Genomic DNA, 57671 nt, shown 5'->3' with positions numbered 1-57671 from the left:
CCGAAGCTGATGGTGCCGGCGGTCGGTTGATCAAGGCCGGCTATCAGGCGCAGCAAGGTGCTCTTGCCGCAGCCGCTCTGGCCGACGATGGCGACGAACTGGCCGGCGGGAATGTGCAGGTCGACGCCGCGCAGCACCTCGTTCGCGCCGAACGACTTGCGCAGGCCACGGATGGTCAGCGACAGGCCGCGATTCGGATGTACCACATGCCGGCGCTCGGCCAGCGCCTGATCGAACTCCGAGGGAGCTTCGACCAGTTGCGCATCGATATGGGCGAGACGGAGAGACTGATTCATGTTCATTTCCAACTGCTGGTCCAGGTTGCGAGCCAGATTTTTGTTCAAGACGGCAGCGATCACTTCTGGAAGGCGGGGTGCCAGGACAGCGTCAGCCGCTCCAGCACGCGGGAGGCACTGTCGGCGACCTTACCCAGCAGCGCATAGATCAGGATGCTCAGCACGACGATGTCGATCTGCATGAACTCACGCGCCTGCATCGCCATGTAACCAAGGCCCGACGATGCCGCGATGGTTTCGGCCACGATCAGCGTGAGCCACATGATGCCGAGTGCAAAGCGCACGCCGACGAAGATCGACGGCAACGCGCCGGGGAAGATCACGCGTCGAAACAGCTCGCCATTGCTCATACCGTAGATACGCCCCATCTCGATCAGTTGCGGATCGACGGTGCGGATGCCATGCAGCGTGTTGAGATAGATCGGGAAGAACACGCCGAGCGCCACCAGGAACAGCTTGGCGGATTCGTCGATGCCGAACCACAGGATCACCAGCGGGATCAGCGCCAGATGCGGCACGTTGCGCACCATCTGCAGCGTGGTGTCGGTGAGCTTGTTGCTGAGTTCGGAGAGGCCGTTGGCGAGACCAAATGCAAAGCCGATGCTGCCCCCGATCAGAAAGCCGACCGAGGCGCGCCAGAACGACACCCAGATGTTCTGTGCCAGTTCGCCGGACACCAGCAACTTCCAGCCGGCGAGCGCGACATCGGTCGGAGCCGGCATCACCCGCGCCGGCACCAGACCGGCGACGCAGGCGGCCTGCCAGACCAGCAGGATCACCAGCGGCACGATCCACTGCGTCAGGCCGTTGATGCTGGGAAGGCGAAAGCTGCGAACGCGCGGAAGGACTTCAACGATACTCATGATAACTCTCAGGCCTGCTTGGCGAGCGGACGATGCTCATTGGCAATGGTTTCACCGATCGGACCCGTGCGGGTGCGCAACGGCGTGACGTTCTCGTGACTCTGCAGCGACAGCAGCGGGAACACGAGTTCGGCGAAGCGATAGGCTTCCTCGAGATGCGGGTAGCCGGACATGATGAAGGTATCGACACCGACGTCCTGATATTCCTTGATCCTTGCTGCGACTTCCTGCGCACTGCCGACCAGCGCCGTGCCGGCGCCACCACGCACCAGGCCGACGCCAGCCCACAGGTTCGGGCTGATCTCGAGCTTGTCGCGACGACCGCCGTGCAATTGCGCCATGCGCTTCTGGCCGACCGAATCCTGCCGTGCCAGCGTCTTCTGCGCGGCGGCGATGGTATCGTCGGTGACGTATTGAATGAGTTCGTCGGCGGCCTTCCACGCGGCGTCGCTGGTTTCGCGCACCACGACATGGAGGCGAATGCCGAATGACAGCTTGCGGCCGCGCTTGGCGGCGGCGGCTTTTACGCGCGCCACCTTGTCGGCTACGGCGGCCGGCGGCTCGCCCCAGGTCAGGTACTTCTCAACAAGATCGACGGCGACATCGATGCCGGCATCCGACGAGCCGCCGAAGTACAATGGCGGGCGCGGCGATTGCACCGGCGGGAAGATCAGCCGGCCGTCCTCGATCGTGATGTGCTTGCCCTTGACGTTGACCGTCTTGCCGGCGAGCAGATCGCTGTAGACGTTGAGGAACTCGCGGGTCACGGCGTAGCGTTCGTCGTGGTCGAGGAAGATGCCGTCGCCGGCATTCTCTACCGGATCGCCGCCGGTAACGACATTGATCAGCAGGCGGCCGTTGGTGACGCGATCGAGCGTCGCGGTCATCCGCGCAGCGACGCTCGGCGACTGCAGGCCCGGCCGCACGGCGACGAGATAGCGCAGCCGCTCGGTCCACGGTGCGACCGCCGAGGCCACCACCCAGGAATCCTCGCAGGACCGCCCGGTCGGCAGCAGCACGCCGAAATAGCCGAGCTGGTCGGCCGCCTGGGCGACCTGACGCAGATAATTGAAATTGACCTCGCGCGCGCCGTTTGACGTACCGAGATAGTGGCCATCGCCATGCGTCGGCAAGAACCAGAGGACATTGGCTTTGGAAGAATCGCTCATGGCCGGAATTCCTGCTCGGGACGGAAACTAGCGCCGCGACCTCAGAATGATGCGACTTGCAGGATGATGGTGACGGGTGGCTGGGGTGTCGAGGGCCGCAGAAAAATAGCGATGCCCGCACTGCACAGGCCGCGGCTGACGCCGCGTTCCTTTCAAACTTCGGCGATGCCGGAGCATTTTTCTCTGCCGGTCTTGCCGGCCGGTGGAGTGCCCGGCGTTGACACTCTGTTAATGACGATTGGCACGGGTTCCACGGAATCGGTTGCGTGCGTACGTCAATACCGAAATTTCTGCGGTCGGTTTAACCAATACTACAACGGTATTTGCGAGGGTCGGCCCATGCAGAACGCAGATTCCATGGACCCGAATGCCCCGAACCTGTCCGCGAAGCCGGGCATTGGGGGGCTCGACGCCGGCACCGAACTCGCCGTTTTGCGCGAGATCGTTCGCCTGTTGCCAGCCTCCGTGACGGTGCAGAACCAGCATGGCGATTTCCTGCTGGTGAATGACGCCGCTGCCACGCAGTTCAATGCGCCGGCGGAAGATTTCGACAGCGCCCTGCCGCAATGCGACTTCCTGTCCCAGGCACTCAACCACCGCCGCCACACCGCGCTCGACCTGCTGCAATCCGGGCGCTCCGCGACCTTCGAGGAGCGCGTCAGCGACGGCCACACCAAACGCGTGTTCCTGACCAGTCACCGCCCGGTCAATATCGGCCAGCAGGCGCTGCTGCTGTCGAGCGCCAGCGATATCAGCCGGCAGAAGGCGGTCGAAGACGAACTGTTTCGCCGCGCATATTACGACGAACTCACCGACCTGCCTACGCGGCGGGTGATTGAGCAGCACGCCAGCGACATCATTGCGCGCGACCTCAACGGCGAGCCGTTCGCGCTGGCTTTTCTCGACATCGATAATTTCAAGCACATCAACGATTATTACGGTCACCCGATCGGCGATTCGCTGTTGATCGAATTCTCCAAGCGGCTCAGCCTCGATTTGCGCCAGTCCGACATGCTGTCGCGCATCTCCGGCGATGAATTCCTGCTGCTGTTGCATCCGATCCAGAACCAGCAGGAAGTCGCCGAATATCTCGACCTGCTGTTGCAACGGCTGCGCGCGCCGTTCTTCATCGACGGCTCCGAAGTGTTTGCCTCGGCCTCGATCGGCGTCAGCTTGTATCCCGAGCACGGCCGCAGCTACGATGCGCTGCGCCAGAACGCCGATATCGCGATGTACCAGGTCAAGAACGAGACCAAGGGTGCCGCCGTATTCTTCGACGCCAGCATGGAACGCGAAGCGCTGGCGCGGATGGCGACCGAACAGGCGCTGCGGCTGGCGATCATCGACAAGCGGTTCTGCTGCGCGTTCCAGCCCAAGGTCGATATCCGCAGCCACGAGATCAAGGGCATCGAAGCCCTGGTGCGGCTGCGCGACGACAACGGCGTGATCCAGGCGCCCGGCACATTCATCAACTTGGCGGTCGAACTCGGCCTGATCGATGAGCTCACCCATCTGGTGCTGGCGGAGATCATGAAGTCGATCGATCTGATCAACGAGACGTTCGGCGCCGGCGCCACCATCAGCATCAACGTCGCCGCCAAGCAGGCCGGCAATTCTGAATTCATGACGACCTTCGCCAAGGCGCTCGAGGACACTGGCTGCCCGACCCGCTTCATCGTTGAAGTGACGGAAGATGCCTTCGTCGCCAAGACGCACTTCCAGGACGACATCCTGCCGATGTTCCGCCAACTCGGCGTCGGCGTCTCGATCGACGATTTCGGCATCGGCTACTCCTCGCTGTCAGCGCTGGCCGATATCACCGCCGACGAGATCAAGATCGACCGCTCCTTCATCACCGACATCCACAAGCGCCCGCGCAGCCAGGGCATCTTGCGCGCGATCGAATCGCTCAGCGAAGCGCTCGGCATGACCGTGATCGCGGAAGGCGTCGAGACCCACGAGGAACTGGCCTATCTGCAGGGCGCGACACGGATCCGCTACGCCCAGGGTTATTACTTCTCCAAGCCGATCTTCCTCGAGGAGTTGCAGCCGCTCGCGCGGCCGAGCAACGAGGTACGCAACGCGCTATCGACCCGCCCGATGGAAGAAACCCGCCCGGCCTATTCCCGTGCCGGTGCCGGCAGGGGATATTGACGTCGCCCGGCAGACAGCCATGGCGGGGTCAGGAAACCTCGCCATGACGCAGAGAAGCCGGTAGAAGAGCAAAGACGCCTTCAATCCGGAAATATCCCATGCCAGTCCTCCCGTTATTTCTCAACATTCTCTGGATCCTGTTCGGCGGCTTCTGGATGGCGGCGGCATGGCTGCTCGCCGCGGTGCTGATGGCGATCACCATCATCGGCCTGCCATGGGCGCGCGCCGCGTTCAACATTGCCGCCTACACGCTGCTGCCGTTCGGCCAGCGCGCGGTGTCCCGCGAACTCGTGACCGGCCAGCGCGACATCGGCACCGGCGTGCTGGGCCTGATCGGCAATGTCATCTGGTTCGTGCTGGCCGGCTGGTGGCTGGCGATCGGCCATCTCGTCACCGCGGTCGCGCTGGCGATCACTATCGTCGGCATCCCCTTTGCGTGGGCGCACCTCAAGCTCGCCGGCATCGCGCTGTGGCCGATCGGCAAGGTCATCGTGCCGGCGTAAGCCTCTCCGCCATTTGAAAAATCCCGCGAATCACCGAGAACGACGCGAAGCGTTGCGGCGCGTAAGGGGAATTCACGGGTGCGATTCAGGGTCATCGACATCGAAACCACCGGCCTGGCTCCGCCGGCCGAAATCATCGAAATCGGCAGCGTCGACGTCGTCGTGACGAATGACGCCATCACCATCGAGCCGCCGCGCACCCAGCTGTTCCGGCCGCTGCACGGCATCACGCCGGAGACGATGGCCGTCCACCACATCACCGAGCGCGACTTCCAGCCGGATACGCCGGTCTGTTCCGACGCGCTATTGTTTGGACTGATCAACCAGTCGCCCGTGCCAGACGTGCTGGTGGCGCATAATTGCGAGTTCGAGCAGCGCTTCATCTCCGATTTCGCCAGCAACGACTTGCCGTGGATCTGCACGCACAAGATCGCATTGCGGGTCTGGCCGGATGCGCCGCGCCACTCCAACCAGGTGCTGCGCTACTGGCGCGGCCTGGTACTGGACGCCGATCTGGCCATGCCGCCGCATCGCGCCGGCCCCGACGCCTGGGTGACCGCACATCTGCTGGCCGGGCTCCTGGAGGGCGCGTCCGTCGAAGACATGGTGGAATGGACAAGCCAGCCCGGCAAGCTGCCGACCCTCACCTTCGGCAAGCACAAGGGGACCAAATGGCCCGACGTCCCCGCCGACTATCTGCACTGGATGACCCGGCAAAAGGACATGAACGCCGACGCCCTGTTCTGCGCCAACGAGGAAATCACCCGCCGCAACGCCGGCTGAGGCACGGGGAGGTGGCTGGACTGGCTTGGCTCGGCGGAGCGTGGCGAAATCGAACGCCTCCAACGACGGCTTGAGTGCCGCCCCGGGGTCATTTGCAATCCCCCGCCGCCGGACCGTTGCAGCGGCCGCACCAATCGGCTAAATGGACCGCGTGCACCCGTAGCTCAGCTGGATAGAGCGTTGCCCTCCGAAGGCAAAGGTCATAGGTTCGACTCCTATCGGGTGCGCCAGCATAAGACGCTCATATCGTTAGCGTTTTGCTTGGCGCTTAGGCTTCAAGGTTTCCCGCCGAACCCAATCCGTCACAGCCCTGTCACAGCTGTACGGAAAACCAATGCCAACCATTCGAAGAAGAGGCGACAACTGGCAGGCCCAGGTACGCCGCGTGGGATACCCTCCCCTGTCAAAGTCCTTCCCGGCGAAAGCCGACGCCCTTGCTTGGGCGAGGGACAAGGAGCGTTCCATCGACCGGGCAGAGCTGCCCACAGACACCAAGGAGATGAAGCGGCTGACGGTCGCGGACCTGCTGAAGCGTTACGAACAGGAGATCACGCCCCAGAAACGCGGGGCTGTGTTCGAGCGATCCCGCATTCGCCAGATGCTGGCGCACCGAATGTCCCAGACCAGCCTGAGCAATCTGTCCGGGGCGACCGTCACTCAGTATCGCGATGACCGCCTCAAGGTCGTCAAGCCACCGTCAGTTCGGCGAGAACTGGTCATCCTGCGTCATGTGTTTGAGATCGCGATCCGGGAGTGGGGTTTGCCAATCAGACAGAACCCCTTCAAGAGGCTACGCCTGCCGCAGGATTCCCGGCCGCGAGAGCGTCGTTTAGTCGGCGAGGACGAGAGCCAGCTATATGCCGCCTTGAGCGACCGGTCGAGTTGGTACCTTCGCCCCTTCCTTGTGCTGCTGGTCGAGACCGCGATGCGACGCGGCGAACTGCTCGCGATCAGATGGCGAGACATCGATTTTGACGCCTGCACTGTTCAAATTTTGAAGACCAAGAACGGCCATCCTCGCCGAATTCCACTCACGCCCAAGGCTCTTAAAACTCTCCATTCAATGACACGGGATGGTGAAAAGGTCTTCCGCGTGACAGCAAATGCTGTGCGATTAGCATGGGAGCGACTCAGGACGAGAGCTTCTTTAGAAGACCTACGGCTTCACGACCTTCGGCATGAAGCTGTCTCACGATTCTTCGAGGCTGGGCTCTCCGTTCCTGAGGTCGCGCTGATCAGCGGTCATCGTGAGCCTCGAATGCTAGCTCGCTACACGCATCTTCAACCTGAGCTAATTGCCCGCAAGCTGGAAAGAGGCACAGCTCGCGACGAGAGTAATTCTTGAGAGCTTAAACCCCGACAGTTTAGGGAGTTTATGCCTCGGCTCAGCATTCTCCTATTGCAATGCATGCTGCATCTTGGCCGCGTAAGGCGTATTATGACAATGCTTGATTTGAATCAGATCATGCTAAATATGCGTCTTACGTGGTAGAGTTCGGTGAACCAGACTATCATCCGCTACACGCGTTCGTCAGGGCATTATAACGAAGGACTACTTCGTGATTGACTCATTGGATCTAGAAGACGCAGCAAAGACGCTGGCATCAAGCGAGGATTACCGGGTGCTTCGGCGGCTTGTGCTTACAAAAAAGACGAACGAGAAGCTCTCGCGCGAAAAACTCGTTGCCATCGTTCTTGATGTCGAGACTACAGGACTAGACCCGGAATTTGACGAAGTTATTGAGCTTGCGATGATCAAGTTCAATTTCGACCGCAGCGGTCAAATCGGCAAAACGATTGCCACATATCAATCTTTGAACCAACCTCAAATTTCAATCACGCAGTCGATCAGTAGCCTCACCGGCATCACAAATGAAATGGTCGCAGGGAAAAACATCTTAGAGACGGAAGTCGAAACCTTCATCTCAAATGCGGCTATAATTATTGCACACAACGCCGCTTTCGATCGTCCCTTTTGCGAAAAGATATGCCCCGCCTTCACTTCCTATGCTTGGGGCTGTTCCGCTACGGAGATTCCTTGGAGAGATGAGGGGATTTCTGGTTCGCGACTGGAGTACATCGCTCAGAGTTACAATCTGTTTTATGACGCCCATAGAGCTTCGAATGACTGCGAAGCAGTTCTACAGATATTATCCATGCAGATGCCCCGATCACAACAATCGGTCATGGGTGCGCTATTGGAGAGCGCTCGCCGTGTCGAAACTCGCATTTTCGCAACTGGAGCGCCTTTTGAGCTTCGCATTCCTCTCAAAAGACGGGGGTATCGCTGGAATGGTAGTCTAAACCAGTTTCCACGGGCTTGGTGGCGAGACATGGCACCAGCAGACGTAGAGGGTGAACTACTTTTCCTACAGGCACTAGACGCCGGCATTAAACCTCAGACTTGGCCACGAACGGCTCGCGACCGCTTTCGAATTCTTCCAGGCTAGCTGAATCGTGTCATCTTGGGATCAAGTAAAACAAATTCCGATAGACGACGTCGCACAATTGCTTGGCGTGAAGCTTTCTCGTCAAAAAACATCTCGATGCCCGTTCCCAAGCCATAACGACAGTAATCCGTCATTCTCCATCGATCGAAAGCGCAATCTTTGCTATTGCCATGCCTGCGGTGTAGGCGGCTCTGTCATCGACTTTGCGGCGATAGTTACGGGCCGATCGCCGTCAGACGTCGTCTCTTGGCTGAGACGTTCCTTCCACCCTACTGGTATCCCGACTCAGAGCCCCAATTCATTTCATGCGCTGAAAAATGCTGCAAAGCTGAAAGATGATGCCAAAGCTGACTTTCACCCAAACCCCGAAATTTATTCAAGAACGCTATCGTTATGCCCGCAGACACCTGCTGGTCGTGATTATCTTCGCAATCGCAGCATAACCGATAAAACTCAAACGAAGTTCTCTGTAGGGTTCGTACAGGATAGCCGGACTGTAGTCCAACAATTGCTATCAAGTTACAGCGAAGGAGAACTCGTTAAATGCGGGCTACTTTATCCCGGAAAGCGACCGCAATTCATTTTCTCGGACGAGAGTCTGCTATTTCCTTTCTACGTAGACAATGAAGTTGTCTATCTCCAAAGCCGCTCATTGAAAGGTAATGGAAAGCGTTGGATGGGTCTGAATGGGGTTCGCAAGCCAATCTACAATTTAAATGCAATTAGCGGCAGCCGAAAGCTTTACATATGTGAGGGAGTAATGGATGCATTGTCTTCACACGAACTTGGCTACGCCGCCATTGGCTTAATAGGCGCAAACGCAGAGATTCCGCTGAGTGTATTGCGCTCCATTCGGGGCAAGACGATCTATATGGCACCCGACAACGACGAAGCGGGACTCGCGATGGCACGACGGCTTGAAGATACCCTTCGTAAGATGGGAATTCAGCATGTCACTCAGCGGATCACAATCGGCAACGATCTGAACGATTATTTGGTTCATTCACGGAAAAAGAAGTGAGCAGACTCTTCGACTTCCTCATCAGCTCTGAAAATCTGAACTGGGCATGGCGCAAAGCCCGCAGCCTTTATCGGATGGCCGATGGCATATATGACCTCGCTGAGGTTTCGGCGTTCGAGCTGAATCTTGAACAAGAGCTGCGCTCCATACAGCGACGCCTCGCGTCCCAAAGTTATCAACTCGATCCTCTTATATTACTCCCACAACCAAAAAAGCCTGATGATAAGGGCAACCCGCAGATGCGGCAGTCCTTCCATGTAACTGTACGCGACCAAGTCGCGTGGATCGCTATCGTGAATGCAATTGGACCCAAGCTCGACTCCAAGATGCCACCTTGGAGTTACGGGCACCGTCTATATAAAGCTGCGTGGTATGAGACCGCCAACGGCCAGCATAGACTGGAGACAGGCCCTTATAGACATTCTAACGGACAATTATATCGGCGCTTTAAACACAGCTGGCCGCTTTTCCGCAGGCACGTTTCGCTTACAGCGAGAGCTATGACTAACGGGTTAACGAATATAGAACAACTCGATGCGTCGGAGAAAAGCGCACTAAATTTCGCGGAACGCCCAAACTATCTCGAAGCGGGATACTGGCCTAAACACAGCGATCACCGACTTTACTATGCTTCAATCGATCTCGCGAGATTCTACCCCAGCGTCACCCCAAGCGCTATTCTCCGTGGGATTGAAGCTGGCCTTGATAACTTCAATGACGAAGAAGAGCTGAAGACTCTTATAAAGAGAATGCTCTCATTTCATGTTGGACGAAATCACAGCACATCTTTAGGCGACTCTCTCTGCCAGCCGATTACTACGCCTGGCCCATTCGACGGCATTCCAACAGGACTCATGGTCGCCGGCTTCCTATCCAATATTGCGATGCTACCACTGGATCTTGCCACCCACGCGCGGATCCAAGAAAAGCGAGACATCGCGCACTTCCGGTTCGTCGATGATCATGTCATTCTTTCATATAAATTCGATGATCTAATTGAATGGATACGCTCCTATAAATCCGATCTCGCGAGATTTTCGGTAGGCCCCGAAATCTCGAAGGAGAAATACAGCCCTATAGAGCTTGCTTCGATAATAGATGACACAGCTACGGATGAGACATTCCAAGCTGCAAAAGCTGATTGTGAAATCAATGGACTACGCCCTGTGAAATTGATGACGAAGACGCTGGCGTTAGTCTCCGAGCTTGCAGGCGCAGGCTTCGAAGTGATGCCACAGCACGCAAGAGAACAGAAACTCAGCGAGCTTGAATGGTTATTGTTGGCAAATCTACCGGAGGACGAGATACGAGCAGACACTAGAGCGGCATTCGCGGCTGGTCGAATCGCATCGCTGGTGCCGATGTCTTTTGATCACTCTATTGAACTCGTCCAAAGCCACAGAACGCTGGCCGCTTTAGCCAAGTCCAAGAATGTTACTCCCGAAATCTTAGCGGACGCCAAGCGCAATGCGACCAAGAAGAGGATGGAACAGTTTTATTCCGACCGTCGCCGCCTCACGCACTATTTCAAATTAATCCTTCAGGCATTTCATGACCACCCTGATAAGCCGCGACTACTTATACGCGCTCTAGATTATTGCCGCGTTACCGGACATCGCGGCTCGCCAGAGCTTTTGAAGTGGATCGAGTCCGAACTTGAGAACCCCGCTAAGCGACCACTCGCTGTGTACTTAGGCCCGCTCGCTGTTCAAACTATTTCGCGCCACATAGCGACCGCTGCGTTTGATGTATCAGACGTGCAACTGCTAGAAAGGCAACGCCGCGCAGCTCGAAGCTACCTCATGAGTATCTCAGCTCCTGCTACACGACTGTTGCTGAGGCATGTGATAAGCTTGGAAGACAACAAGTTCGCGGGGGTTTCTTCACGCAATGCGTTGGTTGCGGCGGTTTCCTACGCTGGCCATGTCGTCGACAGAAAGCGTTTGAAGGGAAATTTACTACAGCTAGCTCACGCCCTTGAAGCACCTGCACTTACTGCAGCATCATCGGACTGGATCGGTCGGACGGGTTCGCCGATCGGCGTTTGGGCAAATTGGCTCGATACACAACGGTCAGATCGTAATTTTGGGCCGGGCCTCGCGTGGGAAATTACTTGCGCCACCCATGACCCATCTATCCAATTGGATCGCAACAGCCTGAGAAAAAGCCCATTGCAAATGCCAGCTCAGGCATCAGAGTTTTGGAGCAATCACCCTGAATTTTTTTTGAAGTCCGACGCTGGATGGCTACTTGATCAGCAACGATCCGACAACCCGATTAGGATCCACGAAACCACACGGTCTGCAATCTTTCGGAAGCTGATCAGCCACCAGAAAACTCTTGCGGCGTCCAGACGCGTTACTCTCGACGACTGGCTTTCCTCATTAAGCACGCTTCAGCCTGATGATCCTCGCTCAGGCGAATGGACTGCACTTGAGATTGTGCGCCAACTCGTATCGACAGTTCAGATTTTTCCGACGGGTCGAATCGAGCTGCTTGATGAACTGAACCCAACGAACATTTTGCTACCAAAGGAATGGCTTGCACCCAACCCGCCGTCGAACTTTACGTTACGCCGCTGGACTTGGGAGTCGTGGAAGCAGGTCGTGCGCCAAGGAGAACCCAACGTCACGACTGTAAGGTACCCTATTTCTGATTTTCGTAGAGATTTGGCTGAGACTCCTCTCGATCGAGAACAGAACCAGCAATGGCTCAATCGCCTCAGAGGCGTTGGCCTGCTGCTTCTTGGCCTCTGTTGCCAAGACTTTAGGCTGCCAGCCTCTTGGAACATTCGTGGATCAGAGCGAGATATTGGTCGTTTTGTTAAGAAGCGCCTTGAGGACGCGACCATTTCGTCGGGGACACAGGGAATCATTGAGGCTGCATTGCTTTCGCGGAGCGCTGAAACCGCGCTGATTAGATTCTATCCGCAACTATTCTTGGGATCTCGAATTCTAGACAGGGTGAACGATACGGCAAGCGACCCCCCATTGATTACTGATGTAGCGAAGTTGCATTCAGAAATCCTCACTTCCCAAGAGACTCTAGAGCGAGGGCAGATCAGCGTTCTGAACCATGCCCCGCGACAGTTAATTCCGATGAATGTTTTCCAGCTAACGCGCCTAACGGTCTCACTTGATGCAGAATCGGAAGACCCAGAATGACTGACTACGAACAATTCTTGAGGCTTGGAATTGCACAAACCGTCGTTGATGGGGAGAACGCGTGGAAAGACTCGATGCAAATGTCTGCAATTGAGGAACGGGCTGTGATCGCTCAAATTCAACATCAACTTGCATCGATTGCTCAGGATCCAGTACCTGCGAAGGTGGTTCTCTTACCAGAGCTATCTGTTCCCAGAGGCTTTCTACCGCAGCTACAAACTATAGCTGCCCAGATGAACGCCATAATAATTGCCGGCATGGACTTTGATGTCGTCCCCCGCAAGTCCATGACGGTCAGGAATCGTGCGGCGGTAGTTATCCCTAACGCATGGGGCACCGCGAAAAGATCGTCACGATCGACCATACGTTACGTAGGTAAGACCTACGCAGCTTGGGGGGAGCATCAACTCTTACAGCAACACGGCTACAGTTTTCATTCAATTCCAGAAGTTTGGGTTTTTAACGCAGAACGATTCGGCAAGTTTGCAGTGGCTGTATGCTTTGACTTTCTCGATCTCGAACGCGTTGCGATGTATCGACTAGGAATTCAGCACCTTTTCATTCTCGCTTACAACAAGGATCTCCCAACGTTTGACCACGCTGCGGAGGCTCTATCTCGAATGATTTATTGCAATGTTGTCGTTTGTAACACCGGCAGCCATGGCGGGTCACTCGCCGTCTCGCCCTACAGTGGCGTCGGCAGGCGTGTCATATATCGACACGTCGGATCACCTCTCTCGACAAGCCAGACAATATCGCTCCCTGTCGCTGATCTCATTCTAGCGCAGACAAATACATGGCCGGCAGGGCGCGACCGCGTATTCAAAAATCTGCCGCCGGGTTCCGAGCTCGTTCACGACCTGACAATGCAGAATTTCCCAATTCAACAAGCTTGAAAGGCAACGATGTCTCTGCCTTTCCCTTAAGAGGGAGAGGCGAAGACCGACAGAGGCGATAGCTTCGGGCAGCTTAATCGCAGATCGGGAATTACGCCATTCTCCAGGCCAAAGTCCGCGGTCCTGTCGATCCGGGGCAATCCCTCCATACGACGTAGCCAGACACTGGGGTGCCTATCGTCGGCTAATCCTTGGGGGGCACCTACACGGATACTGCGTAGCCAGACTGCCCCTTGGGCAATCCCCCACCATACAGCATAGCCAGACGTTGGACTGCCTATCGCCGGCTCAATCGGGGGCAACCGCCCCCATACTGCGTAGACAAACGCTGGAGCGCCCGTCGCCGGTTGATCTCGGAGGGGGCAATAGGCCCGGATACTGCGTAACCGAACGCCCCCTATGGCCCCCCCCCCTCGCATACGTGAATCAACCACTGCCCACCCAGACTGAGGCGGGTCACCTACACGCATACTGCGTGGCAAGACGGTCCAATCGGCTGCTGGATCGCAGTGAGGGGGGAATCCCCCGCAACTATGAAGACAAGACGCCTTCTGCACCCCATTGGGGGTAAATGCCGGCCATTGCGGCACGAAGGCAGACCTGTCGCGTGTCTCTTTCGCGGTGGGTATTCCCTACGTTTACCAATGACCATCGCCGTGTACGAACCATCTAGGCCAGCAAGCCAGATCGCTCGTTTCGGATCACCCTGCCCATTTCACTACAAAGGAGAACTAACCGCGTGAACCACGCACACCCGGCGAACCGGGTTCACTACCGCGAGCGGTCAACCGACCGTGTCTATAAGAAAGGACATATCCTATCCGTAAGAGTTGATGAAGACATGTTCCAGAAGCTCACCCAACTCAGGAAGCTCTTGGCAACCCGGATCGGCGTTCGCGAGACTACGATGTCAACGGCGCTGGCCTATTGCATCGCAACGGCAAACGCCGCCTGACATCATGACAATCCCCCTCAAAGCCCTAGTCTCTTATTGCGCCTTGAGGGGGTTTATCACCTCGCTGAACACCTCACTCGCAACGGGACGAAATCGGTCCCAATCAACATCAAAGAACATGAACTCCATTACACCAATCATAGAAAGCAATTCCGACTTCTACGCTCCCCTGCCTAACGGCCATTCGGTGCGCCCGTTTGCATTCACGGTACTGCTCCGATATCTGCGTCAGGTACAAGGCATTCCTGAGGACGACCTTCGCTCAGACTTACAAGAAGTCGCTTTTGCCATCGCGGGCGACATTATCGAAGATCGGCCAGTGCAGGAACGCGTGGCGTAGTCGAAAGTGACAAGCCCCTCTTGATGCTCCAATTGCAGCATTTCGAGGGGCTAACCCGCCGTCACGATCCTCCGAATGCCCTTAAGCCCCTATCTCTTATAGCGCCTTAAGGGGGTTTCACCCCAATCACATCCACCTAAATCGGCCCACCTTGCTCGCCAATGCGAGCGAGAGCGTTGGCCTATTGTCATCTGAAACAACAATGCTCAACGAATTCACCAACGCTTACAACGCGGCCATCAAACAGCAGGCAAAACAACGAAATCAAACGGTCACTCCATTCGCCGAACGCGTAGCGAAATCAATCCTTGCAGCGGGTCTTCTTGCCATGGAGGACAACGATCTAGGTATCGCTCAATACAGGGTCGTCTCAGCCCCGACCGGAAGCGGCAAAAGCAGCTACGCCCAAGCCTTAATCAAGGCGTACATCGAGATAGTCCCGGATGCATCGATCTTGTATCTGGTCGAGACCCGCCTACAAGCCGAGAAAATTTATCGAAGCATGTCCGACCTGATCGGTGTAGAACACGTAGCAGTCTGGACGGTCGCGCACGATGTCGGGACATCGCCGGAGACCGCTAAACGAGATCATCGTTTTCAGCCACGCCATCATTTCTCAGTTGATGATCTATGCAATTACCCTGTCCTGATCGTCACACCGGGATTTTACACCGGCCCCCGCGCGAGCAAGGCAATCATTTATCAAGGAAAGCCTCGCCAACTCACCTTCCTTGACGAACGACCCAATGCTGTCAGCATCTATGATGTCGATACGGGTCTTATCAAAATCGTCCGGGATAGGTTGGCAGAGCAGCATACATCGGCTTCGGATGTTGTCACTCGGCTGACCCAATTGCACGACTATCTCGAAGCGATTTGGCGCTCAGCATCGAGCAAGTCGGCCTTTGATGTCCTACCCTTTGATCCGAGCCTAGATATCGGCTGGTTCGCTTCATCTCACACTGCGAAATACAGCTCGTCGCCCAACGAACAAATCAAGACCGTGTTCGGGTTCGCTCGCGCATTGGCACATGGTTTCGCGTTCCTCTCCCGCTATGACGCCATAGCCAATGGTGCGCGATTCATCGGCTACGATATGAACATGCCGCCGACGCCCGGAATGATCATTCTTGATGCGACGGCAGACATTGACGGATTATCACTGATCGCCAAAAATCGAAGTGTCGTTGACGTCCCCCAAGTCGATTACAGTAATCTTGCCATTACGCATATCGATCCTGAGCCGCTGCGATCGACCGGCAAGAAGAAGCACCGAAAGCTATCTGAGGTAGTCAAGAAGGCTGAATGGGCGCAGCCCTATGCCGATTGGATACGAGAAACAGTCAAGCTTCATACCCAACCCGGCGAGCAAGTGCTTGTCGTCGTTCACAAGGCGCTGCTCGACCACGAATACTTGCCCGCCAATCACACCTTCAAAGACCCGTATGTACTGGACGGTCGCTTTGTTTGCTTCGCGCATTGGGGAACAGGCATCGGCTCAAACGAATGGAGGAATGCACCAGCGGTCTTTCTATTCGGGGAGTTTCATAAGCCAAGGCGAGCAACGGTTGCTACCGGCCTTGGTTGGGGAGAGCAACAAGCAACGCTAAGCAGTCTTTCGCCCTACCAAGCCTGGAATCGGAAAGGGGGACCATTCATCGCTTTAAAAGATGGAGACCTCTGCCGATGGATGAAACAAATGGCGATGAGAGGCAACGCGAGAAATATCGATGCAAATGGTGTCTGCGGCGTTCAACGTCTTTATGTCACAGGCGAGCTTGATCGTTTGGTCTGTCACACGGACCTGATGTTTCCCGGCGCGACACTCAGACTGGATCGTCCTGAGACGCGTTTTCAGTTCAAGGGAACGGATACGCTCGTAGCCCTACTCCTTTCTGATGAAGAAGATTTCCTGAGTACAGCATACGTCAAGCAACGGACGGGCGTCGATCTGCAGAAGAACCGGACCCGATACCTCATGAAGCCGGAAGTCCAAGCAGCCGTGCTGCACGGACGCTGGGATCACATACCGGGAGCAGGTCGGGGCAGAATGGGCGGTTTTATGCGGTTGCCGCCCGATTCGCCGATAGCGGATCAATCGGCCATTCGGCTGACGAGCGATGTCCTGCCAAGTTTTGAGGACGCAGACACCTAACTTAGATTTCAAGAAAAAATGCGAGAGGCCAGCGTCTCACCGGCGCTGGCGCTTTTCCCCCGTTGGGCCTTGGCACAGTTGTGTCACAGTGAAGTGTGACAGACGCGATCTCCCCGCTCTGACCAGACTAACAAACTCTTTTCGTGATCCATATCGCATGCTACTGTCGTGGCGTGTAACGGATTGGTTCTCAAAGAGAAAACGGAAGCCGAACCGATTCTGTGATCGCATCTAACCAGACGCACCCGTAGCTCAGCTGGATAGAGCGTTGCCCTCCGAAGGCAAAGGTCATAGGTTCGACTCCTATCGGGTGCGCCAGCATTTTTAATGGATTAGGTGCCTTATCCGTCGCTTAGCTTTTCGAGGGGTAAGCATTGGGTAAGCGCCGCGCTCCCATTTCCCGCCGTTTAAAACGCATGACGCGCCTTCCGCGATAGAATTGCGTTCGTGCGCTGTTGGTTGCATCGCTAAGCTCATGGCCTTTACCGATCTAGGGAAGGAACCCGTGGCAACAGCGCAGCTTTGCTGCCGATCTCATTTTTCAACGAATTTGAGAAGCTCCGATTATTCACCTAATACGCCGTCATCTTCCTCTGCGTCACTGGATTGATCGTTCAGCCGCTTGATCGCCTGTGACCGCTCCAACGTCACCTGCCGATGGAAGGACTATCGCGCCGATGGCCGCGACCGCCAGAAGCTCATGACACTCTCGACCGGCGAGTTCATCCGCAGATTCCTGGTCCACATCCTGCCGCTCGGCTTCCACCGCATCCGTCACTACGGCCTGCTCGCCAGCGGCACGCGCCAACAACATTGCCCGAGCCCGCCGTTTGCTCGACGTGCCTGTGACTCAGCCCGAGGCCGCCAATGCCAACGGCGCCGAGGCTGCCGAACCCACGCCTCCCGCGGTTTCCTCCCTTGGAGGTTTGCGGAAGTGATAGCGCGATGCCGTGATGTCCGCATCAGATCAATGAAACGAACCTTCAAAGTGTCATCGGAGATTGGCTGCGTACCAATAACTGAAATGGTTTGGATTTAATGCGACGTTTGCTGATCGATATCAGAACTGCCCCGGTCCGCGCCGCGGCAGTCGGAAGTTCGCAATTTTGTTCTGAATGGTGAAGATTTGGCGTTCGGGAGAGGATGAGCTGGGCACTGCTATGTCATTACTGCGCCTACTGAGTTCTGAAATCACCCCGGATGCGAGGTGCGCTTTCCGACGTTTCCAGCCCCTCAACCTATACCGATGCGCGCTTTGGCTCGGTCGCAAACGGGCTGAGCCCCAGCCAGGTCTGCATGGTGCGAGCGATGTCTCTGTCTCCAGTTAGCGCCAGCTTCCCGTGCTCCTTTTCGACGGTCGTAAGTCCCATCCAGATCGCTGTCATTGTGCGGAGGTCCGTCGACACATAAAGGTCAACATCGAATCCCGGATCGGACCAGCAGAGATCCACGTCGCCACGGGGTTCGACAACCAGCCACCAGAACCGCTTCGATACCGGTAGTTCAGGATACAGAAACTGTATCACCGTGCGCCGGTCGGGCAGCGGCGACGGGTTCAGGTTGCGCCGCATGTCCCACATGAGCAAGGACGGGTCGAGATTCTTGAGAGACTGCCTCGCCTCGATCCATTTCTGCCCCCAGAAGCCCATTGCCTCGACGACAGGGCGGAGGTCTTTGCCGGATTCCGTCATGCGATATTCGAAGACGCCCTTTTCGAACCTGAGCTCCTTCCGTTCGATGACGCCAGCCGCTTCAAGCTCCTTGAGCCGTTGAGACAAAAGCGTCGGCGACATCTTTGGGACGCCGCGACGCAAATCGTTAAAGCGCGTCGTTCCCGCGACCAGCTCGCGAAGCAGCACCATGGTCCAGCGCGAGCACAGCAGCTCGGCGGCCATGGCGACGGGACAGAATTGCTTGTATCCGGGCTGCGCCATTTTCTTCGGCCCTCCCATCGTTTGTAGCGAGATCATAGGCGCTAAGCCGCCACGCAACCAGTACAGAAGCTGTACCGGCCCGATACAGTTCTTGGACTGGAGCGTTCAAGCGTTCTTCTGCCAGGCTGTGGCCAGGTCGCGGGACAATCCTGTGCCCAACAACTCTGACCACAGGAGACCAAGCCAATGACGGCTTACGTAATCGCGGACATCAAGGTGACGGACGACAAGTGGGTGCCGGCATATGCAGCTTCGGTGCACGATCTCGTGCACAAGCACGGTGGCAAGTATCTGTCACGCAGCGGAAACGTGAAGACACTTGAGGGCGAGCCTCTGGATACCACCCTCATCGCGCTTATGGCGTTTCCATCAGCGGCGGCGGCCGAGGCTTTCGTCGCCGATCCCAAATATGCGCCTCTCGTCGCAGCCCGCCGGAGCGGCAGTGAAAGCCGTTTCCAAATGATCGACGACACCGATCTAGCTGGAACAATTCCTTACCTGCCCAAAGGATGAAGTACGTCGTGCGGTGCGACGCAATCCGCGTCGATCCAGCCACGGATTGCGCCGCTCGTAGAACGGTGTGCATTATTTGAGGGGCTCCTGTTCAGCTTCAGCAGCCCCCCAACCGCGACGGGCGCTTGGCGGCCTTTCGGAAGATAAGATAGTCGGCGACGATGCGGCGGTGACACCACCATCAATCCGCTTCCGAACACATGATGGCGGAGCGCCGTTGGCATCCCTCGTCGAGCCTATGCTCGAGATCGGCGTGAAATTGCTCCGAAAGCGCATAGTCGGCGTAGTTGCGGAATCTCTCATTCTTCCAGAAGCCATGGATGCCCTGAGGCAAGATGCGGGCCTTTTCGCGAAGGCCGCCGCCACATGCCCATACGAAACGCCGAAGAACACGAGAGCTTCAGGAAGCGTCGCCGTGTAGAGCTGCGGATTGCCTCCGGACATCGGGATTTTTCGAATGGCCGCGACAAGTCGGGCGTGAAAATAAATATCACAAAGAAATCATGGAGAAAATGGCGCGCCATTCAGAGCAAAACTACGAGCTCATATGTTATTGAAGTCTCCATGTATTCTCATAGCTGTTGGGCGCGGGGTGAGCCAGGCATACTACGTCTGCTTTTCGCCGCTAATTGCTGACATCTCGCCTTCTGCATATCGGGCAAGTAGCTCGCAGAGCCGGCTGCTAATTAATCGTTTCTAAGTACAAGCTAGAATCGAAATAATCCGTGGCCGGCATTGCCCTCGTCACGCCAGCTTCCGCCATGAAGAAATCGCTGACTTGCTGCAGCCATTTTGTAACCATGCCATCGGCATAAAGCCGTTTCCATTCCCGTGACGAGAACATCTTTTGCGCCTTAAGCGCCTCTGCGATGTCGGCAATCGAGGCCTGCTGGTAGTGCCGCTGCTGGAGAGACCCGGCTACGGCCTTGGGATTGCGCACCATGTGGTCGTTCGCCACCGCCCAGCCGCGGATGATCCGCTGCAGCACATCCTTGTTCGCCGCGTAGTAGTCATGGCGCGCGACCCAGCCGCCGACCACCGCCGACTGCGGATAGAAGGCGGAGGCATCCACCAGCTTGATGGCATCAGGAAGTTTGTCACGGACGCTCAGGTTAAAGGGCACCCACAGCGCGACGGCAGGCACCTCGCCGGCAATGAATGCGCCGACAGCTTGCGGCATGCTGCTGTTGACCACCTGAACATCGGCGAGTCCAAGGCCGTTGGCGCGCAAGGCGCGGTCGAGAAAGATATGCGCCGTGGTCCTGGCCGTCGTCGCGATGCGCTTACCGCGGAGGTCCGCGAAGGACTTGACTCCAAGATCCGGGCGCACCCAAAGCTGCGCGGTGGCGATCTCGATATCGTTAATCAGAAAGCCGCGACCGGCGCCGAGCGCGAGATGGTTCGAAATCACCCCACCGGCCGACACCATGTCCACCTCTCCCCGCGCCAAGGCCTCAAACAGTTCGGGCCCGGTACTGCGCTCGACGAGCCCGAAATCGATGCCCTGCTTGTCGAACGAGCCAAGATCGAGGCCGGTAAATATCTGGCCATCGACGGCGACGACATGGAGATACCCCAGCCGGACACGTGTTCGCGCCTGCGCGACCGCAGGAGATGCAAAGGCGACGCCTGCGGCAAGCCCACCAGCCAGCACCTGACGCCTGTCAGAAGGACGGAGCACCCGCGTCATTGCATCGCTCCGCTGGCCACAAGACGCAGCTCCTGCAACTCCACGCGAAGCCGTTCCGCATGGTATTGCGCAACGCCGTCGCCGGGATACTGGGCAAGAAAGTCGGTAACCCGTACGAGTGCTGCGGCCGGCTGATCCTGCCGGATCGCGGCATAGACGATTTCCCAGCGCTGGCAGAAGGCGTGCTCCGAAGCTCCATCTGCCTCGCAACGCAGTTCAAATATCCGCACGGCCTCCGCAAAGCCCTTCGGCTTGATCTCGTCGACGCTGCGGAAAGCGAAGCATCCTTCGACGCGCTCTTTTACGGCGGCACTGACCAGCACCTGCGTCCCATAGTTTTTGTTGAGCCCTTCCAGGCGCGCGGCGAGGTTAACGGTGGCGCCGAGCGCAGTGTAGTTCATGCGGTCGGAGGAGCCGACATTACCGACGACGGCGTCGCCCGCATGCAGGCCAAAGCGGGTATCATAGGCAGGCCATCCGTCGCCGCGGAACTGTTCGTTCAGATCTCTGTTGCGTTTGACGCAGGCAAGCACCGCTTCGCAGGCATGGGCGACATGATCGGGATCGTCATCAGGCGCGTTCCAGAACGCCATCACGGCATCGCCGATGAATTTATCGATCGTCCCCTGATGGTTCATAATAACCTCGGACAGCGCCGCGAAATAGCGCGACGTGAAGATCATGACTTCGGATGGATCCGCCTTTTCCGTCTTGGCGGTGAAATCGGCGACATCGGTGAACAACACGGTGACTTCCCGCCGCGTTCCTCCGAGCTCAATCGATGCTCCGGACTCAATGAGTTGTCGCACGATCGGCCGCGGCACAAAGCTTGAGAAATTGCGGATCGCCGTCCGCATCGTGAATACCGACAGGCCGAGTTCGTTGATCTCATTGATGACCGAATGCAAGCGCGGGCGATCCGTGAGCCGAAAATGTTGAATCTCGTCGGTTTGGTGGGCGATGTTTCGCAGCGACCGCGCGAGCATCGAGCCAAGCCAGATCGCGAGCGGCAGCATGCCGAGAACAAAACCAAGAGCCAGTATAAACAAGCCACGGCGCTCCGAAACAATCTTTGCGAAAAACTCGTCGAGCGGCGCGATCACTGCGAGCTTGATACCGGCATTGCCCGCCGTCTCGATGCCGTGGAAGGCGGCGACATAGGTTCGTCCCACATCGTCCGTAAAAAACTGCTGAGACGCGCCGCCCTTTCGCCACATCTCAATCGCCTGCGAAAGACCGGCCAACTTGATCGCGCTTATCGGCGGCAGATCATCGCCTCGCTCGGGAATTTCCTCCATCAGCCGATTCATCTCGGGATGGCCAACAATCCGCGCGGAATCGTCGAATAGAAAGGCAAGTCCGGAGCTACCGAGCCTTTGCTCGTCCAGCATCACCTCGAGGCGATTGAGCAGGAGATCGGATGCCACCACACCGCGGCGGCCCTCCTTCAGCACGGTGCGCAAAGTGTAGCCGGGCTGGCTGGTCGCAAAGAACACATACGGCCCCGTCAGCAGCGTCTTCTCGTCCTTGAAGGCCTCGACGTACCAGGGCCGCTGACGAGGATCATAGGTAGCGGGCCCCTTGGTTTCAGCAACCTGGATCAGATTATCCGAGAGGAAAAGTGTGACTGGTGGAGACAGCGTGCTACCCGTGCGCGAAATAATGACCACGCGGAACGCGGCATCCTCATCCACGCCGAGGCTTGCACGGAAAGCCGGCTTGGCGCGGTCGATTACATCCATTTCAAGAAATGAGCCATCCTCATAGCCGACATAGAGATTGAATATCTGCGGATTGTTGCGCAGCATCGAGGCCATCAGGCCGTAGAGCCGCGAATTATCTTCGATTTCGGCCGATTGGATCGATGGAAGGCCGGCGAGAATTTCGAGGCTGTCGCGCACGTTTCGGAACTTTGAATCGATCCGGTCGGCGCCGAGCTGGGCCACCTTGTCGATGAAAGTGCTTGCCGCCGTCTGCGTGATCACGGAGAGACGGCTGAAGCTGAGATAGACCAGCGTCAATCCGACAAACAGCACCACCGCCACGAACAGCGTGACGATGGACGTGCGAAACCCGATACGAAGTGGGCGCCGCTCTGCTGGACGCTTGCTGGTCATCTCTTTACTCAAAACGGATTGACGTAGTTCAGGATCGCGATCTGTCTCAACAGCACCTTGCGGATGATATGCGTCGCCTTGACATGATCGGTGAAGATCGCAGCTTCGCCCACACTTCCGGCAGGCAACAGCGCCGCAATCCCAGCATCGTCGGGCTTCACGCGGGCAACGAACGACGCGGACTGGATTGCTTTCGGCATCACGGCGACGCCCGACGTCTGGGCCTGCCCCGTGGCGACAGCCTGCAGAATACTTTCCACCCGCCCCGTATAGACTTTTCCCGGGAGGAACTTGAACGTCACCTCGACCGGCTGCCCGGCTCGCAGATACCGCGCATCGTTCTGCGCGATTTCGACGCCGACAATCGTATCCGACGTATCGATGAAGGCCATCACCGGCGTCAGCGGCAGGTTTGCCACCCACGCGCCCTTGCGCAGCGCAAGGTTGGTCACATAGCCATCGGCCGGCGCGCGCACGATGGTCTTGTCCAGATTCCATCGCGCGCTGTCGCGCTGCGCATTCAGCTGATCGACCTCCGATTGCCGCTGCTCAACATCGAAGCCGCGCCCGGCGTCACGCTCAAACAACTGCGTCATCTGTGCGAGGCGCATGTCCGATAATTTCAGCTGCGCTTCGATCCCCTTGACCTGCGCCTCGTAAGGCACCGGGTCGATCCTGAACAGCACGTCGCCGGCCTTGAGCGGGGTGTTGGCGGCGACCGGCACGTCGATCACCTCGCCGGCAACGTCGGGGACGATGGAGACCGCGTGGCGGACCACCAGCGCAGGTCCCTGCGGGGCGCCCCATCCCATCGGAATGAACAGCAACAGGTTCAAAAGCAGGAGGACAATGAAAGGAGAGCATTTCCACAAGAGATTGAAACGAACGATGCCGGTTCGCACAAGCACGAACAACAGGACCAGATAAACCGCCATGATCGCGATCATCATGACTGCTGCTCCCTCTTGCTCGAGGCAGGCACATCAACATAGGCCCAGATCAGCGCGACCGGCCAGAGCGCAAAGCCGCAGATCAGGGTGACCCAGCCCGCTATCATCACCGCCTCGGCCCACGGATGCCCGCGCGTCTTGGCGATATGCCCCGGCAACCAGCCAGCGATGCAGAACACACCGACAATGCAGGCGACCAGGATGACCAACACGATCCAAGCAAAGATGTCGTAGCCGCTCATTTCAGTCCCTTTAGCTGGCGGGCTGCGGTTCCGGGAATTTCCACTTGCCGCTGAGGATTTCGGCGCGCGGACGATAGAGCCGCACGGCGTAGTTCCATTCCTTCATGATCGGCAGACAGTTCGGAATCTTGCCATCGCAGCCACCGAACTGGATAGCGATTGATCCATCGGCGTTCTTCTTGCCCGTGATGCTGTTGATGGAATACGTATTGTAGGGATTCTTTTCGTAGTAGCCGTCTGCATTGTAGAGGCTGACCGACCAGAACGCATCGACCGGAACCTCCTTGACAGAGAGTTTGTAGACGGTCGTTCCGTCATTTTTCGATGGGGTGATGTTGAGATAGATCGCATCCTTGTCTGGATTGCCGCCCCAGGCCGCAGCGGTTCCGATCAGATGGCGCACAGGATCGACTTCGCTCTTTTTGCCGAATGCCTTCTTGAAATCAGGGATCGTCGACGCGAGGACGAGCAGCGCGTCGCGCATCTTCTTCTGGCTAGCCTGGTCCCAGTTCGCAGCTTCAAATTTGCCGATTTCCTTCTGAGTGATCTTGATCGCGTCCTGCAACGCGTGAACCTGCTCTATATCTTTCGGATTCGCTGGATCGACGAGTGTCCGGATCGCAACCGCGACATACCGCGTGCCGGCATTGTCTTTTGTCAGTGTGTAGCTGCCCTTGCCGTAAACCACTTCCGGCACGTAGTGATCCTCATTGATAACCTGCATCGACATGAAGCGTTTCCCTGCGTCGGGCAGCGTGACGGTCACCGGCCCCGCATCGAGATCGAATACAGCGGAGGAATAAAGCGTATCGCGGTTAAGCCGAATAACCGTCTGGTCGTCGATCCGCGCCGGCTCGCGGCGATGCAGAAATTTTCCGATACCGCTGTCTTTCACTATGCGGCTGAAATAGAGATCGGACTCGGCCCGCTTGAAATTGTCCACCGTGACGGGCACGGAGCCGCCCGCTGGCGATTGTGCCTGCGCCGCACTGATTGCGGCAGAAGCCAGCGCCGAAGCGAGAAGAATGGAGAGAGTTTTCATGACGTCGTTCCCTTTCTTTGTTCAGCTTGCCCGCGTAAGCGGCGGCGCCTTCCATTTCCCGTTCAGCGCGTCTGTCTTCGGCCAATAAAGCCGCATCACCGCGAAGAACGGTCCCCTCGGCGCGGGCAGCCAATTGGCCTCCTTGTCCGCGCCGGGGGACTCGTTCTGAACATAGAGCGTGATGCCGCCATCGGCGTCGCGCTTCAAGCCCGGCAGCATCGGCGAGTTGATTAGATAGCGATTGAGCTTGTTGGCGTAGAGCAGGCTCGCCGGCAGCTCGTACATGGTGAACGACCAGAACGCATTGACCGACGGCAACTGTCCCGGGGGAAAACGCAGCGTGTAGCGGTTCGCGCCGTCGAGCTTCTGCTTCCCCACATCGATGAAATAGGCCGGGTACATAGCCTCCTGCTTGGCGTTGCCGTAGATACCGAGGATAGCGGCAGACATCCGGGCCATGTAGTCGTTCTTCAGCGCCGCGCGCGTTCCAAACGCGTCGCCGCTGGACTTCTTGCCGGTGTCGAGCTGTGTCTCCTTGTATTCGGCGAACGTCTTCCAGGCGTCCGCCATGCCTTCTTCCAGCGCCTTGCGCATCTCGGGGGACAGCGTGTTTGCGTCGAAAGGCTTACCGGCGCCTACGCCGATCTTCGCAAAGCGCGTCATCAGCGCCGTCTCCGAGGGATGCGTCGGGCAGAACCGGAGAATGAAATTCAGCACATTGAAAAATTGCAGCGACGTGCGCTCCTGCTCGACCGTCAGCGGCTTGACGAAATCGACGGCGGGCGCGGCGGCAGGCGCCGGTGTGCCGAGGAATTGCGAGAGCGCTTGCACCTTGTAGCCCGCTTGAACCTTTTTCACGTTCTCGATGTCGGCGGGATTGAAGAGCTGGGTGCGGTAGAGCACGAAGACGAAATCGGTCTCGGACCGGATCACGGCCTTGACGCCCTTCGGCGTCTTGCCCTTCCACTTCGGCCCGGCGAGAAGATAGCTGCCCGCGCCGTTGCCAGTCGCGCGGCTGCCGACATAGGCGAAATCGAACGTATACATGTCGATGAATTGCAGCGAATAGTAGCGGCTCTTCTCGACAGAAGGTACAGTGAACACCACGGGTTCGGCGCGCAGGTCCGCGCCGACATAAGAATATGGTGTGTCGGAGTTTGGCGTCTGGATCGACTTGTCGTCCGGCGTATACACCCGCGCGTTGTTAAACAGCGTGTTCCAGTTCGCCTTGTATTCCGGACCGCCACGATCCACGAAATATGAATGCTGGACGCGGTAGCTATCCACGAGCGGGAAGCCGTAGATCGTCGCCTCCTTGGCAATGGCGCGAGCCTCCTCCTTTGACAGCGTGGCCGCTCGGGCGGCGGTCGGTATCGGCAAATGTCCAGACACGGCGAGCACCAAGGCTGCCGAGCCGAGCAACGCGGTTCGCCGCGTCATCTCATGTTTAGAAGAGTCTTTATGCAACGCCTCTAAAATCGGCTTCATTGGCCTTCGCCTCCTTGGGGAAATACCGTCTTCCAGTCCTGCTTCATATCCACGACGGTCCAGCTTTTTACTTTCGCCTCCTCCCATGCATTATCGAGCTTGCCTATCTTCGATTGCCGGTCATAGGCGTATTCGCGCGTGGCATCGGTATGATGCACGATGCCGGCGAACCGCGCGCCGCTGCCCGCCATGGTCCACTGCAGCATCTGATGGTCGCCATCAGAATTTCCGAAGGCGAGGATCGGACGGCGGCCGATTATCATGTTGATGCCGGCAGGTTTCCCCGGCCCGTCGTCGATGAACTGCACCTTGGTCGTCTTCAGCAGCGATGGCTTGCCCGCGGCGTCGAGCTGATATTTCGTGACGCCGGTTGAGCCGACCACCTGCTCGGGCGGAATGCCGTAGGCCTTTTCGGCCCACACCCGCATGAACTCGACGCCGCCGCCGGATACGATGAACGTCTTGAAGCCGTTGGCGCGAAGGTAAGTCAGCAATTCGACCATCGGCTGATAGATCAGTTCGCTATACGGCCGGTTGAAGCGTGGATGTTTTGCGGTCGTGAGCCAGTCGGCGACGGACTTCGCGAAGTCATCCGTGGTCATGCCGCTATGCGCCGCGGCCACCAGTGTCAGCAGGCCCTTCTCTCCTTGCTCCGCCAGCGCCTTCCTGTCGCCGGCGAGAAACGCCTTGAACGGCTGCTGCTGCTTCCATTCGGGATGATGCGCCGCCATCGCCTTGACGCGGTCGAGCGCAAAGGCAGCCTGGAAATAGATCGGCTGCTCGCACCAAAGCGTGCCGTCATTGTCGAACACAGCAATGCGTTCGGCGGGCGGCACGAAATCCGCGCCGCCTTGCGTGGTCACTTTTGCGACGAAATCGGTGATGGATTTCTTTACTGCGCCATCGTTCCACAAAGGCAGCGGATCGGTCTGTGAAAAAGCGTGTTGGCTCAAGAACACGCAAAGCGAACCGGCGATAAGCGAAGCTGAGACACAACGGCGGAAGAAGCGATTTATTTTTCCAGTCATCGATAGACCTCACTCGATCGAAAGCCTTTAAAAAAAGGAGCCGGCTGGCACGACACCAGCCGGCAACCCTGTGGCCGCATCTACTTCTCGAGGCCACGAGCCTTGAACGACTGGTCGATCACCTTGTCCACCTGCTTTCGGACACCTTCGATATTGAAGCTCGCGGGCCGCTGACTGGGCGGATACTCCGCGAATGTCTGAAGGAAATCCGCCGCCTTCAGTTGCCCTTTCACCAACAGATAATCGTTCTTGGCGAACCAGTCGTAGTATTGATCAGAGACAATGTCCGCGCGCTCATACGGATCCATCCGGAGGTTGAATAGCTTCGGCACCCGCAAGGTCGTGAAGGGATTGGCCCACACGACCAGCCCGCCGGGCATACGCTGTTCGGAAAAAACGATCTTCCAGTCGTCATACCGCATCGCCACAAGATCGGCATCGTCGTTGAAGTAGTAGAATTCGGTACGCGCACTCTTCGGCGACTTTCCCGTCAGATAATCGAGCTGGTTGTAGCCGTCGAGATGGTTCTTGAACGTGGTGGAATTGCCTGCCGGCTGCCATCCTTTCAGCAGCCGGTCCTTGACGTCCGCGTCACCGGCGGCCGCCAGCAGCGTCGGAAACCAGTCCAGCCCCGAGACCATTCCATTGGAGACATCGCCTGCCTTGATCTTGCCGGGCCAGCGGACCATCGCCGGGACGCGGAACGCGCCTTCCCAGTTGGTGTCCTTTTCGCTACGAAATGGCGTCGTTGCGGCATCGGGCCACGACCACTGGTTGGGGCCATTGTCGGTCGTGTAGACGACAATCGTGTTCTCGGCGATGCCGAGGTCGTCGAGCGCTTTCAGGAGCTTTCCGACGTGGCCGTCATGCTCGACCATGCCGTCGGCGTATTCGTTGCCGACCATGCCGCTCTGTCCGCGCATCGACTGGCGCACATGCGTGAAGGCATGCATGCGCGTCGCGTTCATCCAGGTGAAGAACGGTTTGTCGGACTTTGTCTGTCGCGTCATGAAATCGATCGCCGCAGCTGTCGTCTCGTCGTCGATCGTTTCCATGCGCTTCTTGTTCAGCGGTCCGGTGTCCTCGATCTTGCCGCCGGCAACACTACGGATGACGCCGCGCGGATTATAGAGCTTGAGGAAAGCCGGATCGTCCTTCGGCCAATAAGGCTGCTCGGGCTCTTCCTCGGCGTTGAGATGATACAGGTTGCCGAAGAACTCATCGAAGCCGTGATTGGTCGGCAGATACTCATCGAGATCGCCGAGGTGATTCTTGCCGAATTGTCCGGTCGCATAACCCAGCGGCTTGAGCGCCTGGGCAATGGTGATATCTCCCTTCTGGAGGCCGACGGCGACGCCGGGAATGCCGACCTTCGACAAGCCGGTACGGAGACAGCTTTGGCCGGTGATGAAGGTTGACCTGCCGGCAGTGCAACTGTTCTCCGCATAATAGTCGGTGAACATCATGCCTTCCTTCGCAATGCGGTCGATGTTCGGCGTCTTGTAGCCGACGACGCCGAACGAATAGGCGCTGATATTGGTCTGGCCGACGTCATCGCCGAAGATAACGAGGATGTTGGGCTTGCGCCCCGACGGAGCACTTGTCGTCGCGGGCGCGGCTTTCTGGTTCTGAGCCGCCGCGGGTGCTGTCATCGCCGCCATTGCCACCAGCGCCGACGAGCCGAGCAGAATATTCCGGCGGCTGAGGGCGTGGTTATCGGCCTCGCTCGAAGGGGCTTCGAGTTTATCTCGGTCGTTCGCACTGCTCGTCATTCTTCTCTCCTTTTTTTTTACAAGAAAGTTGAAGTCACTGCGTGGCGAGTTTCCTTGTCACACAGCGGAATCCGACGTGACTGGTGGAGGTGTCGATGGGCTCGGCGTGGCGCGCGGCCGGGCGATAGCGGCGGCAATAATTTGGCGCGCAGAGGTGCGAGCCGCCTTTAAGCACCTTGCGGGGAATTCTAATGTTGGGCTGGCAGGAATCGTAACTTTGATCTTCGAGGCCGCCGCGCGGATTTTCAGGAATGCAGCAGGCCTTCGGTGCATCGGCTTCGTTCTTCGGTGAGTACCAGTCGCTGGTCCATTCCCAGACGTTGCCGATCATGTCGTGAACACCGTAACCGTTCGGCGGAAAAGCCGTCACCGGCGAAGTGCGCTCAAAGCCATCCTGACCGAGATTTTGCAGCGGGAATTCGCCTTGCCAGGTGTTGGCCAAATGCGTCCCACCCGGCGTGAACTCATCGCCCCAGGCGAATTCGGCGCCATCGAGGCCGCCGCGTGCGGCAAACTCCCATTCGGCTTCGGTCGGCAAATCCTTGCCGGTCCATTTTGCGTAAGCGAGCGCATCCGGATACGAAACGTGCACGACAGGGTGATTGTCGTGCACGTTGATGTTGGTCTTTGGACCGTAGGGATGCCGCCAGTCGGCGCCCTTCATGAAGGACCACCATTCTGCCCAATTGCGCAGATCGACCGGCTGACGCGGCGACGTGAACACCAGCGAACCGGCGTACAGCATGTGCGGCAGCGCGCCGGGATAGTCCTTCGGATCGGGTGGAATTTCGGCGAGGGTCACATGGCCCGTGGCCCGGACGAATTCCTTGAACTGCCTGTTCGTCACCGGAGTCCGGTCAATCCAGAAGCCATCGACGGTCACGCGATGGCTTGGCGCTTCTTCCGGATAATGACGGTCCGACCCCATGCGGAACGTCCCGCCCGGAATCCACATCATCCCGTCCGTTCGTAGATCGTCCGCTGGTTGATTGCTTCGCTCGATGTCCGCCCGCAACATCGCCTCCCCCAAAGTCCTACTATCGGCAAACGTCCCAGAACCCCTGCCTCTGACTTGGGTCGGTGTAGTACCAGCAATAGCCGGGAGCCGGCGGCGCTCCAGCCCACGCGACCGCTGTCGCTGCTGTTACGAAACCGATGGCCGCACCTGCTGCGATCGCGCCGCCCGGCGGCCACCTGTACCAGCCGGGACGCACCCAGCGCCCCGGCCTGCCGACTGGACGCACGCCGGGCCGAACCACAGTGGAACGCCGCACGACCGCGCCGCCGCGCGGACCGACAACGGCGCGGCTTCTGCGCACAACGACGACTTTTTCGATGAGATCGCCTTGATTCGTATAGTGATAAGGAGAGCCAGGACCCGCGGGCACCGCATGGGCGGGTGACCCGGTCAGGGTCAATACGCCCAGAATGAAAGCACTCACGCACGCGACGTTGCGAAGGCCTTGCGACGTGTCAGCGTGGCGGCGTGGCAGAATCGTTCTCGATTTCATGGCCCCAACCTTTCTGATCTCCCTCGGCTGCCAGCTTCTTTGGCAATGACGGCAGCTCTGTTTGTTTCTCGACTCTCTCCCTTGTCAAAGCCGCGATGACAAAACCAGTCCGTCGCCCGCACTGCGGACGCCATACTCCTTGCGGCTAAGGCATGCGAACTTAGTCGAAGACTTCCCCTCTGTGATGTGCAGTTTGTGCCAAAAATCGTCGCACTTAGGAAAGCATTGCTGCCCTTTGTAAAAATGTCCGCGCTTTTGTTTTAACTACACTTTTCATCGAAATCTCGAGGCGCCATCGCTTTGGGCGCCGAACAAGTCAGCTGCAAAATGGGGTTGTGCCTCTTTCGCACTTCCGCATAAACTAATTTTGATTTGCGACGATGCCTTTGGTGGGGACCCGCGATGCAATCCAGATCAAGTGCGTTATTTGGTGTGTGCGTCTCGTTAATGTGCAGTCTGGTGGTAAGCAACGCGAGAGCCGCTGAAGGCGGCTTCGGTGTTTATTTGCTTGGCGCGCGCGGCCCCGGCGCCGGCTTCACCCCGCCATCCGGCGTCTATTTCGAAGATGACACCTATTTTTATTCAGGAAAGATCGGTGGCGGCCGCGCGCTTCCAACCGGCGGCTTGCTCGTTGCAAATGTGAGCGCCCAAAGTTGGTTCAATCTTCCAACAACGTTGTGGGTAACGCCTGCAAAAATTCTGGGCGGCGATCTCGCGTTCTCGGCGACCATTCCGACTTTCGGCGCGCCGCGCGTCAACGCTAACTTGCTGGTGAATTCACCTCGCTTCGGGCCCGTTGGCCTCAACGTGACCGATGACAATACCAATCTGAGCGATTTCCAGCTTGGCTCGTTCATCGGATGGCATTCGGGAAATTTTCACTGGCAACTCGGTGTCAGCGGCATCATCCCGTCAGGCAGCTATGTCGCGGGGCAATTGTCCAACGCCTCGCTTAATCGTCCCGCGGTCGACGCCTTCGGCACGTTGACATGGCTTGATCCGACGCTCGGTCTCGACCTGTCCGTCGCCGCCGGATTCACCTTCAACCAGCGCAACACCGCGACGGACTACCAAAGTGGAAATGAGTTTCACCTCGAATGGGCGGCTACGAAGTATCTTACCAAGGAGTTCACCATCGGCCTTGTTGGCTACTACTATCAGCAATTGACTGCCGACACCGGCACCGGCGCCATGCTGGGCGCATTTGAAGGTCAAGTCGTCGCGCTCGGCGGATCGATCGGATACACGTTCGAGGTCAACAAGATTCCGCTCGCGACCCGTATCAAGGTCTATCGGGAGTTCAGCGCGGTCAACCGCATGGAAGGCACTGCCGGCTATTTTTCAATCTCGGTGCCGTTGAGTGCAGCGATGGCGCAGCCGATGCCGTCGCCGATGAAGGCAAAATACTAAGAGGAAAAACGGACCGAAAGGCGGAGTGATGCCGCCCTCCGGAAGTATCGGAAATAGATATTAACGAGAACTGACTTCTCTTCCAAGGCGCCGCAGAAGATTGCGTTGTGAATGGCCGCATCTGCGGCCGCCGGAGCAGAAAGCTACTCCATTCGAATCAGCTTCGTTTGTTTGCCGCCATCGCCGTGAGGCAGAAGGGTCAGATTTTCGAAATGAGCGAGTCGATTGCAGTCACCAAAGCCCATGTGGATAGCTTCGAGGGATTTCACAAAGCGGTCTACGGCTCCCATGTCGATGTCGTGCAGCTCCAGCGAGGCAAGCTCCGCGGAACGCTCACGCATATCGGCATCGGCGGCTTCTCGCTCAGCATTGGCTCTTTCTCGCACGGGATCCGCGCTCAGAGGATCGCGAGCGACAACCACTTGATTGTCGGCATGCTCCTTAGCGCCGCAGCCGCGGTGACGCACTGGTCGTACGACATGAATCCGGGCGACGTTCTCGTTATTCCGCCCGGAGTGGAGCATGACGGCCGTTTCTTCGGTGGCTCGTCCTATGCAGCCATGCGTTTCGACCCGGCCGACATCGCCTCGACTTTCGAGGGAGATTCGCGCCTCAGCGATCCTGCGACCTGGATGGAAAAGAACCGTTTCAGGGCAAATCCGCGCACCGGAGCAGAGTCAATTCGGCGGCTGAATAGAATTATTGAAGGGCTTCTCGTGGAAAGCAGTTCGTGTTCACCGCGGGTCACGGACTTCTGGCGACGTTCGATGGTCGACGCATTTGCCACAAGCGTCATGCATGCTCTTCCGCCCGACGACCCGGGGTGGGTACCCTCTGCCGGACGCCTGGTCCGCGATGTTGAGGCCTATATTGCCGCCGGTCACGAGGGACCGGTCCACATTTCGGAGATCTGCGCACAGTTTGGGGTTTCGCGCCGAAGCCTGTACCGCGCCTTCGACGAAGTCCTCGGCATGGGACCCGTAACATTCCTGCGGCAGAAGCGGTTGTGCGCCGTTCACTCCGTGCTGCAAAAAAGCGATCCAAGACGAACCACGGTGACGCAGGTTGCTATGACGCAAGGTTTTATCGAGTTGGGGCGCTTTGCCTATTACTACCACATGCTGTTTGGAGAACGTCCGTCCGAGACGCTCGGCGCCCGCCCCGTTAAGCGGTCGCTCGCAGCGGCACGACATTACGAGCTTCCAGCAAACCCATAGGCTTCAGAATTTTCTTCACAACACTATCAGAAGCGTGGAGCAATACCGTACCACGCTATGAACGTCGCGAGACGCCATTCAACCTTCCTTATTGAGAATAAAACAGCGAACAACCATGGGGCGCTCATTGGCGCCTCACGGCGCAAAGCCGCTCCCACATCGCATGCGGGTCAATTCAGTTTCGCAACTGCGGCGAACAGCGCGAGGTTGAGCCGTTTGAGATCGTTGTTCACCGGCTCAGGCTGAGACGAGAATTTCGCGACGACCACTTCGGCGGCGGGGTCCACATATAGGTATTGCCCGTGGATACCGAGAGCGAAAAACGCGCCGCTCGCGTTGCCGGTCTGGTACCACTTGTTCCGGTATCGGCCATCAGGCAGCCAGTCGACGAATTTTCCTGCGCGCCAGGCCTCAATGGAGCCATTCGCGATGGTGTCCGATACCCATTCCTGCGAGAGGATCCTGCGTCCATCGACGACACCGCCCAGCCGCATCATCTCGCCTATGCGGGCGAAGTCGCGTGGAGTCATGCAAAAGCCTCCGCCGGTCCGGGCCGCGCCCGTTGCGTCGACCGTGATGTAGCTGTCCTGCCGCATGCCTAGCGGTTGCCAAAGGCGCGTGGCGACGACGTCGACGAAGCGCTGGCCCGCAGCGCGTTCGATCACTAGGCCCAGCACGTCCGAATTCGGCGAACAGTAATGAAACGGGCCGCCATGTTCGCCGGAGCCCTTTTGCAGCGTAGCGAGGAAAGCCATGAGTGAGTCCGGAGTGTCTCCCGGCACTGACGGCTCGAGCAGGCCGGCGCGGCGGTACCGCGCGAAATCGCCGCGGGGATCCTGATACGTCTCTTCGAAGTCGAGGCTCACCCGCATGTCGAGGACATCGCGGATGCGCGCGCCCGAATAGGCGGATGAATCGAGTTCTGGAACATAGTGCGAGACAGTCTCGTCGAGATCGATCAGACCATCGCCATGTAGAATGCCTGCGACGACTGCCGTCACCGACTTGCTGGCGGAAAACAGGATGTGCCGGGATTGCGAGGTGAAATTCGGCGCATGGTAGTCGGCGATCACACGACCGGATTTCATAACGACAAGGGCATCTGTCGAGGTCTTGTGAAGAGCCTCTCGGATCGTCGCTGTTTCAACACCCATGGAGAATGTCCTGTCGAGCAGATCTCCCGGATCGACGGAAGGGACCTCCGCCATTCCGGGCGTAGCCGCGATGCGCGCCGTTGGAATGAGTTCGGAGACGTGGCGGAATGCCCAGACATTCCACGGAGCCTGGCGCCAGTTTCCCAACCGGACGTCGCTTCGTGCAAATCCGTATGCGGATTCGAAGGCCGACGATTTTGCTTGGTCTGTCATGAAATCAGCTTCTCGCATGCCGTTGTTCGGGCGGCGCCGGCGAACCGGCGGCCGTGGAGTTAATGCTGTTTGGACCCGACGAACTTGGTCGTCCCTCCGACGAGGCAGCCGACGGGCGTCTCGCCGGCGAAGCCCAGACGGACCCCGATCTCGGACAGGGCCCCGAGGTTCCGGCCTTGCAGCACGGTGATGCGTCCGCTGTCGGCTTTGACGAGGCCGTTCTTCAACAGGCCGAATGCAAGAGCTGCCGCCGCGATGCCCGTTGCGGCGTCTTCCGGATAGCCGGACGACTTGGGAAATTGCCTGGCTTCGAAACGGCGTTCGGTCTGGCTCTCGACAGCATAGGGATAGAGGCCTGTCGACCCGATGCTATCGCAGCATTTTTCAGTCGTCGGCATGGACGTTTGAAGCTCGTTCAACCGATCGACGCTCTTCATCGGGATGAGGGTCTTCACGCGCGATGTGACGGCATTCTGGAGCGGAAGATCGAGCAGGTCTTCGCGGGAGATGCGAAGTGCCGTCAGAACTGAATTTTCCTGTTCTCGCGTGAGGTCGACGACCTTGCCGACGGGTTGGGTGATTTCAACATAAGGGTCCTCGGACCGGGCCATGTCGACGAAGCCAGTCACCGGCCCGCTGCGGGTGTCGATGCGGACCTGTCCGGACCGCAGTCGCCCGGTCGTCGCCAGCGTCCACAGCGCGCCGATCGTGGCGTGACCACACATCTCCATTTCATGGCGGGGAACCCAGAAGCGGAAGATGTAGTCGGCATCGCCACTCCTGGCCGGCATGACGAAGCCGGATTCATGCCCGTAATCGGCGGCGATGCCCTGCATGTCGGCTTCGGAGAGTGCTGCGGCATCAACGACGATGGGGCAGGGATTACCGCCGGCACCGTTGTGCGTGAAGACGTTCACTAACTTGATATCGGTCATCTTTACTCTCCTGCCCGTCGCAGGAGAGTAAAGACAGGATCGGTCTATTCGCGCGACCCGACGGGCCTTAATGCTTGTCGGATCGGGCCATTCTGCGCGCGTCGGTCGGCGTGATCCCGGCTACGCGCCGCATCATCCGGGCGAGGGCCGAGCCGGATTCCAGGCCGACCCGCCAGGCGACCTCGCCGACGGGCAGATCGGTTGTGCTCAGCAGCTCGCGCGCGCGGCCGATCCGTTCGCGCTCATGGTATTCACCGATCGTCATGCCGGTCTTCTCGCGAAAAAGACGGGTGATATGGCGTCGGGACAGGCCGAAGACGTCGGCGATCAGATCGAGAGAGAGGTCGGTCGAGACGCTGTTCGAGATGTAAGATTTCACATTGGAGACGAGCGCGCCGCCATGCGTTCCCGGCGTGGATGCCGAGAGTTGCTCGCCGCGTTCGACTTGGCTCAGGCAGTTGATGAGCAATGCGGCCACCAGATGCCCCCGAGCCGACAGCGTCGCCAGATCGGATTGTTCAGAGGCCTGGCAGAGGGCGAGAAGAGACCGCATCTCGGACGATATCGCGAAGAACGTGGGGGCGCCGAGCTTGGCCCGGACCCGACTCAGGGAGCCGAGGCGCGCCTCGATTCCGGCCAATTGGTCGTCAGTGGCATAGATGGCCAGATGGTCGTGGCCGGTGCGGCGGGCAGCCGTCTGGTGAGACAGGGTCTTGGGCACGACGACGAAGCGGTCTTCGCTCAACCAGGTGCCGGTCTTTCGGGTCTCGTCACGAAAGTCGACCGCGCCCACGCGGGGCAGCAGGATCATCAGGCAGTCATGCCAATGCCACGGCATGTAGTAGTCGTCACCGCCGCCGACTAAGGCGAGCTGATCGCCATCGGCCGCGATGATCCGGGCATCCGCCGACGTGTCGCGAAGCGTCTGAATGGATCGGAGCATCGTTCAGCCTAGCATCTGACATTCCCTTGGCAAGCAGCCGAACCGGGGCTCCGCCTGCCCTGCTTCGGCGGCCGCATTCAAGCGATAAATTATATATGCATTTCAATCACATACGAGTTCGCAGTTTTGTTCTGAATGACGCGCCAGCTCTCAGATTTCCCATGAAACCCAATAACTTCATGCAAATCATGGCTTTGCCTGCTGCACTGGTGGTAGCAGCGCGGGAGCATATTGGTGCGAGCGCCTGTGGGTTTGATCAAGGACAGGCAGGGGGCATATCCGAGCCCGTGCGGCCCCGGTCACCCACCTTGCCCGGAAGCTGGGCCTCAATCCTCAGCCACTGTGCTTCGCTCAACTCATACCGCTTGATGCCCATCATATGCTCCATGCAAAACACGGAACTTTATGAATCGGACATCAACACATTTGGGAATCCCAAATGTCGATCGGCCCGAAGTTCAACACGTAAAATAGCCGACGAAGACCGACGCGAATCGCGTCACGCGACAACTACGGCGCGGACTTCACCACGCGTAGCGTAGCCGCGCGGTGCCAGCGTAGGTCTGCGAGCGTTCAGCGAACTCGCCCTCGAACTTCGCCATCACCGAGATGCCGTTGCCGAACCGCCATTCCACGCCCGCCGTCGTCAGAGCAAGATCGCGAGCCGGCGTTGCGCCGTTGACCGCGAAACTCGCCATCGGAAGGCTGATGAAACTGACGTTCAGCCGCGGGTCGCTGACCTCGTCATGCGCCCATGCGGCCTTGCCGAACACGCTGAACACGCTGCCGCCGGCTGCGAGCCAGGTCTTGTCGATCCGGCCACCCAGTTCGGTGCGCACGGCCGTTGCCGTGCGTGCCTCGTAGTTGAGTGCGAACTGCGCAGAACCTGCGATTGCGGTTTCGCCGTAGGACGGTGTTCGGAAGCCCTGCACCTGGACCGCCGCATACGGGGTTACGTTGACCGCCACAGGAATCGCGATGCGGTAGCCGCCTTCGACGCGCCCGCCGAAATTCTGGGCGTTAAAATCTGCCTGCAACGTGTCGGTGCCTGCAACAGTCACGGTGCGGGAGGCCGAGGTCCAGTAATTGCCGTAGGACGCAGCGCCCGAGACGTAGGCCGCGCCGAAATTGTGCGTGCCATACAGACCTGCCAGGAACACATCGCTGCGGCCATTGCCAAGACCGCCCGCCAGCGACCATGCCGTCGCGCCACCGGCCAGCGAGAAGCCAAGCCGCGTGTCGGATGAGAGGCGATAATCGGCGCCCGCGGCAACGCCACCGGCATTGGACCGAACATCATGGCTGCCGACGGTGACGGCATCACCGCTGGTCTTGTTGCTGCCCCCGAAGGCAGCCCCCCAGACATTCCACCGCGACGTGGCGTTCGCCTGCTGCGACGGCGCCTTGGACGTCATGGCGTAAGCCGATGCGATCGAGGGCGGCAGGTTTGCAGTCGCGACGGAGCGCTCCGGCGCATATCCCATCACACCGCCATTGCCGCCATCGACGCCGCCGCGACTGCCCGCAGTCGGATCGGTCAGCACCGACAGATACAGGTTCATCAACTGCACGCCGCCCTGTTGCGCGCCTGTCGCAACTTCGCCGGAGGCCAGCGTCAGCGCCGCCGCCGTCATCCCGCCAAAGGCCATCGGAATGCCTCCGTTGGTGTTGAAGGAATTGACGAGCGCATTACCGACCGCCTGCTGATTGCGGTTGAGACCACTTCCGGGAGGCGGGACGAAGTTCAGCGCCAGACCGAGATAGACGTTGTTGGCGTCATAACTGAGCGTGGTATGGAAGTTCGCCGGCAGGTTGGTGGCTATCACCGTCGGATCGAAGGTCCCCGATCGGCCATCGGTCGTGGTCAGGATCGTGTAGCGCTTGTTGATATAGCTGCCGTTGGCGAACACGGCATTCACCGTCGCGCCGCTGTCGATCGTCACGATGCCGGGCGAAGTGTGTCCAGCGATCACCTTGGCAAAGGATGCCGTCGATGGATCGATCATCACGCTGTAGATGGCGCCGGACTGGAACGCGAGCGAGCCTTCGATAGTTGTAAAGCTACCCGCCGTGCCATCACCGGGCTTGAAAGTGCCGCCGCTGTAAATTGTGACGAAAGGCGGATCGATAATGCCGGTTCCCGTCAGCGTGGCGCCATCGTACACGCCCACCGACGAGGTGCCAGTGATCGTTCCCCGCACATCGAGCGTGCCGCCGTACACGATGGTGTCGCCGCTATAGCTGTTCGTGCCCAGCAGCGTCGTCGTGCCATCCATCGTGGTCAGGCTGGCGGTGCCGCCGAGATCCTTGATGGTGCCGCCGTTTGCGAAGATCGAGGCGTTCAGACCACCGTTCTGAATCGTGCCGCCGTAGAGATTCACGCTGGATTGCGTCTGGGTAGTGGTGCCGAGATCCAGCGTGCCACCAAAGACGGTCGTCGTACTGGTTGCATCTCCCAGCGTGCCGGCACCGGAAAGCTTCAGCGTGCCGTCGTACATGACCGTACCGCCGGAATAGGTATTGGCGGCGGTGAAGATGATCGCGTCTGCCCCGTATTTGCTGATTGTTCCGCTTCCGGTGATGACGTTACGGATATCCGTACCGCCCGACAGGCCGGGTGCACCATACAGCCACAAATCTGCGCCACTCCCGACATTGATGTTGCCGGACAATTGCGACATCGGGCCGGTAAAGCGCAAAGCATTCCGGCCAGCCGTGAAGTTGATGGCGTTCGCCCGTGTCGTGGAATCGCCGTTCATGCCGCCGGCGATACCGCCGCCCGCGAGCATCGTGACGTCCATCGACGCGCCCTCCAGGCCAGCCCCGCCGAGACCCGCGACGCCGCCATTCGAGCCTGCAGCACCGCCGTTGCCGCCCAATACCGTGCCGCTGATCATCAACTGCGCGGGAAAGTATGAGGTGTTCGAGAAATACAGCCCGACACCGCCGTTTCCACCGTTGCCGGCAAACGCGCCTCCAGCACCGCCGTTGCCGCCGGTTACCGCACCGTCGATCATGAACTGCGGACGGTCGGCACTGTTCGCGAAGAACACTCCAATGCCGCCGCTGCCGCCGCTGCCACCGCTCAAGGGCGCGCCGAAGTAACCGTCACCGCCAGCACCACCATTGCCGCCCGTCACACCGACCGACAACGTGTCCGTCAGGTACGAACCAGATCCGACGACGACGGCGCCATAGCCACCGGCCCCGCCGCCCCCGGCGGTAGGTCTAACCCAGGATGGACCTGCATTGGCCAAGCCTCCGTTGCCGCCATCGCCGCCCTTGACAGCCGATGTCGGCAAGACGCTGCCGACAAAGCCATGCCCGCCGCCACCACCACCGCTTCCAGAACCATCGTTGTCTGTCGTGCCATCACTGCCGTTAGCTCCAGGAGCAGGACCTCCCGCTCCTCCCGGCGTGCCGTCGGCGGTCGTGCCGCCTTGCCCGCCGGTCGCTCCAGCGCCGCCGCCGCCGCCGCCGCAGCAATCCGGACCGCCTTCGCCGTCGTCTCCGCTCACTCCGGGGCTTGTCTGGTCGCTGCCTCCCCTCGCACCATCCAGAAAAACTCCGTCTCCGTTTCTGTCCGAGACTCCCGATGCGCCGCCCCCGGCGAATGCCGGCGCCGTGAGTGCCATTAGCGCGGCGCCAGAAAGCCAATACCGGCGCAGCGCGCGGCGCATCGTCCTGCTGGGGGCCTTCGCAGACGCGGACCTTCCGCTGCAACAATCAGTATCCGAACACACCAGATGATTCACAAAAGCCAACGCACGCCCCTTAACTGCTTGACGTCGCTCCACCAAATCCGGCGAAACGATTTCAGCTCCTCACAACACGCGGACGCGAATCGCGCCGTCGCCCCTCCCAAGGGATGGCAAACCGCCGAACTATGTGTCAAATTCATGGAACTCAATTATCAATGAGAAAAATGCATTGTGATTACGCTGAGGCATATCGAGATCGTCGCAACGCTGGAGCGCCATCGCCATTTCGGGCGCGCGGCCGAAGCGCTGGGCATCACCCAATCCGCCCTCACGCGCGCACTCCAGGCGCTTGAGGCGGAACTGGACGCCCGGCTGTTTGACCGCGGGACGGGCGCTCCCGAGCCGACGATGTTTGGCAAAATTCTGCTGGAGTGGGGCCAGCCGGTCGCGCGCAGCATGGACAACCTCAACCGCGAGATCCGTCTGGCGAAGGGACTCGAGGTCGGTGAGCTGACAATCGTTGCCGGGACCTTTCCGTCGGAGCTTTGGGTGCCTCAGGCGCTCGGACGGCTCGCCATGGAATTTCCGAACGTCCGCTGCCGCCTGCGCTCAAGCGAAAGCCGCCGCGCCGTGAAAGACGTCCTGAACAGCACTGCCGACATTGCGGTTGGCGACCTCGTCGAAGTGCGAGGGCTCGATGAGCTCGCCTTCGAAAAGCTGATCACCGTCAACGTGGCGTTGTTCTGCCGGCCCGGTCATCCCCTGCTGCGACGCAACGTGATCGGAGAGACGGATCTTGCGGACTATCCGCTGGCCGGCCCTCGTCCGTCACACTACTCGTCTGACGTCATGGACAGCGTCGGTGACAATCGCGCGTTGACCGTGCCGAAGTCCGGCGGCTTCGTCCCGCGAATTTGGGTCGAGAGTTTTGCTGCCATGCGCGAGGCCGTGATCGCCAGCGACGCGATCAGCTGGGCGCCGATCCCGCTACTGGAACCCTATTGGCACCGAGGCGAACTCGCTCACCTTGTGATGAATCCAACGCCGATCGACATCGAATTCGGCATCATCACCCAGCGTCATCGTACGCCATCGCCCGCGATGGCGGCCTTCATCAAGATCATTTCGGAGATTGTCGCGAACGAGCCGACGCCTCGGAAACTGACCGGCACGTAAAATCATCGCAAACCACACCGCGCGCTCGCCCAACGAGTCGAAGTCGACGCGCAAGAACTTCGCATCATGGGTTCGAGAAGCGAACTGCTGCGCACGCTCGTCGCCGCTTCAAACGCAAAAACGGCGGGTTTTGGCGTGCCGGTTCTGTACCGAATTGGCGCGCCATTTAAATCCGTAATTTAGCCGTTCGCGAACTGCGCTCGGCCTTCTCGGGAAAAGCGCCGGGCCTTCACGGCGCCGTCTTCGAGCCGGTGGCGAGCGAGCGCTGCACCATGATGGTGTCGGCCCAGCGGCCGTGCCGAAAGGCCACGCCCGGCAGAAAGCCGACCCTGGCGAATCCGAACTTGTCGTGCAGTCCGAGCGAGGCGGCGTTGTCGGCGTCGATATAACCGATGATCTGCCGGAAGCCTGCCGCGGCGCAGACATCGATCAGCTCGCGCATCAGGCGCTGCCCAATGCCCCGCCCGACGTGGTCGTGATGGATATAGATCGAGTGCTTCACCGTGTAGCGGTAGGCCGGCCGTTTGCGGAACAGCACAACATAGGCATAGCCGACGACTTCGCCGTCCCGCGTCGCCACGAGGTGCGGGAAGCGGCGGCTGCGCAGGTTCTTGCGGCGGTCGCGCAGATCGTCCGCCTGCGGCGTCTCGGCATCGCTGACGCCTTCGTCGATACCCAGACGGATGTGGCGACGATAGATCGCCAGCATCGGTTCGACATCGCTGTCGCGCGATGGCCGCACGACGATCGGAAGGTCGTACTCGCTCGGGATTCGGACTTCCATAGGCGCTTCGCTATTCGCTGACCACGTAGGTGTAAAGCCGGATCAGCCCATTGGCATCGACCTTGCGGTAGACGCCCTGAATCTCGACCTCGAAGCCGGGGAAGGTGTTGAAGCAGGCCTGGAACATCTTGAGGTAATCGAGCATCGGCTGCGCGCGTTCGCTGAGCCGCTCGCCGGGCACGATGGTGGCGATGCCGGGCGGATAGACCACAAAGGGCGTGGTCGCGATGCGGCCGGCGATCTCGTCGATCGGCAAGTAATCGACATCGTTACGCACCAGCACGCGCGCTGCGTCGTGCGGGGACATTGCGATGTCCGGCAGGTGCTCCGACAGAAATTGCTTCGCCTGCAGCGCGCTGACATCGGCCTTGCGGAAGAAGCGATGCATCTCGCCGCACAGATCGCGCAACCGGACGCCGGCATAGCGTGCCGGCCGGCGCCGCGCGAATTCCGGGATGGCATCTTCGAGCAGCGCGTTCTCGTCGTGCAATTTCTTGAAGGCGACAAGGCCCGATATCAGCGTGCCGGCCTTGCTGGCCTCGACGCCCGGCGTCAGCAAAAAGAGCAGCGAATTGAGGTCGTTCTTTTCCGGCACGATACGGTTCTCGCGCAGAAACTGCGCGACCACCGGCGCGGGGATGCCGTGTTCGGTGTAGCCGCCCGTGGCGCGGTCAAAGCCCGGCGTCAGCAGCGTCAGCTTGTTCGGGTCGGTCATCGCAAATCCGGCGGTCATCCCCGGGAAGCCGTGCCAGGCAGCATCCGGCGCCAGTTGCCAGTACGAAGGATCCTTGGCGAGCTGGTCGGTGCTGATGCTCTCCCACGGCACATTGTGCACGCCGCCTTCGCGCGAGGCGTCCGGAATTTCAACGCGCTCGGGCACGAAGGGCTCGAAGAACCAGCGCCGCTCCGGACGCGTCTCCTTTTCCTCGAACTCGCGGCGGACGGCGCGGATCTTCTTGCGCAGCTCGATGCCGAGCCGGATCGTATCATCCCACAACACGACGCCCGAACGGCCCTTCATCATCTGCGCGCCGACATCGAGCGAGGCGAACAGCGGATAGAACGGCGACGTCGAGGCGTGCTGCATGAAGCTCTCGTTGAAGCGCCGGTGTTCCACGCGACGCTTCTGGCCGCGGATATGGCGGTCCTTCATGTGGATCTGCGACGCCTGCGAGAAGCTCGCCAGCTGCTTGTGCGTCGACTGGGTCGCGATGATGCCCGGCGAGTCCGGCCCGAGTTCGCCGAGCCCCATGGCAAAGCGGCCGGCATAGAGCGGGTGGAACTTCATGAAGCCGGCCCAGGCTTCGTCGAACAGGATGTAATCGCAGAGGTGGCCGATGCGCTTGATGATCATCTCGGCGCTGTAGATGGTGCCGTCATAGGTGCATTGTTCGATCACCGCGACGCGGAACGGGCGCGGCCGGCGCCAGGCTTCCGGATCGGTCACCAGCGGATTGGCGCGGATGCGCTCGCGCAGCGCACCTTCCTCAAAAGCCTCCCAGTTCATCGGGCCGATCAGGCCCCAGGGATTGCGCACGGTGGGCACATAGATCGGAACGCCGCCCGATATCATCAGTGCGCCATGCAGCGCGGCCTTGTGGTTGTTGCGATCGAACAGCACCAGGTCGCCATCGGTCACCAGCGCCGACAGTGCGACCTTGTTTGAGGTCGAGGTCCCGTTGAGCACGAAATAGGTTTTCTCCGCGCCGAAAATCTGCGCGGCCTCTTTCTGCGCCTGCAGCGCAGGGCCTTCATGGGTCAAAAGGTCGCCGAGATCGAGAACCGAATTGTCGAGGTCGTCGCGGAACACTGCCTCGCCGAGATGCTCCATGAATACCCGCCCGATCGGACTGCGGCTGTAGAACACACCGCCATTGTGACCCGGGCAGGTCCATAGCTGGTTGCCTTCCTCGGCATAGTCGACCAGCGCGCCGAAGAACGGCGTCTTCAGCGTCTCGGCATATTGCTTGAGGCGGCTGACGAGATTCTTCGCGATGAAGGGCGGCGTTTCTTCCGACAGGAAGATGTAGCCGTCGATAAAGTCGAGCACCTCGACCGGCACATCCTCGAACCGCTTGCGGCGAATCAACAGGATGATCGGGAAGTCCAGCCCGCGGCTACGCATCAGGTTGATCAGTGCCGCCGTCTTGCCTTCCAGCCCCTTCTTGCCCCAATCGACGACCATGCAGCCGATCGCGGCGTCGGTCTGAACGGCGATGGCTGCGTCTTCCAGCTTGCGCGCCTTGACGACCTCAAAACCGGATCGCTCGATTTCCGTGACGATCTGATTCAGGCGAACACCTTCAAGATCGTCCGCGTCGAACGTCGGCATCGCGAACAGGAAGTTGAAGCGTTTGAAATAGTCCATATGGGGCACCAATTGTTTTCCGGGCAATCTCTCGCTGCATTGCATGACAATTCAGTGACCGAACCCGCCCGCAGGTATACAGGGGCAGCCCGGAAATCCGAATCTCATTCAACAGCCGTCCGCACCCTCTCATCGCCCTGCCGCGCCGACGCGGCAAGAGGCTTGTTGGAGCACGTGCATCCTCAGCTCAACTGGATAGCGCGTGGCGCCTCCAAACACAGTCGGCGGATGGAGCGGAATCTGTCGAGCAAGCCAGCAGGTTCCGCCATGAGAGAAGCCCCCCCGACGGGGATCGTCATCGCATCGCTCGAACCGGAATGGCGGACTGATGAATCAGCCCATCGTGCTGTGAACTTGCCTGCCGCCAAGCATCGGCCGTATTTCCCACGCCGGCCTGGCGGCGCTGAAAAGCCAGCCCTGGATTTGCGTGCAGCCCAGCGTGCGCAGCAACTCAAGCTGCTGCTTCGTCTCGACGCCTTCAGCGGTTGTCACCATGTTGCGGGCGTCGGCAATGGTCACCACGGCCTGCACGATCGAGGAAGAGCCGCCCGCGCAGAGGTCCTTGATGAACGACCGGTCGATCTTGATCTTGTCGAACGGAAAGCGCTGCAAGTAGCTCAGACTGGAAAAGCCGGTCCCGAAATCATCCAGCGCGATCCGCACGCCAATCTCGCGCAGCTGGTGCAGCACCGCCAGCGCCACATCGTCGTCGCGGATCAGCACCGCCTCGGTAATCTCCAGTTCCAGCCGACAGGCCGGACGCCGCCAGCGCCTGTATCACCCTCAATGCAAGCGTCTGCGATTTGAACTGCACCGGAGAGACGTTGACGGCCACCTTGACGTGGTTCGGCCACGTGGCGGCTTCCTCGCATGCCGTCGCCAGGACCCACGCGCCGATCTCGTTGATCAAGCCGGTATCCTCGGCGACCGGGATGAAGTCCACCGGTGAGATCATGCCCTTTTCCGGATGCCTCCAGCGGATCAGCGCCTCGCAGGCGCCGATCGTATGGTCGCGAATGTCGACGATCGGCTGATAATGCAGCTCGAATTCGCCATTGCTGATCGCGGCCCGCAGATCGATCGCCATTTCACGGCGAGCCTTGGCGACAGCGTCCATCCGCGGCACAAAAAAGCGAAACGCGCGGCGACCGGATGACTTGGCCTCATACATCGCCAGGTCAGCATTCTTGATCAGTTGGTCGAGATCATTGCCGTCGGCAGGGGCCATCGCAATGCCGATGCTCGCATCCGCAGAAAGCTGATGACCGCCGCAGTGAAAAGGTTCGCGGATGGCGGCGTGAACCCGATTCACGAGCGCTTCGACATCCAGCGGCTCCTGAACCGAGGTCTGGATAATCGCGAATTCGTCACCGCCAAGCCTGGCGATGAAGCCCGCCTCGGAGACGCAGACCCGCAACCGTTCCGCCAATTGCCTGAGAAACTCATCGCCCACCGGATGACCCAGCGAATCATTGATATCCTTGAATTCGTCGATATCGAGGTACAACAGCGCAAATTTTTCGCCGTGCTCCGTACGCCCGATTTCAGCCGCCAGTCTTTCCCGGAACAGCGCACAGTTTGGCAGCCCGGTCAGCACGTCATAGTGGGCCAGATGCTCCACCTGCTGTTCGGACCGCTTCAAGTCCGTCACGTCTTCATGGGTGGTGACCCACCCGCCATCGTTCAGCGGCTGGTTGACGATCTGGATCAAGCGGCCCGATGGCGTCGCCAGAACCGTATGGGTCAGCCGCTTTTCGCTGACATTCTTCAAAACGGTAGCGCAGAATTTTATGGGATCGCCCGCGAATGAGCCTGTCGCTTTCCGATGTTCCATGACGTCCCGAAACAGCGCCCCCGGTCTGATCACGTCCAGCGAAAGGCCGTACATTTCGACATAGCGCTGATTGCACCACACGATCCGCGCGACCGAGTCATACTGCATCAGGCCCTGCGTGATGTTGTTCAGAGCCGTGTCGAGATGATGTCGGGCCGACCGGTGCAACCGTGCAAAGGCCCTGACGGCGAATAACAGCGACAGGGCGATGACCAGCGTTGCCAGGCCCGCAACGGTCACCAGAAGCTCAATTCGCTCCCGCCATTCGGCGTGATCATGGGAACGATAGCGCGCTTCATTCGCGATGAGGACACCCGCGGCCATCACAGCGATCGAGACAAGCCCGGCAATGATAAGCCAGAGAATGGGTGCATTCGGAAGGGCACTGATCAGCTTTGCCGCCGCGCGGCGCAAGCCGTGGGGGGTGGAAGCCTCGTCAGATTTTCGGTGGCCCAGCCCTGGCATGGCGTCATCCTTTCCGGGAGGATGGGCCAGTCGAATTGAAGTCGCATTACCATACTTGGTTACCGGAAAAAGAAAGCCGCCAGCAAGACACGCGCCGACGATCTGCGCTATGCAGGCGCGGGCTGCGGCGAATCGCCGGGCCGAGCGCAAAGGACCACCGTGCTTCCCTGGAAACTCCTCGATACGGCGGACGTGCCCGGCGGTGGCGTGCAGCTCCGGCTGATGCAACGTGGCAACGAATTCACCATCAAGCTCGGCCAGAACGAGCTCATGAGCAGCCGCCTGTTCGGCTCCGAAGAGGCGCTGGCGACACTGACCTGCTTCCGCCTCAAGTCCTTCACCGCGCCGAAACTGCTGATTGGTGGACTCGGCATGGGTTTTACGCTGCGCGCCGCCCTCAAGGTTCTGGGGCCACAAGCCGAAGTCACCGTGGTCGAACTGGTGCCGGCGATCATCGCCTGGGCACGGGGGCCGATGGCGGAAATGTCTGGCGACTGCCTCGCCGATCCACGGGTCGAAATCCGCGAGGCCGACGTGGTGCAGGCCATCGCGGCCGTCCGCGATAGCTATGACGCGATCCTGCTCGACGTCGATAACGGACCGGAGGGCCTGACGCGCAAATCCAACGACGCCTTGTATGACCTCAAGGGCCTGCAATCGGCTTGGGCGGCGCTGCGTCCCGGCGGCATCCTGGCGGTGTGGTCGTCATTTCCCAACGACAAGTTCACCAAGCGGCTGGCCAAAGCCGGCTTTGCCGCCGAAGAGATAAAGATCCGCGCCACCGGCACCCGCGGCGGCGCGCGTCATGTGATCTGGCTGGCGACGCGGCCGGCGGCGTAACGCCGCCAGCCGCGCAAGAGGCTGCGTCCTCAGTCGATCTTGACGCCGGCGGCCTGGACGACCTTCTCCCACTTCGCAGTTTCATCCGCGATCATCTTGCCGAAGGCTTCCGGCGGCCCGATCAGGGGATCGCCGCCGAGCTCGATCAGCCGCGCCTTAACCGCGGGCTCCGCCAGCACGGCGTTGACCTCGCTATTGAGCTTGGCGATGATTTCCGGCGGGGTCTTCTTCGGCGCCCCCATCCCGAACAGCGCGCTGGCCTCGTAACCTGGGACCGTCGCACCCAGCGTCGGCACGTCCGGCAGCAGCTCCGACTTCTCCGCAGTCGTCACGGCCAGCGCGCGCAGGCTGCCTCCCTTGATGTGCTGGATGATCGACGGCATGTTGTCGAAGATCACCTGCACCTGGCCGCCGAGCATATCGGTGATCGCCAGCGCGGCGCCGCGATACGGAATGTGCTGCATCTTGGCGCCCGACATCATCATGAACATCTCGCCGGACAGATGCACCGAGGTGCCGTTGCCGGACGACGCCATGTTCACCTTGCCCGGATTGGCTTTCACATAGGCAATGAATTCGGCGACATTCTTCGCCGGCACTTCCTTGGCGACGGTCATCACATTGGCGGTACGGTTGAAGGCCGCCACCGGCGCGATGTCGCGCAGGAAGTTGAAATTGAGCTTGGAATACAGCGTCGCGTTGATGTAATTCGCCGGATTGACCAGCAGGATAGTGTAGCCGTCCGGCTCCGCGTTAACGACAGCCTCGGTGCCGATATTGTTGCCCGCGCCCGGCTTGTTCTCGATCACGAACTGCTGCCCGGTGCGTTCGGACAGACGCTGCCCGATCAGCCGGGCGAGAATGTCGGTGGCGCCACCGGCGGGATAGCCGACCACGAAGCGCACCGGCCGCGTCGGATAATCCAGCGCCGACGCGCTGCTCATGAAACTGAATGCAGATAAGCCCAGCGCGATCCAACCGATCGCGGCACGACGTGAAGTCATATGTTTTCTCCCCGCTGCCGCGGCTTGTCGCGCGGTCAGCATGTGTTGAATTGACAACGCCAACTTGTACCAAGCAATTCAACTATCGACCAGTGCGGCGTCGCCCCGCACCCCGCAAGGACCCGCCATGCCCGTCACCGTCACCGCGCTCGACCATCTTGTCCTCAACGTCGCTGACGTCCGGCGCTCCGCAGTCTGGTATAAGAAAGTGCTCGGCATGGAGATTCGGGTATTCGACCCCGGTCACGGCAAGATGCCGCGCACCTCGGTGAATTTCGGCACACAGAAAATCAATTTGCGCCCGGTGGATGCCCACAAAACAGAGTGGTTCACGGCGGCCCATGAGATGGCTGGCAGCGACGACCTGTGTTTCCTCACGGCGGCCTCGCCGGACGAGGTGGTGGCGCATCTTTACGCCTCCGGCGTGGCCATCGAGGAAGGCCCGACCGCCAAGCAAGGCGCGCGCGGCGTGCTGCGCTCGGTCTATTGCCGCGACCCCGACGGCAGCCTGATCGAAATTTCTTCCTACGAAATGGGCTGATGACGAGTTGGGCTGAAGAGCCTCCACGGTTTGCACCTGCCCTTTTCCAGTGGCACAAAGAATGCCCAAGAAAACAAACGGAAGCCACGCCGCGCAACAGCGGGATCCCGGGGACTTCCGACGGAGGAAGCATGCCCCATCCCGCAACACCGCCAGGCGTGGTCGGCCCCTTCACGGGCATGGATGTGCCGTGGCTGCTGCGGATGCATGCGGAGACGCGGCGCGACCACCCGTTTCTGATCTGGGCACCGTTCGATGCACCGGCGCGGCATTGGAGCTACGGCGAATTCCACGACCGCGTCGGAGCGCTCGCCGCGGGACTGGTAAAGCGCGGCATCCGGCCCGGCGACTTCATCCTGATCCATCTCGACAACTGCATCGAGGCGATGCTGAGCTGGTTCGCTTGCGCCGAACTCGGCGCCATCGCCGTCACCACCAACACCCGGTCCGCCGCGGCGGAGCTGGAATATTTCGCCGGGCATTGCGGCGCTGTGGCCGCGATCACCCAGCCCTCTTATGCCGAACTGGTCGCGGCCAACGGCAAGAGCCTGCGCTGGATCGCCGTGACCTCGCACGATGCAGGCGCCGAGCCCGCCGCCATCGACATGCCGGCTGCGGCCGAACGCTTCGACGCGCTGTTTGCGGATAGCGCCGACCGGCCGCGCCGCGCCACCGATCCGCAGGCGCATTGCAGCGTACAATATACGTCGGGCACGACATCGCGGCCGAAGGCCGTGCTGTGGACCCATGCCAATGCGCTGTGGGGCGGCAAGGTCAATGCCGCGCATCAGGACCTGCACAAGTCGGATGTGCACATGGCCTACCTGCCGCTGTTTCACACCAATGCGCTGGCCTATTCGGTGCTCGCCACTCTCTGGGTCGGCGGCAGCTGCGTGATCCAGCCGCGGTTCTCAGCGCGGCGGTTTTGGAGCGCCGCCGCCGAGCATCGCGCCACCTGGCTTTCGACCATCGGCTTCTGCCTGAAGGCACTGCTTGAGCACGATATTCCGAAGCACCACAGCTTTCGGCTCTGGGGCACAGCCTTCGGCGATCCGCCGGCGTTCCGCGCCTTCGGCATTCCGATCATCGGCTGGTGGGGCATGACCGAGACCATCAGCCACGGCATCATCGGCGAGGTCGACCAGCCCAACACGCCGATGGCGATCGGCCGCCCCGCGACCGAATACACCTTGCGCGTCACCCATGACGACGGCACGCCGGTGCGGCCCGGCGAGACCGGCAACCTATCCCTCCTCGGCGTGCCCGGCCTGTCGCTGTTCAAGGAATACCTGCACAATGAAAAGGCCACGCGCGAGAGCTTCGACGAGCACGGCTATTTCCTCACCGGCGACCGCGTCACGCTGCTCGACCACGGCTTCCTGAAGTTCGGTGACCGCTCCAAGGACATGCTGAAGGTCGGCGGCGAGAACGTTGCGGCCTCCGAAATCGAGCAGGTCGTGATCACCGTGCCGGGCGTCCGTGAGGCCGCGGTGGTCGGCATGAAACACGCGATGCTCGATGAGGTGCCGGTGGTGTTCATCATCCCGCAGGCCAATGTGGCGCAGGCGACTGCCGCTTTGCACGATAGCGTCATGGCGGCCTGCCGCCGCGCGCTGGCCGACTTCAAGGTGCCACGCGAAATCCGCTTCGTCGCCGAAATGCCCCGATCAACGCTGGAGAAGGTCGCCAAAGCAGAACTGAGAAAGCTGCTGCAGTGATCTGCACCGCGTCCGGGAAACGGAAGAAGCGCCTAAATTAGTACGCCCCCAGCGCGACCGGGCGGAACACCTGCAGCAATTGCTGGTCGAGCTTGTCGCCCATCTGCTCCATGATCTCGAACGCCTTGGCGTGGGTGAATGGCATGCGGTAGGCGCGGCGCTCGACCAAAGCGGCGTGGATATCGACGATGGTCATCAGGCGGACGATATCGCTGATCTGGTCGCCCTTCAGCCCATCGGGATAGCCGGTGCCGTCGAGATATTCGTGGTGATGCAGAACCACGTCGAGCATCTCGCGGGGAAAGCTGCCCTGCGCGACCAGCGCCTCGAAGCCCTGCCGCGGATGCTTGCGCATCTCGGCGGTCTCGTCCTCGGTCAGCTTGCCGGGCTTGTCGAGAATGGCCACCGGCGTAAACGCCTTGCCTACGTCGTGCACCAGCGCCGCGCGGGTCAGCCGGCGCTGGTCCTCCTCGCGCATGCCGAGATGCTGTGCGAAGGCGACCGCGAAGCCGGTGACGAACAGGCAGTGCCGGTAGCTGTTGTGGTGGTGGCGGCCGACGGTGGCCAGCCATTCGCGCAGCGACGAGCGTTTGATTGCTTTTAAAATGGCGTTTTCCGCCTGCATCACGTCCTGGAAGGTCAGCGGCTCGCCAGCCGGCAGCTTCTCGAAGATCTTGACCATCACCGCGTGCGCGGCCTCGACGCCGCGCGTCAGCGCCTTGCCACTGACGGAAAAATCCTCGTCATGCGGATCGGGGAAAGCGGAGCGAATCCGCTGCATGACGCCTTTGGCGTCGAACGGCCGAGCGATTGTATCCGTGGCGCCGAGCGCCCAGGCCTGCATCGCGCCGTGATGCAGCGCATCGGCCAGCACGAACAACCGCGGCACCGCTTCATAGGCCGGCGCGCGCAGTTTGTTACGGATGCGCTGCACGGCTTCGGCGGAGCGCAAGTTGATATCGACGACGATGCCGGACATCTCGCCGGGGAGGTCCGGAATGTCGGCAGTAGCGATGACCTCGACGTCACCTACCTTGTTCAGGATTTCCGCGAGTTCGACGCTGTGATCGCTGCGGTCGGATGCCAGCAGCAGCCGGCGGCGCACCGGCGATGAAGAGACGGAAGCGGTCATATGCCCTCAATCATGCGGCAACCCACCGCAGCGGGACATAGCTACCCCATGACGGGGTTCCCGAAGCTTAACGTATATTGTTAATGCATTGTGATCGCCCCCGCTTGCGCATGCCGCAAGCAAACGCGACTAACGCCGGCCTGCCGTCGTCCCCAAATTTTGATTAAAATGATAAAGAACCGCGCCGCACATCGAGCCCATCACAGACCTGCCGGGGCTGGGCCCGGCAGGTCTGGCTGAGTTGTCGTCAGGCCTTCATCGCGCCCTTGACGGCCTCGGCGGTAATCGGCAGCGAGCGAACCCGGGCGCCGACGGCATTGAAGATCGCATTGGCGAGCGCCGGCGCGACAACGGTGACAGCGGGTTCGCCGACGCCGGTGGCTTTCTCGCCGTTGGCAATGACAGAGATCGCCACCTCCGGCATCTGGCTCATTCGCAGCGGCGTGTAGCTATCGAAGTTGTTCTGTTCGATGCCGCCATCCTTCAGCGTCGCCTTCTCGTACATCGCCAGCGACACCCCCCACAGCGCCGCGCCTTCTACCTGGGCGCGGATATTGTCGGGATGCACCTGGGTACCGACATCGGTCGCGACGGTAAGCTTCTTCACCTTCACCTCGCCGGAGTCGGCGACGGCGACATGGGCGACACAGGCCGTCCAGCTCGCAGTCGCGCGTTCCTGCGATGACACGCAGGCAACGCCCATGCCCTCGCCTTTGGGCAGTTTTCTGGTGCCGTAACCAGCCAGCCCCATCGCGGCGAGCAACGTGTTGCGCAGCCGCTGCGCGCCGCCGGCATTGTCGCCCGCCCCGTCGAGCATCGCGATCCGGAACTGGGCGGGATCCTTTCCGGCAGCATGAGCGAGTTCGTCGATCATGCTTTCCACCGCCCAGAACGTCCAGCCGGGCGCCACCGAACGCAACTGCCCGGACGGCGTCGCCTGTTGCGCCATCTCGTTGAGGATGGCGCGGACATTGTGGTTTGGTACCGAATAGAAAAAGTCCGCGCCGTTGACCGTGAAGGCATCAAGCGCACCCTTCTTGTCGACCGAAGGCGACAGGAAATCAGGAATGCCCCAGCGTTTGGTCGGCCACGCGCTGACGACATCATGATTCAGCGCGACGACCTTGCCGTCACCGTCGAGCCCTGCCTTGAGCTTCTGGAAAGTGAGTGGGCGCGAGAAGTCCATCGTCATATCGTCCTCGCGCGAATAGATCACCTTGACCGGCTTGCCGACGGCCTTGGCCGCCAGCACCGCCGGCACCATCATGTCGGCGTCAAGGCGCCGGCCAAAGCCGCCTCCTAGCCACAGCTGGTGCATGACGACAAATTTCGGATCAACACCGAGCGCTGCGGCGGCAATGCCGCCGGTGCGAGTCGCGAACTGGTTGCCGGAATACAGATGCCAGATATCGCCCTGCAACTGCGCCGTGGCGTTCATCGGTTCCATCGGCGCGTGGATGTTGATGCTCGTCGTGTACTCCGCCTCGACCACTTTCACGGCCGAGCCCAGCGCCGCGCCGGTATCGCCGGTCTTGACGAAGAACAGCCCGGAATCATCGAGGCCCTGCAAGCGCTTCGCTTCTGTCAGCAGGGACTCGCTCGACGCCTTGGCATTCGGCCCATTGTCCCACGTCACCTTGAGCGCCTCCGCCGCCTTTCGGGCATTGACGTAGGTGTTCGCGACGGCAACCACCCAGCCGGAGGTGGACCCCGTCTTGTCATCGATGATCACCGCCTTGATGAAGCCCGGGACCTTCTTGGCCGCGGCATCATCGACCGCCTTCACCGTGGCGCCGTAGCGTACCGGCGGCATCACGAGCTTGCCGTAGACCATGCCGGGCAGGAATGTATCGATGCCGTATTTCGCCGTTCCGTTGGTCTTGGAGGGAATGTCGATCTGCGGCACCGAGACGCCGATCAGGGTGTACTGGTCCGGTGTCTTCAACTTGATCGCCTTCAGCTCATCCGGTGTGAACGTCTTGGTCGCCTTACCGCTCTTGACCAATTCGGCGAAGCTCAGAGACTTCTTCGATTTCGCGTGCGAGACTACAGACTCCCGCACCGTCAGTTCGGCAGACGGCACGCCCATGATGCCGGCGGCCGCATCGACCAGCGCCATCCGGCCGGCGGCCCCGGCACGGCTCATGGCATCGAAATTCATCATCGTGCTCCAGCTGCCGCCGGTGATCTGCGCGCCGAGAACGGGGTCGTTGAATTTCGGATCGTTGGAGGCGAGCCGCACCCGCATGTCCTTCCATGACGAGCCAAGCTCCTCAGCCACGATCTGCGCCATCGTAGAGGCAATGTGCTGCCCCATATCCGCTTTGCCGCAAGTGACGGTTACGAGACCGTCCGGCGCGATGGCGTACCAGACGCTGGGTTCGAAATTGCCGGGCGCAGCCAGCGCCTGGTCGAAGCCGGGAATCGCGGCGTAGCCGAGCACGAGGCCGGTGGCGGCGCTGCCGACGAGGAACGAGCGTCGGCTAAGATCGGCCGTTGCGCCGTTGTTGACTTTCACGTGACTGTTCATGTGTTCCTCCGATCGCTGGCCGCCGTCGCGGTCCGCATCTCGGACGCGGCGCGCATCACAGCCTTCTGAATCCGCGAATAGGTCATGCAGCGGCACAGATTGCCGTCCATGTGCTCGATCACTTCTTCCTTGGTCGGATTGCTGTTCCGGGCCAGCAGCGAAGCCGCCTGCATGATCTGACCGGACTGGCAGTAGCCGCATTGCGGGACCTGCTCGGCGATCCACGCTTTCTGTAGCGGATGATCGCCCTTGGCGCTGAGCCCTTCGATGGTTGTGATTTTCTTGCCGGCGACGTCACTGATGGCGGTCTGGCACGAACGCACGGCCTCGCCGTTGACATGCACCGTGCACGCGCCGCACAGGCCGGCGCCGCAGCCGAATTTGGTGCCTGTCATCTGCAGTTGTTCGCGGATCACCCACAGCAGCGGCGTGTCGCCGGCCGCATCGACGGACATATTCCGTCCATTGATAGTCAGGTTAGGCATCGCTTCTTCCCCTGCCGGTGCACGGTACCGCTTACGGCGGCAACTCACTTTTGGGACGCTCGACACCCACCGGGTCGATGCCGAGCTTGGCCACGAGAATGGGCGCGATCCAATCTGGAGGCAATAAAAATTGGAATCGCTCCAGAAATAAAATCCGAGATATATAGTTCGGAAGATATGTCGCGATGCACGTGCGCGCGCCTCAAATGCTGCGCTGCGCACTTTCAATGTGCGACCGCGTTATAGTCTACGTCCAACGTCTGCATCTGCGATGTTTGCCGCTTCGATGCAAACGGTGCGGCACGCCGGGTGCTGCATCGGTCTGGGACCAACCTATCCTTGCACCTGCAAGATGCCGATCCGGGCTCATCGATAAATTCTTGATGTCCTGACAGGCGGAACGGAACAAGCCTCGTTCCACTGTCGCATCGCCAGGCGTTTCCTGCGTTCGATACGCGACGAGAGTTCCGGTGCACCGCATCAGCGCATCTGCTCGTGACGCAGCAGCGACCTTTCTGAATTCAGTGCAGTGCGGTTGTCAGCGGCAGCGAATGTTTTATCATATGGATATCGTTAGATGTCGCGATGTCGGCATTAGTCCTGCAAGGCGGGGATCACATGAGGCGAAGATTGGTCAGTACTATGCTGGCGGGATTGCTGGCGGGGTCCACGGTCGCAGCCGCACAGGCGCAACCGTTGCGTCCATGGTCGACGGCGCCGTTTTCCACACCGTTGTCTAACAACACGCCGCTGGCGTTCGGCCTGCCCGTGGATGACGCCGCCCGCGCGCTCGGCGTGCCGCTGGCCTTTGTCAGCGGCCCCCACGGCAACGAGATCTATCTGGCGATCCGCGACGTCGGCGGCAGCGGCTTGTTCGATCGGCGCGACCGGCTGTTCCTGCAATTTCGCAAGGGGCGACTGACGGGCTGGAAAGGCGACTGGGGCCGCAACTGGATGTGGCAGTAGTTCACATTACACGATCTTGCTTTCCGTCATATTGCGTCGCCCGGCCGATTGCCGCATCAAGCGCTAATTCGCCAGCCAACAAAGAATGGATGACCCGTGGGACAAGACATCACGCTGACCGCCTCGGACAAGTTTGAACTTGGCGCCTATCGCACTACGCCAGAAGGCACGCCGAAGGGCGCCGTAGTCGTGATCCAGGAGATCTTTGGCGTCAATCATCACATCCGCACCATCTGCGATCGTTTCGCCGTGCAGGGCTACGTCGCGGTCGCACCGTCGATCTTCGATCGCACCGAGCGCAACTTTCAGTCCGGTTATTCGCCCGAGGAAATTGCTATCGCGCGCAAATTCGTCGCCAATCCGGATTGGGCCGCGATGCTGCGCGATACCCAGGCCGCGATCGACGAGGTCAAGGATGTCGGCCCGATCGGGATCATCGGCTTCTGCCTTGGCGGCAGCGTCGCGTTCTCTGCGGCGACCAAACTCACCGGCCTGAGTGCTGCGATCGGCTATTACGGCGGCGCCATCGTCAAATTTGCCGGCGACAAGCCACTGGTGCCGACGCAATTGCATTTCGGCGAGCAGGACCACGGCATTCCCTTGAGCGATGTCGAAATCATTCGCGCCAAGCGGCCGGAAGTGGAAGTATTCGTCTATGACGGCGCCCAGCATGGCTTCGGCTGCGACGAGCGCGCCAGCTACGACAAGGCCAGCGCCGATATCGCCCGGCAGCGCAGCCTGGCGTTCTTCGCCAAGCATCTGGTGAAGTAAGCACGAGCAACAAGAGTAAGATGTCATTCCGGGGCGCTAGCGGCGAGCGAACCCGGAACCTAGAAGTGCTCAACAACATTTCGGGGTTCCGGGTTCGCGCGCAACTTGCGCTGCGCACGCCCCGGAATGACCAATCGTCAGAACCAGCGTTCGCCGATCTGGATCGTATCGCCGGGCTCGATCGGCGTGCCCAGCGGCACCGGGGCGCGGAAAATGCCCTGCTCGGTCGTGTGCGTCAGCATCACCTCGTCGCGGCGCGCGCGCGGCGAGAAGCCTCCGGCGATCGCCACCGCGCTTTCGACGCTCATGTTCGGCACGTAGGGATACTGCCCGGGGGCCGCGACTTCGCCGAGGATGAAGAACGGCCGGTAGGCCTCGATCTCCACCGCTACCGAAGGCTCGCGAATGAAGCCGTTGCGCAAGCGCCCGGTGATGCTGCCGGCGAGAG

At 59.9% G+C, this 57671-nt stretch carries 45 protein-coding genes, 2 tRNA genes and 3 pseudogenes (1 of these 50 running past the window's edge); 23 read left to right on the top strand and 27 right to left on the bottom strand.

What is annotated here, in order from left to right:
* The 3 genes in view from JWQ24_RS06545 to ssuD are tightly spaced (at most 59 nt apart) and all read right to left on the bottom strand, a layout consistent with a single transcriptional unit that may run on beyond the window.
* On the bottom strand, window positions 1-296 hold the 5' end (the start) of the coding sequence (locus JWQ24_RS06545) for an ATP-binding cassette domain-containing protein (protein WP_299805848.1). Its footprint begins 550 nt before the window's first position; 296 of the gene's 846 nt are visible here — the first part of the coding sequence; it begins with the start codon at window positions 294-296; the stop codon falls past the left edge of the window.
* Window positions 297-355: 59 nt separating this feature from the next.
* On the bottom strand, window positions 356-1159 hold the full coding sequence (locus tag JWQ24_RS06540; RefSeq protein WP_299805847.1) for an ABC transporter permease subunit: 804 nt from the start codon (window positions 1157-1159) through the stop codon (window positions 356-358).
* 8 nt (window positions 1160-1167) lie between these two features.
* Complete coding sequence (ssuD, locus tag JWQ24_RS06535; protein WP_299805846.1) at window positions 1168-2328, bottom strand: FMNH2-dependent alkanesulfonate monooxygenase; 1161 nt, start codon at window positions 2326-2328, stop codon at window positions 1168-1170.
* 357 nt (window positions 2329-2685) lie between these two features.
* Here ssuD and JWQ24_RS06530 point away from each other — a divergent pair, with 357 nt between their 5' ends.
* The 14 genes and pseudogenes from JWQ24_RS06530 to JWQ24_RS06465 all read left to right on the top strand — a co-directional run.
* Window positions 2686-4482 carry an EAL domain-containing protein gene (locus JWQ24_RS06530; protein WP_299805845.1) on the top strand — a complete coding sequence of 599 codons (1797 nt, stop codon included), beginning with the start codon at window positions 2686-2688 and terminating at the stop codon, window positions 4480-4482.
* A 98-nt stretch (window positions 4483-4580) separates the two neighbouring features.
* Window positions 4581-4985 carry a YccF domain-containing protein gene (locus tag JWQ24_RS06525; RefSeq protein WP_299805843.1) on the top strand — a complete coding sequence of 135 codons (405 nt, stop codon included), beginning with the start codon at window positions 4581-4583 and terminating at the stop codon, window positions 4983-4985.
* A gap of 78 nt (window positions 4986-5063) precedes the next feature.
* Complete coding sequence (locus tag JWQ24_RS06520; protein WP_299805841.1) at window positions 5064-5768, top strand: exonuclease domain-containing protein; 705 nt, start codon at window positions 5064-5066, stop codon at window positions 5766-5768.
* A 153-nt stretch (window positions 5769-5921) separates the two neighbouring features.
* A tRNA-Arg gene (locus tag JWQ24_RS06515) sits at window positions 5922-5998 on the top strand.
* Between the two features lie 104 nt (window positions 5999-6102).
* Window positions 6103-7113 carry a site-specific integrase gene (locus JWQ24_RS06510; protein ID WP_299805838.1) on the top strand — a complete coding sequence of 337 codons (1011 nt, stop codon included), beginning with the start codon at window positions 6103-6105 and terminating at the stop codon, window positions 7111-7113.
* Between the two features lie 214 nt (window positions 7114-7327).
* On the top strand, window positions 7328-8218 hold the full coding sequence (locus JWQ24_RS06505) for a 3'-5' exonuclease (protein WP_299805836.1): 891 nt from the start codon (window positions 7328-7330) through the stop codon (window positions 8216-8218).
* A 7-nt stretch (window positions 8219-8225) separates the two neighbouring features.
* Window positions 8226-9239, top strand: coding sequence for a toprim domain-containing protein (locus JWQ24_RS06500; RefSeq protein WP_299805833.1), 1014 nt, complete (start codon window positions 8226-8228; stop codon window positions 9237-9239).
* Complete coding sequence (locus JWQ24_RS06495) at window positions 9236-12403, top strand: hypothetical protein (RefSeq protein WP_299805829.1); 3168 nt, start codon at window positions 9236-9238, stop codon at window positions 12401-12403. Before JWQ24_RS06500 ends, JWQ24_RS06495 begins: the two co-directional genes overlap by 4 nt.
* Window positions 12400-13299, top strand: a complete 900-nt coding sequence (locus JWQ24_RS06490; protein WP_299805826.1) for a hypothetical protein — start codon at window positions 12400-12402, stop codon at window positions 13297-13299. Before JWQ24_RS06495 ends, JWQ24_RS06490 begins: the two co-directional genes overlap by 4 nt.
* A gap of 739 nt (window positions 13300-14038) precedes the next feature.
* Entirely contained in the window at window positions 14039-14254 is a 216-nt protein-coding gene (locus JWQ24_RS06485; protein WP_299805823.1) for a hypothetical protein, read from the top strand.
* Between the two features lie 4 nt (window positions 14255-14258).
* The gene (locus JWQ24_RS06480) at window positions 14259-14594 is read left to right on the top strand and encodes a hypothetical protein (protein WP_299805821.1); all 336 of its coding nucleotides are present in this window, start codon (window positions 14259-14261) and stop codon (window positions 14592-14594) included.
* Window positions 14595-14796: 202 nt separating this feature from the next.
* Entirely contained in the window at window positions 14797-16749 is a 1953-nt protein-coding gene (locus JWQ24_RS06475) for a hypothetical protein (RefSeq protein WP_299805818.1), read from the top strand.
* Between the two features lie 241 nt (window positions 16750-16990).
* Window positions 16991-17067, top strand: a tRNA-Arg gene (locus JWQ24_RS06470).
* 328 nt (window positions 17068-17395) lie between these two features.
* Window positions 17396-17545 (top strand): annotated as a pseudogene (locus tag JWQ24_RS06465) (transposase); the annotation flags it as partial.
* Between the two features lie 442 nt (window positions 17546-17987).
* On the opposite strand, the gene JWQ24_RS06460 reads toward JWQ24_RS06465, so the two are convergent.
* Window positions 17988-18683 carry a helix-turn-helix domain-containing protein gene (locus tag JWQ24_RS06460; protein WP_299805869.1) on the bottom strand — a complete coding sequence of 232 codons (696 nt, stop codon included), beginning with the start codon at window positions 18681-18683 and terminating at the stop codon, window positions 17988-17990.
* A 186-nt stretch (window positions 18684-18869) separates the two neighbouring features.
* On the opposite strand from JWQ24_RS06460, the gene JWQ24_RS06455 reads away from it, so the two are divergent.
* Window positions 18870-19196, top strand: a complete 327-nt coding sequence (locus tag JWQ24_RS06455; RefSeq protein ID WP_299805816.1) for a DUF1330 domain-containing protein — start codon at window positions 18870-18872, stop codon at window positions 19194-19196.
* A 181-nt stretch (window positions 19197-19377) separates the two neighbouring features.
* Here the strand turns inward: JWQ24_RS06455 and JWQ24_RS28555 are convergent, their stop codons facing one another.
* The 10 genes from JWQ24_RS28555 to JWQ24_RS06410 all read right to left on the bottom strand — a co-directional run bounded on the left by JWQ24_RS28555 (window position 19378) and on the right by JWQ24_RS06410 (window position 30543).
* Complete coding sequence (locus JWQ24_RS28555) at window positions 19378-19530, bottom strand: DUF488 family protein (RefSeq protein ID WP_366521413.1); 153 nt, start codon at window positions 19528-19530, stop codon at window positions 19378-19380.
* Window positions 19531-19878: 348 nt separating this feature from the next.
* The gene (locus JWQ24_RS06450) at window positions 19879-20886 is read right to left on the bottom strand and encodes an ABC transporter substrate-binding protein (protein WP_299805813.1); all 1008 of its coding nucleotides are present in this window, start codon (window positions 20884-20886) and stop codon (window positions 19879-19881) included.
* Window positions 20883-23003 (bottom strand): adenylate/guanylate cyclase domain-containing protein, encoded by a 2121-nt coding sequence (locus JWQ24_RS06445; protein WP_299805810.1) that lies wholly within the window; start codon window positions 23001-23003, stop codon window positions 20883-20885. Before JWQ24_RS06445 ends, JWQ24_RS06450 begins: the two co-directional genes overlap by 4 nt.
* 8 nt (window positions 23004-23011) lie before the next feature.
* Window positions 23012-23953 (bottom strand): efflux RND transporter periplasmic adaptor subunit, encoded by a 942-nt coding sequence (locus JWQ24_RS06440; RefSeq protein ID WP_299805807.1) that lies wholly within the window; start codon window positions 23951-23953, stop codon window positions 23012-23014.
* Complete coding sequence (locus tag JWQ24_RS06435; protein WP_299805805.1) at window positions 23950-24195, bottom strand: DUF3302 domain-containing protein; 246 nt, start codon at window positions 24193-24195, stop codon at window positions 23950-23952. The genes JWQ24_RS06440 and JWQ24_RS06435 overlap by 4 nt, the downstream gene beginning before the upstream one ends.
* Window positions 24196-24205: 10 nt before the next feature.
* On the bottom strand, window positions 24206-25237 hold the full coding sequence (locus tag JWQ24_RS06430) for a DUF1254 domain-containing protein (protein WP_299805802.1): 1032 nt from the start codon (window positions 25235-25237) through the stop codon (window positions 24206-24208).
* A 21-nt stretch (window positions 25238-25258) separates the two neighbouring features.
* Entirely contained in the window at window positions 25259-26677 is a 1419-nt protein-coding gene (locus JWQ24_RS06425) for a DUF1254 domain-containing protein (protein WP_299805799.1), read from the bottom strand.
* A 44-nt stretch (window positions 26678-26721) separates the two neighbouring features.
* Window positions 26722-27753: an HAD family hydrolase gene (locus tag JWQ24_RS06420; protein ID WP_299805797.1), complete on the bottom strand. Its 1032-nt coding sequence runs from the start codon at window positions 27751-27753 to the stop codon at window positions 26722-26724.
* Between the two features lie 80 nt (window positions 27754-27833).
* Complete coding sequence (locus JWQ24_RS06415) at window positions 27834-29414, bottom strand: arylsulfatase (protein WP_299805867.1); 1581 nt, start codon at window positions 29412-29414, stop codon at window positions 27834-27836.
* Between the two features lie 145 nt (window positions 29415-29559).
* Window positions 29560-30543, bottom strand: a complete 984-nt coding sequence (locus JWQ24_RS06410) for a formylglycine-generating enzyme family protein (protein WP_299805795.1) — start codon at window positions 30541-30543, stop codon at window positions 29560-29562.
* Between the two features lie 895 nt (window positions 30544-31438).
* Between JWQ24_RS06410 and JWQ24_RS06405 the strand changes: the two genes are divergently transcribed.
* Window positions 31439-32446: a transporter gene (locus JWQ24_RS06405; RefSeq protein WP_299805792.1), complete on the top strand. Its 1008-nt coding sequence runs from the start codon at window positions 31439-31441 to the stop codon at window positions 32444-32446.
* A gap of 107 nt (window positions 32447-32553) precedes the next feature.
* Window positions 32554-33663 carry a helix-turn-helix domain-containing protein gene (locus tag JWQ24_RS06400; protein WP_366521412.1) on the top strand — a complete coding sequence of 370 codons (1110 nt, stop codon included), beginning with the start codon at window positions 32554-32556 and terminating at the stop codon, window positions 33661-33663.
* 170 nt (window positions 33664-33833) lie between these two features.
* Here JWQ24_RS06400 and JWQ24_RS06395 read toward each other — a convergent pair whose 3' ends face one another.
* The 5 genes and pseudogenes from JWQ24_RS06395 to JWQ24_RS06375 form a co-directional block, all read right to left on the bottom strand.
* A complete protein-coding gene (locus JWQ24_RS06395; protein ID WP_299805789.1) occupies window positions 33834-35030 on the bottom strand; it encodes a serine hydrolase in 1197 nt (398 codons plus the stop codon).
* A 59-nt stretch (window positions 35031-35089) separates the two neighbouring features.
* Window positions 35090-35965 (bottom strand): PhzF family phenazine biosynthesis isomerase, encoded by an 876-nt coding sequence (locus tag JWQ24_RS06390; RefSeq protein WP_299805786.1) that lies wholly within the window; start codon window positions 35963-35965, stop codon window positions 35090-35092.
* Between the two features lie 67 nt (window positions 35966-36032).
* Window positions 36033-36908, bottom strand: a complete 876-nt coding sequence (locus JWQ24_RS06385; RefSeq protein WP_299805783.1) for an AraC family transcriptional regulator — start codon at window positions 36906-36908, stop codon at window positions 36033-36035.
* A gap of 277 nt (window positions 36909-37185) precedes the next feature.
* Window positions 37186-37278, bottom strand: a pseudogene (locus tag JWQ24_RS06380) (IS5/IS1182 family transposase); the annotation flags it as partial.
* A 154-nt stretch (window positions 37279-37432) separates the two neighbouring features.
* Window positions 37433-40426, bottom strand: a complete 2994-nt coding sequence (locus JWQ24_RS06375) for an autotransporter outer membrane beta-barrel domain-containing protein (RefSeq protein WP_299805780.1) — start codon at window positions 40424-40426, stop codon at window positions 37433-37435.
* Between the two features lie 414 nt (window positions 40427-40840).
* On the opposite strand from JWQ24_RS06375, the gene JWQ24_RS06370 reads away from it, so the two are divergent.
* Window positions 40841-41785 (top strand): LysR family transcriptional regulator, encoded by a 945-nt coding sequence (locus JWQ24_RS06370; RefSeq protein ID WP_299805778.1) that lies wholly within the window; start codon window positions 40841-40843, stop codon window positions 41783-41785.
* Between the two features lie 229 nt (window positions 41786-42014).
* Here the strand turns inward: JWQ24_RS06370 and JWQ24_RS06365 are convergent, their stop codons facing one another.
* The 3 genes and pseudogenes from JWQ24_RS06365 to JWQ24_RS06355 all read right to left on the bottom strand — a co-directional run bounded on the left by JWQ24_RS06365 (window position 42015) and on the right by JWQ24_RS06355 (window position 46879).
* Window positions 42015-42569 carry a GNAT family N-acetyltransferase gene (locus JWQ24_RS06365; RefSeq protein WP_299805775.1) on the bottom strand — a complete coding sequence of 185 codons (555 nt, stop codon included), beginning with the start codon at window positions 42567-42569 and terminating at the stop codon, window positions 42015-42017.
* Window positions 42570-42579: 10 nt separating this feature from the next.
* The gene (locus JWQ24_RS06360; RefSeq protein WP_299805772.1) at window positions 42580-44937 is read right to left on the bottom strand and encodes an Orn/Lys/Arg decarboxylase N-terminal domain-containing protein; all 2358 of its coding nucleotides are present in this window, start codon (window positions 44935-44937) and stop codon (window positions 42580-42582) included.
* A gap of 333 nt (window positions 44938-45270) precedes the next feature.
* A pseudogene (locus tag JWQ24_RS06355) lies at window positions 45271-46879 on the bottom strand (EAL domain-containing protein).
* Between the two features lie 516 nt (window positions 46880-47395).
* Here JWQ24_RS06355 and JWQ24_RS06350 point away from each other — a divergent pair.
* Entirely contained in the window at window positions 47396-48076 is a 681-nt protein-coding gene (locus JWQ24_RS06350) for a spermidine synthase (protein ID WP_299805769.1), read from the top strand.
* Between the two features lie 29 nt (window positions 48077-48105).
* Here JWQ24_RS06350 and JWQ24_RS06345 read toward each other — a convergent pair whose 3' ends face one another.
* A complete protein-coding gene (locus JWQ24_RS06345; RefSeq protein ID WP_299805765.1) occupies window positions 48106-49080 on the bottom strand; it encodes a tripartite tricarboxylate transporter substrate binding protein in 975 nt (324 codons plus the stop codon).
* Window positions 49081-49207: 127 nt separating this feature from the next.
* Here JWQ24_RS06345 and JWQ24_RS06340 point away from each other — a divergent pair, with 127 nt between their 5' ends.
* Window positions 49208-49621 (top strand): VOC family protein, encoded by a 414-nt coding sequence (locus JWQ24_RS06340; protein WP_299805762.1) that lies wholly within the window; start codon window positions 49208-49210, stop codon window positions 49619-49621.
* Window positions 49622-49752: 131 nt separating this feature from the next.
* Window positions 49753-51339, top strand: coding sequence for an AMP-binding protein (locus tag JWQ24_RS06335; RefSeq protein ID WP_299805760.1), 1587 nt, complete (start codon window positions 49753-49755; stop codon window positions 51337-51339).
* Between the two features lie 37 nt (window positions 51340-51376).
* Here JWQ24_RS06335 and JWQ24_RS06330 read toward each other — a convergent pair whose 3' ends face one another.
* From JWQ24_RS06330 to JWQ24_RS06320, 3 genes are all read right to left on the bottom strand, one after another.
* A complete protein-coding gene (locus tag JWQ24_RS06330) occupies window positions 51377-52471 on the bottom strand; it encodes an HD domain-containing phosphohydrolase (RefSeq protein WP_299805758.1) in 1095 nt (364 codons plus the stop codon).
* Between the two features lie 247 nt (window positions 52472-52718).
* The gene (locus JWQ24_RS06325; RefSeq protein ID WP_299805755.1) at window positions 52719-55001 is read right to left on the bottom strand and encodes a molybdopterin cofactor-binding domain-containing protein; all 2283 of its coding nucleotides are present in this window, start codon (window positions 54999-55001) and stop codon (window positions 52719-52721) included.
* Complete coding sequence (locus tag JWQ24_RS06320; RefSeq protein WP_299805753.1) at window positions 54998-55486, bottom strand: (2Fe-2S)-binding protein; 489 nt, start codon at window positions 55484-55486, stop codon at window positions 54998-55000. Before JWQ24_RS06320 ends, JWQ24_RS06325 begins: the two co-directional genes overlap by 4 nt.
* A gap of 618 nt (window positions 55487-56104) precedes the next feature.
* Between JWQ24_RS06320 and JWQ24_RS06315 the strand changes: the two genes are divergently transcribed.
* Both JWQ24_RS06315 and JWQ24_RS06310 read left to right on the top strand, forming a co-directional pair.
* Window positions 56105-56452 (top strand): hypothetical protein, encoded by a 348-nt coding sequence (locus JWQ24_RS06315; RefSeq protein ID WP_299805751.1) that lies wholly within the window; start codon window positions 56105-56107, stop codon window positions 56450-56452.
* A 96-nt stretch (window positions 56453-56548) separates the two neighbouring features.
* Complete coding sequence (locus tag JWQ24_RS06310) at window positions 56549-57223, top strand: dienelactone hydrolase family protein (RefSeq protein WP_299805748.1); 675 nt, start codon at window positions 56549-56551, stop codon at window positions 57221-57223.
* A 137-nt stretch (window positions 57224-57360) separates the two neighbouring features.
* On the opposite strand, the gene JWQ24_RS06305 is transcribed toward JWQ24_RS06310, so the two are convergent.
* A partial coding sequence (locus JWQ24_RS06305) for an SLBB domain-containing protein (protein ID WP_299805745.1) occupies window positions 57361-57671 on the bottom strand: 311 nt, incomplete at its 5' end.

The sequence above is a fragment of the Tardiphaga sp. genome, assembly GCF_028290495.1.
In the GTDB taxonomy this organism is placed as follows: Bacteria; Pseudomonadota; Alphaproteobacteria; order Rhizobiales; family Xanthobacteraceae; genus Tardiphaga.
This window is presented reverse-complemented; position numbering and strand designations above follow the sequence as displayed.

Excerpts from the sequence above, each read along its gene's own strand:
- JWQ24_RS06540 (WP_299805847.1), bottom strand. The coding sequence starts at position 1,159 with ATGAGTATCGTTGAAGTCCTTCCGCGCGTTCGCAGCTTTCGCCTTCCC.
- ssuD (WP_299805846.1), bottom strand. The coding sequence starts at position 2,328 with ATGAGCGATTCTTCCAAAGCCAATGTCCTCTGGTTCTTGCCGACGCAT.
- JWQ24_RS06530 (WP_299805845.1), top strand. The coding sequence starts at position 2,686 with ATGGACCCGAATGCCCCGAACCTGTCCGCGAAGCCGGGCATTGGGGGG.
- JWQ24_RS06525 (WP_299805843.1), top strand. The coding sequence starts at position 4,581 with ATGCCAGTCCTCCCGTTATTTCTCAACATTCTCTGGATCCTGTTCGGC.
- JWQ24_RS06510 (WP_299805838.1), top strand. The coding sequence starts at position 6,103 with ATGCCAACCATTCGAAGAAGAGGCGACAACTGGCAGGCCCAGGTACGC.
- JWQ24_RS06490 (WP_299805826.1), top strand. The coding sequence starts at position 12,400 with ATGACTGACTACGAACAATTCTTGAGGCTTGGAATTGCACAAACCGTC.
- JWQ24_RS06480 (WP_299805821.1), top strand. The coding sequence starts at position 14,259 with ATGACAATCCCCCTCAAAGCCCTAGTCTCTTATTGCGCCTTGAGGGGG.
- JWQ24_RS06475 (WP_299805818.1), top strand. The coding sequence starts at position 14,797 with ATGCTCAACGAATTCACCAACGCTTACAACGCGGCCATCAAACAGCAG.
- JWQ24_RS06460 (WP_299805869.1), bottom strand. The coding sequence starts at position 18,683 with ATGGCGCAGCCCGGATACAAGCAATTCTGTCCCGTCGCCATGGCCGCC.
- JWQ24_RS06455 (WP_299805816.1), top strand. The coding sequence starts at position 18,870 with ATGACGGCTTACGTAATCGCGGACATCAAGGTGACGGACGACAAGTGG.
- JWQ24_RS06450 (WP_299805813.1), bottom strand. The coding sequence starts at position 20,886 with ATGACGCGGGTGCTCCGTCCTTCTGACAGGCGTCAGGTGCTGGCTGGT.
- JWQ24_RS06445 (WP_299805810.1), bottom strand. The coding sequence starts at position 23,003 with ATGACCAGCAAGCGTCCAGCAGAGCGGCGCCCACTTCGTATCGGGTTT.
- JWQ24_RS06440 (WP_299805807.1), bottom strand. The coding sequence starts at position 23,953 with ATGATGATCGCGATCATGGCGGTTTATCTGGTCCTGTTGTTCGTGCTT.
- JWQ24_RS06435 (WP_299805805.1), bottom strand. The coding sequence starts at position 24,195 with ATGAGCGGCTACGACATCTTTGCTTGGATCGTGTTGGTCATCCTGGTC.
- JWQ24_RS06430 (WP_299805802.1), bottom strand. The coding sequence starts at position 25,237 with ATGAAAACTCTCTCCATTCTTCTCGCTTCGGCGCTGGCTTCTGCCGCA.
- JWQ24_RS06425 (WP_299805799.1), bottom strand. The coding sequence starts at position 26,677 with ATGACGCGGCGAACCGCGTTGCTCGGCTCGGCAGCCTTGGTGCTCGCC.
- JWQ24_RS06420 (WP_299805797.1), bottom strand. The coding sequence starts at position 27,753 with ATGACTGGAAAAATAAATCGCTTCTTCCGCCGTTGTGTCTCAGCTTCG.
- JWQ24_RS06415 (WP_299805867.1), bottom strand. The coding sequence starts at position 29,414 with ATGGCGGCGATGACAGCACCCGCGGCGGCTCAGAACCAGAAAGCCGCG.
- JWQ24_RS06410 (WP_299805795.1), bottom strand. The coding sequence starts at position 30,543 with ATGTTGCGGGCGGACATCGAGCGAAGCAATCAACCAGCGGACGATCTA.
- JWQ24_RS06405 (WP_299805792.1), top strand. The coding sequence starts at position 31,439 with ATGCAATCCAGATCAAGTGCGTTATTTGGTGTGTGCGTCTCGTTAATG.
- JWQ24_RS06395 (WP_299805789.1), bottom strand. The coding sequence starts at position 35,030 with ATGACAGACCAAGCAAAATCGTCGGCCTTCGAATCCGCATACGGATTT.
- JWQ24_RS06390 (WP_299805786.1), bottom strand. The coding sequence starts at position 35,965 with ATGACCGATATCAAGTTAGTGAACGTCTTCACGCACAACGGTGCCGGC.
- JWQ24_RS06385 (WP_299805783.1), bottom strand. The coding sequence starts at position 36,908 with ATGCTCCGATCCATTCAGACGCTTCGCGACACGTCGGCGGATGCCCGG.
- JWQ24_RS06365 (WP_299805775.1), bottom strand. The coding sequence starts at position 42,569 with ATGGAAGTCCGAATCCCGAGCGAGTACGACCTTCCGATCGTCGTGCGG.
- JWQ24_RS06360 (WP_299805772.1), bottom strand. The coding sequence starts at position 44,937 with ATGGACTATTTCAAACGCTTCAACTTCCTGTTCGCGATGCCGACGTTC.
- JWQ24_RS06345 (WP_299805765.1), bottom strand. The coding sequence starts at position 49,080 with ATGACTTCACGTCGTGCCGCGATCGGTTGGATCGCGCTGGGCTTATCT.
- JWQ24_RS06340 (WP_299805762.1), top strand. The coding sequence starts at position 49,208 with ATGCCCGTCACCGTCACCGCGCTCGACCATCTTGTCCTCAACGTCGCT.
- JWQ24_RS06335 (WP_299805760.1), top strand. The coding sequence starts at position 49,753 with ATGCCCCATCCCGCAACACCGCCAGGCGTGGTCGGCCCCTTCACGGGC.
- JWQ24_RS06330 (WP_299805758.1), bottom strand. The coding sequence starts at position 52,471 with ATGACCGCTTCCGTCTCTTCATCGCCGGTGCGCCGCCGGCTGCTGCTG.
- JWQ24_RS06325 (WP_299805755.1), bottom strand. The coding sequence starts at position 55,001 with ATGAACAGTCACGTGAAAGTCAACAACGGCGCAACGGCCGATCTTAGC.
- JWQ24_RS06320 (WP_299805753.1), bottom strand. The coding sequence starts at position 55,486 with ATGCCTAACCTGACTATCAATGGACGGAATATGTCCGTCGATGCGGCC.
- JWQ24_RS06315 (WP_299805751.1), top strand. The coding sequence starts at position 56,105 with ATGAGGCGAAGATTGGTCAGTACTATGCTGGCGGGATTGCTGGCGGGG.